Consider the following 46,426-nt stretch of genomic DNA (forward strand, 5'->3'; position numbering starts at 1 on the left):
TCAAGCCCGTCAGGGCTTGTCCATAAGGCGTGTCAACCTTCGGGAATACAGCTTCCCTGCGAATTGACGAAGGCGATATCAGGGGCAAATGATTCTCCCCTTTATTTCACAAATTTCCTTCCTTCTTTCCAGGCTTTTCCCACGGTTTTCCCTGTTTCCAGATAGGTGCCGTTCACTCCGTCGAAAATGAGGGGATGGAATTTAGCGGGATCCGGTCTGCCTCCGGTCAGGATGGATTCGTCTGCCAGGATGTGAACGATATCGCCCACCACGTGGAAGTCTTCGCCTTCGGGAATGAGTTTTTCCACTTTGCATTCAAAGGTGAGGGGATATTCTTCAATCACCGGCGCATTGACGTATTCGCTCTTTACGGTGTGGAAGCCGGCTTTTCCGATTTTGTCTTCCACGCGGGCTCCGGAGACGGTACCGAAGTAGTCGGACTGTGCCATGGTTTCCACGGTGGACATGCTGACGGTGAAGGCGCCGGTTTCTTTGATGTTTTCCATGGTTTTGTGGCGATGGTCCAGCATAATGCCGATTTTGTCGGTATCATAAATACCGGCCCAGGCTGCGGTCATGGCGTCGGCGTGTCCTTCTTTATCCCAGGTGGCAATCACAATGGCAGGCTGGGGATATATCCAGGATGCCGGTTTGAATCCTTTTTTCATAGGAATTCTCCTTTCTTATATAGAAATAAAATATGAAATCTCTTATCTTTATTGTATCATTTTCGTCTATGAAAGGAGGAACATGTAGAGAGGAATGAAGAAGATACCGAGGAGGAGGGACAGGCAGTTGATGGTGGTGGCGTAGCGGACATCGGCGCCTACCGAGGCGGCGAGGATGGTCATGTTTGTCATGGCCGGCATACCGGCCTGCAGAAGAAATACCCGACCCGACATGGGACTGACGGGGATGAAGGAAAGGAGCAGGAAAAGGCAGAGCGGTGAAAGGATGAACCGCCCGGCCATGGCGCCTGCCAGGTCCCGGTCCCAGTGGATGGAGGAGAAGGGTATCTGGCTCATCTGGATGCCTACCACCATGAGGGCCATGGGGGTAGCCATATTTCCCACATACCTGCAGGCCGTCAGCACAGATGCAGGCAGCGGAATGTCCAGCAGCACCAGCACCACGCCGGCCAGGAACCCCATAAGAGGCGGCGTGCGGAGTTTCTTCGCCATTTCCGCAATGGTGAATTTCCTGCCGCTTCCTGCATCTTTCACAATCAGGTAGGCTCCCAGTCCCCAGAACATGGCGGTATTGGCTATGTAGTAGAGCATGGCGGAGGGCACGCTCTTTTCGCCGAAGAGGGCCACGTTCACAGGAAGACCGATGAAAATGGCGTTGGCTATGCAGCAGGTGCAGGTGAAGATACCCCGGTGCTCGAAAGACACATGGAGGATGGCTGCCCACAGGCGGCCGGCTATATAGGCCACGAAGATGGAGGCAAAGGGAAGGAGCAGATCCGGCGCCGTTTCTATCAGCCCCTGCCGGGTGAAATTGGATTTCAGGGAATAAATCATGAATGGCGGCAGAGCCACGGTCATGGTGAGGCGGGTGAGATCCTTCCCCGCCGTCTCCCACAACCAGCCTGTACGGGACAGAAAAAATCCAAGCCCTGCAATGAGGACCACTTCAAATATACCTGATAATCCTTGCAGCACAGCGTCCATAGAAATTCCTTTCAGCAAAAGGGGTGTAAGTTTCCAGTTTCCAGTTTCCCGCTGGCTCCATGAGCCCATGCGAACCAGAAACCAGATCCCCCGTTTTCATTCCTTTACAGTATATCCCTTCCTATCCTATAATAATAATATAGTTTTATAATGAAACTTATTTAATTATTTTATAAATCCTATTCGTTCCTGATATAAGGTGATGGTCCATGAATACTGAATTTTATAGAAATTTCATTGCCATGGTGGAAGCCGGCGGTATGAACAGGGCCGCCCGGGAAATCCATGTGGCCCAGCCGGCCCTGACCCGGCAGCTCCAGGTGCTGGAGAAGGAATATGGCGCTGTGCTGGTGAAACCCCGGAAAGGACGCCACACCCTGGAACTCACGGAGGCAGGCTGGATTCTGTACCGCCAGGCCCGGCAGATATGCGAAGCAGACCGCACAGCCCATGCGGAAATCTCTGCCCTGGAAAAGGGGCTGACCGGCACCCTCCGTCTGTCCCTGACCCCTTCCCTCATGCCCATGGTCATTGAAAAGGGCATCCTCCCTTTTCATAAAAAGTACAGGGATGTAACTTTCCGTTTTCGGGAATCCTACCAGGTGCCGCTGGCGGAAGAAGTGCGCCGGGGCATTTCCGAAGCAGGCATTACCAATGCGCCCCTGCCGGACCCCTTCCTTTTCCAGGTGCTCCACGAAGAAACATCATCCCTAGCGGCAGCCGCTTTAAAGGACTCCCCCTTCTTCCCCCAAAAGGAAACCCTGTCGGCCCGGGACCTCTCCTCGGTACCACTGGCCGTGAGCCGGAGTACCGAGGATCAGGTGAGCCAGTTCTTCCGGAATGAAGGCCTCCGGCCTTCCATCCTCTTTTCCATAGACGCCCGCGCCTCGGCCCTCCACCTGGCAGAAGAAGGCCTGGCCGCCGCCATCGTCATGTGGGCTCCCTGGGATACGCTGCCGGATACCATGACCCTCCGACCCCTGGCCGGCCCGGCCTATAAACAGACCATCACCTTCTTCTGCCTGAAGGGCCACCGCCTGTCCCGGGGCATGGAACGGTTTCTGGACTGTCTGGAAAAGGAACTGAGGTGACACGCCCGTAAGGGCGTGAGGGTTAACGGGGCTTTGGCCCGAGGGTTCTTAAGGTTCTTAAGTTTGACGGCCTTTCAGGCCGAGGGTTGTGGTGGCGGCTTCGCCGCAAGTTTTATAAAAAAGGGGCGCGGCTGACGCCGCAGGTTGTGCAGAAGGGTTGTGAAGAGAAAGGTTGACGGCCCTCCGGGCCGAAGGTTGTGGCCGCCTGTCGGCGGCGAGTTATGTTCGCTTCGCTCAGGGGGCAGGGAGAAAGGTTCTTAGGATTGACCGGCCTGATGGCCGGAGGGGGCTTAAGTTTGACGGGGCCTTTGGCCCCGAGGGTTGCGGATTGCCCTGCGGGCAATGCTTATAAAGTCAGCGTTACGGGATTGGCTTTCTATGTCATATGGCATGAAAAGCATTCTGCGGATTGGCTCGCTACGCTCGCCACCCCCTTTCCGGCTGCGCCCGGACTTCCCCCTATTCAGGGGGCAGAATAGGTTTCTATGCTTTCCTGCAGAGACATGGCCACATGGCTAAGCATCCATAGTCCCACCACGAAGTGGGGGGAAGGTGGTGGCGCCAGCCACCAAAGGGGGAATGCATTTCCTCGAGCGAAGCGAGGTTGGCCTGTTTTCCCACGGGCGAAAGCCCGGTTGTAAAGGTTTTATTATAAGAGGGCGCCTTCTATAAATTTAGAGGCGCCACCACAACCCTCGCGCCGGAGGCGCGTCAAACCTAAGAACCCTCGGGGCGATAGCCCCGTCAAACTTTAGAACCCTCAAGCCCCATAGGGGCTTGTCCATAAGGCGTGTCAACTTTCAGGAATACAGTCCACCATCCATCGAGCCGCGGAGAGGCGCCATATACTTCTATCCCCATCGTGATACAATAGGAACCAGAGAGCAGGTATGAATTTCCAGCAAAGGAGTATGGATATGCGCATTATTGTGATTGGCGCCGGCCATTTGGGTTATATCATTGCAGAGCTTCTGTCCAATGAAGGCTACGACGTGGTGGTGGTGGATTCGGACGGCGATAAGCTGGAGGCCGTGCGGAATGATCTGGATGTACTCACCGTCCTGGCTGACGGCACCAGCCCTTCTTTTATGCGGAGCCAGGCACGGGGCAGCGATCTGCTGGTAGCAGTCACCGCCATAGATGAAGTGAATATCATTGCCTGCATTCTGGCGAAGAAGAACGGCATCCCCCATACCATTGCCCGCATCCGGGATCCCAAGTTCCTGGCAGAGCCGGTGGACTATATCAAGGAAAATTTCGACATTGACCTCGTATTAAGTCCCGAGCTCATTACGGCCCGTGAAATCAGCCGACTTGTCATGACGCCTTCCGCCATCAATGTGGAGGATTTTGCCGGCGGCCGGGTGCGGCTTCTGGAGTCGAAAATCAGTCCCCGGTCTCCCTATGCCCACCGGGAGCTGAAGGATATCAAACTGCCGCCTTCGGTGCTCATTGCCCTTATTCTCCGGGATCATCATATGATTATCCCCCACGGCAATGACCGTCTGCTGCCTTTGGACAACGTGTATTTCCTGGGAAATCCGGAATCTCTGGAGAAGTTATCTCTCCACAGCAGCGCCAAGTACCAGCGCCGGACGAAGAAGGCCTTAATCATTGGCGCCGGCCGCACAGGGCAGGCTCTGGCTCCCATGCTGGAGCGGCAGGGCATTTCCGTGAAGGTCATCGATAATGATGAAGACCACTGCCAGCAGATGGCGAGTAAGCTGAAAAAAGGCATGGTCCTCTGCGGCGACGGTACGGACATGGACCTTCTTACCCATGAAGGGGTGTCGGAGGCGGACACGGTAATCTGCACCACCAAGGATGAAAGGCTGAATCTGATGATGGCTCTGCTGGCCAAACATCTGGGCGCCGGGCAGACCATGGTGCGGGTGACCCGCACAGAATATATTTCCCTCATGCAGCAGGTAGGCATCGATATCGTCCTGTCCACCCGCCTTCTGGCCGCCGGTGAAGTGCTGGGCTTTGTGAGAAGCGGCAGTGTGGTTTCCGTATCCCTTCTGGAAGGAGCCCGGGTACAGGCCATAGAAATCGTTCTCACCGAAGGTTCCAAGGCAGTGGGCCTGCCTCTGATGAAGGCCGATATCCCTCGGTCCTGTCTGGTGGGCGCTTATGTGCGGAATGGCCATGTGTATATTCCTGATGGCCATTCCGTCCTTTCCGCCGGTGACAGCGTCATCCTTATCGTGGAAGCGGACCATGCCCAGAGCGTGATTTCCTATTTCAAAGGCAGGGATTAGTATGAACAGGCAAATCATCCAATCCATGCTGAGCCGCATCATTCTGGGCTCCGGTGCCGTGCTTCTTCTGCCCCTGCTGCTGTCCCTCTACTACGGCGGCCCGGTGCTGTCCTTCCTCATTCCCGCCCTGCTGGCCCTTGTGCTGTCCCTGATGCTGAGGAAGAAGAACATTTCCCCCAATGTGAGCCTCACGCCCCGGGAAGGCACGGCCATTACGGCCCTTTCCTGGCTGTCCGTCTCTCTGCTCTACGCCATTCCCTACATCCTTTCCGGCACCCTGCCCCTCCTTGACGGACTGGTGGAAAGCGTGTCCGGTCTCACCGGCACGGGAGCCACGGTGATTACTGATCTTTCGCCCCTGCCGCCGTCCATTCTGTTCTTCCGGGCCATGACCCACTGGCTGGGCGGACTGGGCATCATGGTCATCTTTGTGGCTCTCTTCCCCCAGGCCGGACGGGGCAGTGCCAAAATGGTGGATGCGGAAAGCACGGGCCCCACCTCCTCCAAAGCGCTCCCCCGCATCAAGGAAACGGCGCTGGCTCTCTTCTGCGTGTACTTCTGCTTCACCGCCGCCGCCACTGCCGCCTACATGCTCTGGGGCATGGGTTTTCTGGAGGCCCTGGACAACGCCTTTTCCACCATTGCCACCGGCGGTTTTTCCACCCGCAATGAAAGCGTGGCCTACTACGGGAGCCCTTCTCTGGAAATGATCATGGTGTTCTTCATGGTGATTTCCAGTGCCAACTTCGGCATCTATGTGAGCGCCTGGAAACGGGGCTTCCGCGTGATTTACGAGGATACGGAATTTCGGGTATACCTTTTCATCGTGGCTCTGGCCACTCTTCTGATGACTGCCTCCCTGGTGCTGCAGCAGTCCATGTCTTTCCCCGAGTCTCTGCGGGAAGCCCTGTTCCAGACTGCCTCCCTGTCCTCCACCACCGGTTTCGTGTCGGCGGACTTTGACCAGTGGCCTTCCTTTGCCAAATTCATCATTCTGCTGCTTATCATCGTAGGCGGCTGCGGCGGTTCCACTGCCGGCGGGCTGAAGGTAATCCGCCTCATTCTTCTCTTCAAATGCTTCTCCGGCATTCTGAAACTTCATATGCACCCCCGGGCCATTTTCCATATGACCGTAGGAAAGGAGCAGTTCTCCCGGAATACGGTGCTCCAGGTACTGGCGTTCTTCTTCATTTACATGTCCCTCTCCGCCCTCTGGGCCGGAGCCATGATGTTTGACGGCCTGGATTTCATGGATGCCCTTGGCGTTGCCTTCTCCACCATGAGCAACGCCGGTCCTGCCTTCGGAGAGTTCGGCGCCACCTGCACCTACGCAGCCCTTCCGGACTTTTCCAAAGTCATCGTGTGCCTGTCCATGCTCTTCGGCCGGCTGGAGTCCGTCACCCTTCTGGCCATCTTCATTCCCTCCTTCTGGAAACGGAGCGGATGGTAAAAAAAAGGAGCTGTGAAAAATGATTTACATTTTTCACAGCTCCTTTTGTATGTTCCTATTTCCTGTCGCCGAAAAGACGGAGGAGGTAAATGAAGATATTAATGAAATCCAGGTACAGGGTGAGGGCGCCCATGATGGCCACCTTCTGTCCCTCATCGGTGGCCCGGGAATGATAGGTCAGGGCCAGCCTCTTGATGGACTGGGTGTCGTAAATGGTGAGGCCTGTGAAAATCAGGATGCCTGCATAGGAAATCAGCATCTGCAGCAGGGTGCTGTCGAAGAAGAAACCCAGCACCGTGGCCAGGATGATGCCGAAAAGGCCCATAAGGCACATATTTCCCATTTTGGACAAATCCGCTTTGGTCACATAGCCGTACACCGACATAATGCCAAAAGTGCCGGCGGTCATGAAGAATACGCCGCCAATGGAGGACAGGGTGTAGGTGAGGAACACCGCCGACAGGGTAATGCCGTTCAGCACCGAATACACCAGGAACATGGCTGCCGCCGTTTTCAGGGACATTTTCCCCATGGCCGAGGACAGACGCCATACCAGGGCAAAGGTGGCCACAATCAGCACCAGGGTGCCTGTGCGGCTTCCCATAAAGAGCCCCCGGAGCAGGGCGTTATCTGCCACAAACCAGGCGCTGAATCCTGTCACCACCAGGGCGATGGCCATCCAGGCATATACATCCTTCATGAGACCGGTCATATTGATGGAAATACTTTTCTCCCGTTCTGCTGTTAATTCATCATACATGGAAAGACTCCCTTCTGAAAGAAATGATCTATCTGCTTAAGGAAGCGCTGATTAAATCATTGTTTGCTTTTATTCTTGAATTTTTATGCAATGCGAGGAATGGGCTGACGCGAATAGCGAGCTATTTAAGGAAGCCCATGACGAAACAGTGCATAAAAATTCTTATAAAAGAAAACTCTATGAAATTAATCGGTGCTTCCTTAAAGAAGCGGCTTTTTACAAAAATGCCGCCTCCCGGAAGAGCTGACTCTATGAACGAATCAGCATGTATCTGATCATATTGTAGCACAATCCGTACAGTATCACATCATCTGTAAATCCTTATAGGCAGGAGGTCTTACCCACTGCCCCTCTCTATCCATAAGCCCCCAGCGTCCCCGATGCTTCACCGGTGCCAGGCCGTGCCGGAAAGGACGCACCGTCTCTCCTTCCTGCAGGGTGAAAAGGGTCTGCCCCTTAAGGTCCACCGCCTGGATATCCTTTCCCTTTTCCAGCCAGGCCATACCCTCTTCCGAATAGGGCAGCATGACAGCACCGGAGGGAATTTCCCTCACAACTGTACCATCTGCCGCAGCCAGCACCGTTTTCCCCGCCTTTTCGTAAATCATGCGGTTTTCTCCAAGAAATGCGATCCGGTCATAGAGGAAATCCATGATCTGCCGGCCGTCTTCCAGACGAAAGGCACCCATCTTTCCACTCGCCCTGTCCTTCAGTGTCACAAGGCCTTCCTTCTCATAGAGCATGCCGCCGGACAGATCATAGCGCCCCGGCGGGATGATGTACTCGCCCTTCTGGTTCACAAAACCCAGAAGCCCCTTATTTTTTACGAAGGTCCCCCAGTCCGTCATGGGATACACCTCATCCGCCCGGCTGTCCACAATGATACGGCCACGGCTGTCCATGTATCCCCGTTTCACGCCGTCGTAGGAAAGGGGCAGCATGTCATCACTGCCGCCGCTGCCGCCAAGGCCCCCCAGCACGGCACCGGCCACTACGCCCCAGTTGAAACGGTTCACCTTCCGCCGGTATTCCGCAAGCCCCTTCCTATAGGGACCGGCGCTGTCAAAATCAGCAGTGAAGAGAACCTTCCCCGTCTCATCAATGCCGCCTTTCTGTCCATTGGAAAACTCCACCAGTGCTATGCCCTCGCTGAAAGGAGCCAGCACCTGCCGGTACAGGGGCGCAGTCACCCTTTTCCCGGCCCTGTCCGAAATGCCGTATTTCCCCTTTTCTCTATAAAAAGAAGGCCCCTCCTCTATGGGCGGCGGCGCCGGTTTGCCGTCAGCTGTGATATAGGAAAAGCCCTTCTTTCCCTTCACCAGGAAAAGGCCCTCTCCCTCATAGCGGATGGAACTGTACACCGGAGGCACCAGTTCCTCCCCCTGTCTGCCCAGGAGGCCCCAGCCCTTCTCTCCCTTGAAGGCTGCCGATACGCCGTAGTCCCAGGCATCACCGCCCTCCCTCTGGACAAAAGCCCCGGGGAGCTTATTCTTTGCCAGATAGGGATACACCATGCCGCCTGCCGACGGCGCAGAAGGCAGGTTCACTGACACCTCGGAATGGGTAGTGGTTTTGGAAGAAGTCTTTTCCTCCACCCGGCTTTCCTCCCTGGTCACCGATGACCCTTCCCGATGAATATGGGTATACAAAAAAGCCGGTTCCTCTCCCCATGCAGGGGACCACGCAGCCGGCAAAAGCAGGAGGGATGTGATAAGCAGAATCTTTCCGGTTCTGTAGTTCATAGAGCGTCCTTTCATTTAAACGAATAAATTCGATATTGTGATTTCATTATACTAAAATTCCCTTTTCCTGTAAATACCGACATCCTCTTCCTGTGATACAATAAAGAAAAAGAAACCATTTTCCAAAGGAGGCCGCCATGGACATTACAGAAGAAATAACCAAAATGAACCTGTACAAAACCTTTGAGCCCTACATTGACCCTTCCGTCTCCATGAAAGACAGAATGGCCGGCAATATCCGCCTTGCCGAAAAGGCTCCGGAAGACGCACGCCAGGCCCTTGCCAAATGGAAGGCCATGAAATTGAAACAGCGCCTTTTCTGACAGGAATCCCCTGCCTTTATAAAGGAGGAAACTATGGACGCCACCTTAGACAGCGAAGATATTGCCCTGCTGAACCAGCTCTCAGACAAGCAGAAAGACTATGCCCTCACCCTCTACACCGCCCGGGAAAAGAAAAAATCCACCGCCTACATTCTGTGGATCCTTTTCGGCGTGTACTACTTCTATCTGGGCCACCCCTTCAAAAACATCCTTCTCTGGCTCCTCTGCTTCTGTTTCATCGGAGAAATCTGGTGGATCGTGGACCTCTTCCGCATGTCCGGCATGGTGAAGCGGAAAAATAAGGAAATCTTGCTGGAGTGCATCAAAGAAGCGGTGCAGCTCTACCCGGCCCCACCTTCCCCCTCTGCCTATTAAATAAAAACCAATTAAATAAAAACCACGAAAAAAGCCGCCCGGAAAATGCTGACAAGCACTTCCCGGCGGCTTTTTCCGGTCAATCACGATGTCTATGGGTATTATAACATATGTAAGTGATCTAGTGAGCTAGGGATCTGGTGAGCTAGGGAGTGGGAAAAGGTAAAGCGCGTAACATCTTTGCCCCTTGAGGGGCCATAGGGTGTACGAGGCTTCAAGATGGAATGATACTCTACGCTGAACTGACTGCCAAACGGCAGCCTCCCCGCCGATTGGGATTTAACGACAAATGTCCCATATGCGCCGCATACCGAGATTCTTCGCTTCGCTCAGAATGACCATGCCGGTGGGAAGGAAACAGCGCCCAGCGCCCGACAGACAGCGGACAAGTGAACCGCCGTCAGCCGCCAGCCTACTAATCCACTAGCCCACTAGCTCACTAGTCCACTAGTCCACTAGCCTCACTCATCATTGGACATATGGGTCTTATCAAAAATCAAAAAGCAGATGGAAATTATCATAGCTACCACCGTAGCCAGACCCATGCCCTTCAGCTGTACCGGGCCCACCACGATGGTGGCGCCGGAGAGGCCGGAAATCATGGTCACTGCTGTTAAAATCAGATTTCTGGATTTCGTGTAATCCACTTTCTTTTCAATGAGCATGCGGATACCGGAAGCAGCAATGAAGCCGAAGAGAAGAATGCACACGCCCCCCATGACAGGAGTGGGGATGGCATGGATCAGAGCCGCAATCTTTCCGATAAAGGAGAAAATAATGGCAAACACCGCAGCCCCTGCAATGACCCAGGTGCTGTACACGCCGGTCATGGCCATGACGCCCATGTTTTCACCGTAAGTGGTATTCGGCGTAGAACCGACGAAGCCGGAAATAATATTGGACAGGCCGTCGGCAAAGAGAGACCGGTGAAGGCCGGGATCCTTGATCAGATTTCTTCCCACAATATCACTGGTCACAAAGAGATGGCCCAGATGCTCTGCGAAAACCACGAATACCGCCGGCAGAATCATCATAATGGCGGACAGATTGAAATGGGGAGCATAGAAAGTGGGGAATGCCACCCAGGGCATCTCCTCCACATGGTGGAAATCCACCACCCCCAGAATCACGGAGAGAATGTAACCGGCAATGACGCCTACCAGGATAGGGATAATGGAAATGAACCCCCGTCCCAGCACCGTAGCCAGAATGGTAACCACCAGAGTAAACATGGAAATCGTAATGGCCGTGGCAGAAGACATACCCTGAGGCTCACCGATAAAGCCGGACATGGTCATAGCCAGCGGCGCCAGCTCCAGCCCGATAATGGCCACAATGGCACCCATGGCCGCCGGCGGGAAGAGCACATCAATCCAGTGCACCCCCGCCTTCTTCACCAGGAACGAGAGGAAAATAAAGCAGAGACCGAAGGCAATGAACCCACCCTGGGCATCGGCATAAGACATGCCTGCCGTAGACGTCACCGCCAGCACCGGCGAAATAAAGGCAAACGAAGACCCCAGATACGCCGGAAGTTTCCATTTGCAGATCGCCAGGTACAAAAGAGTGCCTATGCCGTTCATAAAAAGGCAGGTGGCAGGATCCACATTCAGCAGAAAAGGCACCAGCACCGTAGAGCCAAACATGGCAAACAAATGCTGCAGGCTCAGGGGAATGGTGGGCAGAATCGGAAGCCGTTCCTCCACCTCAATAATGCGTTTACTCATGTTTACATTCCTCCCGGGAAAAAAGACTCAGAAAAAAGGAAGGCTTCCGAAACTTCCGAAGACCCTCCTTCCTGAATCACTGTAAAATTTTCATCCTTACCATTTTATTCTTTTTGAAATGGAAATGCAAGGGGCTATGGGGCCGCTTTGCGGGCCTTGGACACACCTTCGGTGTGAGGGTTGACGGGCCTTTGGCCCGAGGGTTCTTAAGGTTCTTAAGTTTGACGGCCTTTCAGGCCGAGGGTTGCGGATTGCCGCTCTGCGGCAATGCTTATAAAGTCAGCGTTATGAGGGAGGGTTCTTAAGATGGACCGGCCCTATGGGCCGGAGGGTTCGTAAGTTTGACGGCCCTTCGGGCCGAGGGTTGTGGTATCGCCCTTACGGGCGATAAGTATAAAGTCAGCGTTACGGGATTTACTTTCACTTGATTGGCATCCTGCGGCTCGCTGCGCTCGCCTCCCCCTATCCGGCTCCGCCGGACTTCTCCACGGGAAAGCGTGTCACACGATTCTCAGGTCGCTTCGCTTCCTTACGAATCGTGTTCCCTTGCCACCCCTATTCAGGGGGCAGAATAAAACACCTCGAGGCCTCCCTTCATAAGCAGCTCTGCACTTGTCAACAAAAATTGGACACGAAACTAAAAAAATTAGGCATAAAAATTGAATACTTGTACAAGGCGCAGTGAATCTTCCAACATTGCCTCGGGGACCGACAGACACTTCATGCCAACTATAACTTGAATAAGTTCAGCAGTTAGAAATATGGCGTTCTCGGTACTGCTTCGGTGTCAGGTAGCCCAATGTATAGGCCGGCCTATATTCGTTAAAGAAATGGATGTAATTATCCACCTCTTCCGCGACGGACTTCTCCCCGGTCACGTGTAAGTCCATGAACATCTCGGCCTTAATCCATCCATTGACAGATTCCATTGCAGCGTTATCTGTCGGCGTTCCGGCACGTGACATCGACCGGGTAATGCCGTACATGGGCAACAGGTCGTTGTAGGCCTTAGATGCGTAGACAGATCCCTGGTCCGTGTGCAGAATCATTTGGTGCTCCGGATGTTGCTCCTTCCATGCAATCAGATCTTTCAGCCCACTGATATAGGTCATGCGGTCGCCACGCTTTGCCGAAAGGGAATGGCTGACAATCTCATCGTTCCAGAGATCCATGTAAAGAGTCAGTTCGTAGTAGGTGCCCTTCACATAAAACGCTGTCATATCGCTCACGATGCACTGCATTGGCCCGTCAATCTGCATTTCTGACAGGAGCAGATTGGGGAATATTCGCGCCGGATCTCCAGCCTTCTTGTAGCGGTAATGCTTAGACTTGCTCTTGATTCCCGCAATCTTGCAACACTTATGAGCATAGGGGTCAGACAGGACAATATTTTTGTCCAGGCGTATCTTGGCATTCAGCCAGCGGTAACCATGCGATGGATACTTCAAGTGGTATTCTTGAAACAGCCTGACATTGCTTGCAAGGTTCTTCTCTCTTTCCGAAGGATGAGAAAGATGCTTCTTCCATGCGTAGAAACTGCTCCGCTGGATGCCCATTGCTTTACATAGAATCTTCACTGGGATTTCTCCTGACAGTTCCATAATCACTTGGTAGTCTTGCTGGCGTATAGAATGACCGTACCATCTCCCTTCACCTCGTATCCTTTTTTTAGCCTTGCTTCTGTGATCCTGGCTTTAATCAGCTCCTGGATCAATTCCTCCTTTGTCATAGATTTCAGTTCATCCAGCTCTGCCGGCTCTTTCTTGAAAGAAAGTGCGCTGATGGATCTCTGTCCGCGTTTGGGCGGCAGCCGATTGGCATCCCGATACATTCTCATGTAATTCCGTGAGGTCTGCTCACTGATGCCATATTCTTCTGCGGCTTCATACCGGCTTATTTCGCTGTAGTAAATTCGTCGACCGATGTCCAATCTTTGTTCTTTCGTGTACTTCATGGCAAACCTCCTGTCCAGTAAAGGGGATACTCTGTCCAGTGCTTATTTTGCACTGCCTATGCAGTGTACACTTGTATGTCTAAAGATTACCCCCTCTGTGTCCAATTTTAGTTTACCACTTCAGCTCACAGCATAACGGAGCTTTATAGTGCCCCCACGAAGTGGGGGTGGCAAAGGAACTGGATTCATAGGGGAGCCACGCGACCCGCGAATCCAGTGACATGCTTCCCACCGGGCAAGGTGGTGGCGCCAGCCACCAAAGGGGGAATGCATTTCCTCGAGCGGAGCGAGGCTGGCCTATTTTCCCACGGGCGAAAGCCCGGTTGTTAGGTTTTATCATAAAAGGGCGCCTTCTATAATTTAGAGGCGCCTACCACAACCCTCAGCGGCATAGCCGCTGTCAAACTTAAGAACCCTCGGGGCGATAGCCCCGTCAAACTTTAGAACCCTCAAGCCCCATAGGGGCTTGTCCAAATGGCGCCTGAACCCTCAAATTTCAAATCTCTTACCTCAGCACATCCTCCAGGTACCGCAGGCCGTTCCACCAGAAGATTTTATCGATTTCCCTTTCCCGAAATCCTCCCTTCTTCAGCGCCTCTGCCAAACGGCCCATATCAGAGGCATCCTTCAGCTCCAGCTTCGGTTCAATGCCGTCGAAGTCGCTGCCCAGGGCCAGCACGTCGATGCCTCCTATGTCCCGGATATGGCGGGCGTGTCGGACCAGATTTTCCAGGGTAGTCACCTCGCCGGTGCCGGTGAAGTGGTTGGCAAAGTTCAATCCTATAAGTCCCCCTTTATCACCGAAGAGACGGATCAGGTCGTCCGGCAGATTCCTCCTGTGGGCCGTCACCGCCCTGGCATCGGAATGGGACGCCACCGGCGGCACTTTGCAGGTCATCAGGATTTCCCTGGTCCCTTCATCATTGAGGTGGCTGGTGTCTACGATCATATGCATACTTTCCATGGCTTTGATGATTTCCCATCCCTTCTTCGTAATCCCCCGGTCTTTTCCTTCCATGCCATTGGGAAATCCGATTTCGTTGGGATAGTTCCAGGTGAGCGTCATGAGGCGGACGCCATCCTTATACAGCTGTTCCAGCTTCTCCACGCTGCCTGCCGCTACTTCGCCCCCTTCAACGGAAAGAAGGGCCCCTATTTTCCCCTCTTCCTCCGCTTCCCGTATATCCTCCCGGCACCGGATAGGGCAGAGGCAGGTATGATATGCTTCCAGCTCCCGCTGAAAAGTGCCCAGCAGGTCCTCATACCGCTTCCAGAGATCCGGCGTTTCCTTCCGGTCCACCCAGAGGGCGAAATCCTGGATGAAGCAGCCACCCTTTTTCAGCTTCTGCAGGTCTATATAGAGAGAATTTTCCATGAGAGTCCCCTTCTCCGGATGGTCATGGAGCTCGGTGATGGTGTCGCAGTGGAAATCAATATATTTCATGGTGCCCTCCCGCATAAAACAAAAAAGCGCCGGCCATGAGGACCCGCGCCATGCAGACAATATGAAACTTCTTCCTGTATCATACCATTGGCCAAAGAGAGGCACAAGGGGCCGCAGAGAGTTTCCTGCAGGACTTTGCTCCATAATGTTTCTTACTGTACAATAGAAACAGAGTTTCCATTGTTTATTTTAACAAGGAGGTTCATTATGCCCTATGTGAACATCAAGATTACCAGAGAAGGACAGGTGACGCCGGAACAGAAAGCCCGGCTCATCAAAGGTGTCACCGACCTGCTGGCCGACGTGCTCCACAAGAATCCTGCCACCACGGTGGTGGTCATTGACGAAGTGCCCCTGGAAAACTGGGGCCTCGGCGGCGACCCCATCCTGGTGGCCAGGGAAAAGAGGAAGAAATAAAAGGGGCCGCGGGTTCGACGCCCTTTGGGCGCCGAAGGTTCTTAAGATGGACCGGCCTGCGGCGTAAGGGTTGACGGGGCTGCGCCCCGAGGGTTGTGGCCGCCTGCCGGCGGCGGGTTGTGTAGAAGGGTTGTGGAAAAAGGTTCTTAGGATTGACCGGCCCTATGGGCCGGATGGTTCTTAGGTTTGACGGGGCCTTTGGCCCCGAGGGTTGTGGTATCGCCCTTACGGGCGATAAGTATAAAGTCAGCGTTACGGGATTTACTTTCAGTGTCATATGGCATGATAAGCATTCTAGTGATTAGCCACCTCCGGTGGCTTTCCCCCCTTTGGTGCCTTACGGCACCACCTTCCCCCCACTGTGTGGTGGGACAATAAAGATCCGCAAAGCAATTCCTTCATAAGCTCACAGCATAACGGAGCTTTATAGTGCCCCCACGAAGTGGGGGTGGCAAAGGAACTGGATTCATAGGGGAGCCCCGCGACCCGCGAATCCAGTGACATGCTTCCCACCGGGCAAGGTGGTGGCGCCAGCCACCAAAGGGGGAATGCATTTCCTCGAGCGGAGCGAGGCTGGCCTGTTTTCCCACGGGCGAAAGCCCGGTTGTTAGGTTTTATCATAAGAGGGCGCCTTCTATCAATTCATAGGCGCCCACCACAACCCTCAGCGGCAAAGCCGCTGTCAAACTTAAGAACCCTCGGGGCCACAGCCCCGTCAAACTTTAGAACCCTCACGGCCCCAGGCCGTGTCAGTCATCAGTCCCTCACTCTTTGACCATATCCAGCAGGCGGGCCAGCACTTCTTTCTCGCTGCCCCGATTTTCCAGTATCCGATCTGCCGCTGCCCGATAGAGGGCAATCCGCTCTTTATAAAGAGTGAATACCTTATCCGGTCCTTCCTTCAGGAGGGGCCTTTTTTCTACTTCCACGTCAGTGACGATATCCTCGGCCCGGCGGTCGATGAAGATGATAAGTCCCGATGCATGAAGTTTTACCACGTTGCTCTGCCTTTTCACCACGCCGCCGCCGGTGGCGATGATGAGGCCCTGCCGGGCGGAAAGGTCTTCCACCGTTCTTTCTTCCGCATCCCGGAAGGCCTTTTCGCTTTCTGCGAAAAAGCTCTGAATGGTCCTTCCTTCCTTTTCCTCCAGATAGGCGTCGGCGTCTATGAAGGGGCGGTGAAGTCTTTCCGCCAGCGCTCTGCCGAAGGTGGTTTTGCCGCATCCCGGCATGCCAATAAGGACGATATTTTTCATTGGGTCATTTCCTCCACAATGTCTGTGATGATTTCCCGGGGAATCTCTCTTTCCATCCATATTTCCTCTGCCGCCATGGCCTGCATCACCAGCATGTACATGCCATTGCTTGCGCTGCCTCTGGCGTCCTGAAGGAGCTTCGTTTCCGCAGGATTATAAATGATGTCCACCACCTTGGCAAAGGAGGCGGTGAGGTCTGATGAAACCGGGGATACCCCTGTTTTGGGATACATGCCCACGGGAGTGGCGTTCACCAGAAGATAATTGTCCTTTTCCACTTTCAGACTGTCATAGCCTTCGATGATGACCCCTCTTTGGCGGGCAAAGGAAAGGAAATCCCGGTCCACCTTCTCCGGATGGCGGCTGATGACATGGATTTCTCCGGCCTTCTCGTCGAAGAGGCACTGGATAATGGCCCGGGACGCGCCGCCGTGGCCCAGGACCACCGCCTTCTTTCCCTTCACGTCACAGTCAATACGGGAAAGGGTGCGGGCAAATCCGGTGTAGTCCGTATTAAAGCCCCAGAGCTTCCCCTCCTTCCGGCCAATGGTATTCACAGCGCCAATGGTCCTGGCTTCCTGGGACAATCCATCCAGGAAGGGGATCACGTCCACCTTGTAGGGAATGGTCACATTCAGCCCGTCATAGGAAGAAAGAAGGGCCGGCAGGTCTTTCTGAAATGTATCCTTTGGAATTTCGATGAGCTCATAGGTCGATGAAATTCCCAGTTTTTGAAATAATTTTTCATGAATCACAGGAGACAGGCTGTGTCCCAGCACTTCTCCCAAAAGGCCAAGTTTCATGATTGGCTCCTTTCTGCTATGGACTTTGGACACACCTTCGGTGTGGGGGGGACGGGCCTTTGGCCCGAGGGTTCAAAGCCCTATGGTAAGACTGCAAGTTAAGCTTTAATTAAAATCATCGCATTTGCGTTGGGATTTAATTAAATTACTTGAAAATGGCGCACTCTAACCACGCCCTTCGAAAATCGATTTTTTCGAAGGCGTCCTCAGCTTATTCCAACATCGGGTTTGTACAGTTTATTTTCTTTCAGCAGGTAGAAAATAACTCGTACTAACTTCCGGGCTGTTAAAATGAGGGCTCGTTTATGTGCGTGTGTTTTGCTTTCTGCATATTTCTTCCGGTAATAAGCTTCAAAAACCGGATCGTGTATTCTAACCCGATTTGCGGCTTCGACTAGATAATATCTCAGCTTCTTATTTCCAGAAAGTACTGCAGCTTTATCCTCAGACTCTTTCTTTCCAGACTGGTTCCGCTTCCATTTGAAACCAGCCATCTTACCCAGGCTTTCCTGTTTCTGAAATCTGCTTATATCGCCTATTTCTGACATGATTCCAGCTGCAAGGACTGGGCCGATTCCTGGTATTGAGACTAAGATTGCGGGAACACTTTTCATCAGTTTCTCAATGTTTTTGTCGCAATTATGAATTTCGTTTTCCAGTATCCTCATGATTTCCATATCACTGGCCATCGTTCTGTTCAGTGATTCTCTTACCATGGCGGGCACTCTGTACGAGCTGCTGGCTGCCTTTTTAAGCACTTTGGCTATCTCTTCCGGATTCTGGAATTTTCCTCCTCCCTTCTCTTGGAGAAATTCCACCAGTTCCGGAATCGGCTTTTCCGCCAGCTCATCCAGCGTAAACTCTTCTTCTAAGAGCGACAGGGATGTTTTACTAAAAATGCTGTAGAACGGTTTCCCCGCTTCCATTTCTGAAAAGCTTAGGAACAGTCGGGTTAAAAACTGGCTCTTCATCCGACTCAATGCCTGCACGTAGTTATATCTGCTTCGGGTCATAATCTTAAGTGCTTCCTGTCTGTCATCCAACTTGAATGGCAGAAGACCTGGGCGGATCCTTATAAAGTCGGCTATGGCGAAAGAATCGGTGATATCGTCTTTGTCCATATCCAAAAATGATTTCTTGTAATTCGCCACCATTATGGCATTCAGCGGAATAATTGAAAGCTTATGCTCATTCAATGCTTCGTGCTCGTACAAAAACCATACCAGGTTCTTGCTATAAACGGAGGTGTTTTCCATGCCAATCCTAATTGCTTCAAAATCTTCCTTCTCATAGTATGAAAGGATTTTCGCCACCAGCCGATCTGCACCTGATCCATTGTTGGAAAAGGTCAGCCTTCCAACAACTTTTCCCTCGCAATTCATGAAAGTAGCCACATTGGAACGTTTACTGATGTCAATGCCAACGAACAGTGTGTTATTCATAAATCTCACCTCCCCTTCCACACAGAGTAAGGAGCCAACAGAGCAGATGCCTTTGGGACTGGCGCAATACAGCCTCATTATTAGAATAGTCCGCGTACCGGGAATACACTCTTCCTTCCTGCTATAAGGAACCGGATGACGCAGCAAACAGCCTATGTGTTAGTAGTTTACCACCAGCCAAAGGAGACAAGCTTTGAAAGAATAGACGCACGCATCGTCAAACAGGGTTCAGCGGAATATCCTCTATGGCTCCTATAACCATTATTCCAAAGGCATGCTCATGTTGTAAAGGGGAAAGATCCAGCAGGGATAAATCCTCTAATCTTCCCCTTCCAAACATATTATATGAGGGTTCAGAAGGTTCAGAAGGTTCAAAGGGAAGGTTCTTAGGATTGACCGGCCCTATGGGCCGGAGGGTTCTTAAGTTTGACGGCCTTTCAGGCCGAGGGTTGTGGTATCGTCCTTACGGGCGATGAGTATTATAATGCCGCCTTTCGGCGGTCACGTCCACATCGAGTATCATAATCATTCTTACCCTCGTACATCCCTTCGCCACTTCGTGGCCCTCTTCCCCTAAAGGGGACGCAAGAACGTTACGGGATTTACTTTCAGTATCATATGGCATGATAGGCATTCTGCTGATTGGCTCGCTGCGCTCGCCTCCCCTTATCCGGCTTCGCCGGACTTCCACCTAAAGGTGAAACGACTCACTATGATTTGTGCGTCGCTGGCGCTCCTTCAAATCATGTTCGCTGTGCATCCACGGGAAAGCGTGTCACACGATTCGCAGGGAGCCGTAGGCGACTGAGAATCCAGTGACACGCTTCCCAGCGGGGCGGAAAGGTGGTGGCGCCAGCCACCAAAGGGGGAATGCATTTCCTCGAGCGGAGCGAGGTCGGCCTGTTTTCCTCGCCCGCCAGGGCGGTTGTAAAGGTTTTTTCATAAGAGGGCGCCTTCTATCAATTCATAGGCGCCCACCACAACCCTCAGCGGCAAAGCCGCTGTCAAACTTAAGAACCCTCGGGGCGATAGCCCCGTCAAACTTTAGAACCCTCAAGCCCCATAGGGGCTTGTCCCTTACGCCTTACAGGACGGGTAATTCCCCAGAATTTTGAAATAGGTGCACATGGACTTCAAGCCCCGAAGGGTCTGGGCATTGGAGGGGTCCTCCAGTTTGCCCATGACGTCGATGTGGAAGAAGTATTCGAAGGGCCTTCCTTCCATGGGGCGGGATTCCAGATGGGTCATGTTCATGCCGCCATAGAAGAAGTAGCCCAGCACATGGTAGAGGGCCCCCGGTTCGTGGCGCACGGAAATGACCAGGGTGATTTTATCAGCGTTCGGCTTGATTTCCATTTTCGGCCCGATGATGAAGAAGCGGGTGTAGTTGCTGGAGTTGAAGAAAATGTTTTCCGCCAGCACCGACAGACCGTAGAGCCGGGCAGCGGTGCGGCTGGCCACGGCGGCCTGGTTTTTCTTTCCGTCCTGGGCCACCTTTTCAGCGCTTCGGGAAGTGGAGAAATAGGGTTTCAATGTCCAGTCCCTGTGTTTATTGAAGAAGGGACGGCACTGGGCAAAGCCCTGAGGATGGGAGAAGACGGTGTCGATGTCTTCCAGCTTCGCCCCCGGCAGGCCCAGCAGGTTGTGCTCGATTTTCACGATCTGCTCTCCCACCACGGCACAGCCGTAGCGCTGAATCAGGTCGTACACCTCGGTAATCCCGCCGGTGGAGGAGTTTTCGATGGGCACCACGCCGTAGTCGATATCCCCTTCCTGCACCGCCTTCACCACATCTTCAAAGAGAGGGAAATAGGATTCCTCTCTTTTTCTATTTTCAAACTGCTGCTCCATGGCTTCATAGGTATAGGAACCCTTGGCGCCGTAGCAGCCTACACGAAGTACTTTATCCGACATGGGAATTCCTCCTGTCCGTCAAAAGAAGATCCAGAATCACCAGGGCCGCCGCATTTTCAATCACCGGAATGGCCCGGGGGATGATGCAGGGGTCATGGCGCCCGCCGATGGAAAGGTCTGTATCTTCCTTTTTTGAAATATCGATGGTGCGCTGCCTCTTCCCGATGGAAGCGGTGGGCTTCACTGCCAGCGTAAAGAGAAGGGGACTGCCGCTGGAAATACCGCCCAGCACGCCGCCATTATGATTGGTCAGGGCTTTCGGTGTTCCCCCTTCATAATGAAGGCTGTCATTGGCCTCGGATCCATAGCGGGACGCAAAGCCGAAACCTTCACCGAAGGAAATGGCCTTCACTGCCGGCACGGAAAACATCATGTGAGCCATTTCACTTTCCAGGGAATCAAAGAAGGGATCCCCCAGTCCCATCGGAAGACCCAGGGCCATGCATTCCACCACGCCGCCTACGGAATCCCCCTCCTTCTGCGCCGCAAGAATGGCCTCTTCCATGGCCTTCCCTGCCTTTTCATCCATCACCGGCAGTTTCATGGCATCCAGCCTTTCGAAAAGGGCCTTTTCCTCCCCCAGAGGATGGAAGGGCCGGTCTTGGATGCCGTGAATCGCAAGGGCATGGGCACCGATGAAAATGCCCTCCTTCTCCAGCACCTGCCGGGCCAGGGCACCGGCAAAGGTGAGAGGCGCCGTAATGCGGCCAGAAAAATGGCCGCCGCCGCGGTAGTCATTGAAGCCGCCGTATTTGACGTATCCCGTATAGTCCGCGTGTCCCGGACGCATGTGGTCCTTTAAAATATCATAATCTTTGGAATGCTGATTGCCATTCCTGATTTCCATGGCCAGCGGCGTGCCGGTGGTGTGGTCGTTGAAATAACCCGAAAGGATTTCAAAGCTGTCCTTCTCCTTCCGCGGCGTGGCCAGATTCGAACTCCCCGGCGCCCGGCGGGCCATTTCCCGGCGGACCTTATCCCAGTCAATGGAAATCCCCGGCGGAAGCCCGTCGATGACAGCGCCGATGGCGGTGCCATGGGATTCGCCAAAAATGGTGACTTTCAATGTTTCTCCAAATGTATTGCTCATGGTTGTCTCCTGTATCTGTGAATGGGATGCGGCTTCGCCTTTAGACACACCTTCGATGTGAGGGTTCACTGGACACACCTGCGGTGTGAAGGTTCAGAGGGTTCAAAGGGGAAAGGTTCTTAGGATTGACCGGCCCTATGGGCCGGAGGGTTCGTAAGTTTGACGGCCTTTCAGGCCGAGGGTTGTGGTATCGCCCTTACGGGCGATGAACATAAAGTCAGCGTTACGGGATTGGCTTTCTATATCATATGGCATGAAAAGCATTCTGGTGATCAGCCACCAAAGGGGGAAAACGCCGAAATGGTACCTGAAGTATATGACTCGCTGTTTTTTCCCTCATATCTCTCGTTTCCCCTTGAGGGGAAGTCCCGCGAAGCGGGAAAGGGTGTACGGGGCAGAGCACCGATAGGATGCTCCATCGCGGTCCTGACCGCCAATCGGCGGCCCCCTGAGCGAAGCGATGCACAAAATGTAGTGAGTCGTTTTCCCTTTAGGGCGATAAGACATGGAATAAGAATATCATAATCATTCTTACCACCGTCCACCCCTTCGCCACTTCGTGGCCCTCTTCCCCTAAAGGGGACGCAAGAGGCGTTACGGGATTTGCTTTTCTGTGTCATAGAGCGAAATAAGCATTCTGCTGACTGGCTCGCTGCGCTCGCCTCCCCTATCCGGGCTTCGCGGGACTTCCCCCTATGCAGGGGGAAGTCCCGCGAAGCGGGCAAGGAGGAAGCCGTTAGACGAGCGGAGCGAGGCTGGCCTGTTTTCCGACGCCCGCAGGGCGGTTGTCAAGGTTTTATTATAAGAGGGCGCCTTCTATAAATTAGAGGCGCCCACCGCAACCCTCACAGCCGCAGGCTGTGTCACCCCTAAGAACCTTCGGGGCGAAAGCCCCGTCAATCTTAAGAACCTTTCCCCTTGCGTCTGGGAATACCAGCAAGCGCCGCTATGCCTCTACTACCTTCCCTCCCACTTTCCGGAAGTCTTCCCAGAAACGGGGGTAGGATTTCTTTACGCTTTCTGCGCCTTCTATGGTGAGGGGGCCCGTCAGTTTCGGGGTAATGGATGCCAGGGCCATGGCTATGCGGTGATCGTTCCAGGAGGATACGGTGCCGCCGGAAAGGACGGGTTTCCCCCGGATGACCAGGCCTTCGGGCTTTTCTTCCACCTCTGCCCCCAGCTTGGTGAGTTCCACTGCCATGGCATGGAGGCGGTCGCATTCTTTGAGCCTCACCCTGCCGGCGTGGATGATTTCTGTCACTCCTTCGCTCACAGCGGCCAGGGCGGCGAAGGCGGGGACCAGGTCGGGCACGTTTTCCGCGTCCATGGTGATGCCGTGGAGGCTGCTTTTTTCTGCCAGAAGGCGGCCTTCTTTCTTTTCTATATGGCCGCCCATGTCTTTCAGAAGGGTGACAATGGCCCGGTCTCCCTGAAGGGAGGTGTCCGACAGGCCGGTAAGGGCTATGGTGCCGCCGGAAAGGGCGGCGGTGAGCCAGAAGGCAGCCTGGGAGTAGTCACCTTCTACGGCGAAGGTGCCGGTTTTGTAGTGCTGCCGTCCCGGGATTTCATACAGTCCCTCTTCTTTTTCATGGATGGTGATGCCGTGGCGGGCAAGGGTATCCAGGGTCATGTCCACATAGCTTTTGGACTCCAGAGGCGTGGTGCTTCGAAGGGTGGAGTCTTCATCTGCCAGAGGCAGGGCGAAGAGAAGGCCCGTGAAGAACTGGGAGCTCACGTCACCGGGGAGCTCATAGGCGCCGCCCGGAAGGGTGCCCTGTACTTCCAGGGGCAAGCCGCCTTCGGTATGGTAGGAAATCTGTTTCCTGTCAAACATATCATAGTAGGGCGTCAGGGGCCGCTCCGACAGCCGTCCGCGGCCGGTGTAGACCACATGGTTTCCCGAGGAAAGACCCAGGGGAATTAGGAAGCGGAGGGTGGAGCCCGATTCGCCGGCATCGGCATGAAGTAGGCCTTCCTGCTTCGCAAGCCCTCCCCGAATGGAAAGGGTAATGCCTTCCTTTCCCTCTTTTTTCTCAATGGCTGCGCCAAAGAGGGACAGGATACGCACCGTGGCTTCGATATCTTCGGACCAGGTCACGCCGGTAACCTCCGTCTCCCCCTTAGCCAGGGCAGCGGCAATGATTTCCCGATGGGTCATGCTTTTGGAGGAAGGCACCCGTAAGGTGCCGGAAAGGGGGGCGGGGCGGATGGTGATGTTCATGGAAACCTCCTTACTCTGTCACTATATACCGGGACAGTTCATCGGTGGAAATGGTGAGAAGCTCGGCTTCCCCGATTTTCTTCAGCACCACCAGGGTGATTTTCTTTCCCCTTCTCTTCTTGTCATGCATAATCTGGGGAATGAGATCCTCTGCCGGCACGCCGATGGATGTGGGCAGGGACAGTTTATGAAGCACCCGGATGAGACGGCTGGCGGTGCCTTTTTCCGTAAGGCCCATCTTTTCCGTCTGTTCCGTCAAAAGGCTCATGCCAATGGCCACCCCTTCGCCGTGGGTGAAGGTGGAATAGTGGAAATACCGTTCCACGGCGTGGCCGATGGTATGGCCGAAATTGAGGACCTGCCTTTTGCCGGTGTCAAATTCATCTTCTTCCACCACCCTCGTTTTCTGCAGCACGCTGTGGAGAATGATTTCCTCTATATGCTTTTCCAGATCCTCTTCCGTTTCCAGGGCTTCAAAGATTTCAAAAAGTTCCCGGTCCCCGATGCATCCGTACTTCACCGCTTCCGCCAGACCGTCGTGCACGTAGCGGGTAGGCAGGGTCTTCAGAAGGTCCGGATCAATGAAAACGCCCTTCGGCTGGTAGAAAGCGCCGGCCAGGTTCTTCCCGCTGGGCAGGTCCACGGCCACCTTGCCACCTACGGAGCTGTCAATCTGGGCCAAAATGGTGGTAGGGATCTGGAAGAACGGAATGCCCCGCATGTAGGTGGCTGCCGCAAAGCCGCCCAGGTCCCCCGGCACGCCGCCGGACAGGGTGACCAGCGCATCACTGCGGGACATATTGAACTCCGACAGCGCGTCATACACATCAGAAAGGACCTTCATGTTCTTGCTGGCCTCGCCGGCAGGAATGGCGATGACCCGCACATCGAAGCCCGCCTCGGTCAGCACCTTCCGGATCCGTTCCCCATAGAGAGGCTCCACATGGTCATCAGTAATGACGGCGATTTTCTCCGCTTTCGTGAGAGCCCGGATTTTTTCGCCCACCCTGTCCAGAAGGCCGCGCTCGATTTCAATTTCATAGGAATCTTTTCCCAAATTCACTTTAACTGTTGCCACGATGCATCATTTCCCTTCTTCTTCTGCCCGCCTCTTCCAGAAAGGCGATAATTTCCTCTTCATCTCCTGCTGCAATGGCCTCCCTCAGGGTAGAGAGGGAAGCGCTGAACCGGTCGATTTCCTCCAGCAGCTTATCTTTGTTGGAAAGGAAAAGGGAAGTCCACAGCTTTCCATTAATATCGGCCACCCTGGTCTCATCCCGAAAAGAGCCGCCGATGAAATACTTCGTTTTCTCCGAATAGGAGCTGCTGTTCATGAGCGCCGTGGCCACCACGTGGGTAAGATCGCTGGTGTAAGCAATGGCCCGGTCATGGTCCTCTGCCGTCACCACCGGCACATGGGCGCAGCCCAGCTCCCTGGCCATGTCCTTCACCAGTTCCAGATGCTCCTTCCTGTTCCAGGGCTCCGGAATGAGCACATAATTGGCACCGTCGAAAATGGCGCCGTCCGACTGGGCCAGCCCGGCCCCTTCCTTCCCGCACATGGGATGGCCGGAAACGAAATCCATGCCTTCCGGCAGAAGGGCGGCCACCTCTTTGGCAAAGCCATTCTTCACGCCCGCAATATCCGTGAGCACCGCCTTTTCATGAAGAAGGGACAAATGCTCTTTGATAAAAGAAAGAGTCCCCCTCTCCGGCGTACAGAAAATGACGATTTCCGCCTTCTTCAAATCCTTCGGATCAATGGAATCAACGATTCCCATGGCCAGCGCCTCTTCCGCCACCTTTTTCGTGCGGTTCAGGCCAATCACCGGATGGCCCAGCTCTTTCAGCCTTCTGGCAAAGGAGCCTCCCATGAGGCCCAGGCCGATGACGGCAATGGGAATCTTTCTAAAGTCACTGTTCATAATGGTTTCCTTTATTTATGTATATAGCAGGGCCTCACGGCCCGGGTTTCTGAGAGTTCAGTGGGAAAGGTTCTTAGGATTGACCGGCCCTTGGCCGGAGGGTTCGTAAGTTTGACGGGGCCTTTGGCCCCGAGGGTTGTGGATTGCCCTTGGCAATGCTTATAAAGTCAGCGTTACGGGATTTACTTTTCTGTGTCATAGGGCTTGAAAAGCATTACGTCGATCAGCCACCTCCGGTGGCTTTCCCCCCTTTGGTACCTCACGGCACCAAAGGGGGAATCTCCTTCGCCCGCCAGGGCGGTTGGCCTGTTTTCCCTCGCCCGCAGGGCGGTTGTAAAGGTTTTATACAAACTGGCGCCTTCTATAATTTAAAGGCGCCGTACCTCGCCAGCGCAGCGATACTATATAACTCCCGAGGGCGAGAGCCCTCAACCCGCCTGTAAGGCGAAGCCGATCACAGGCAGAACCCTTGGCGCCCAGGGCCAAAGGCCCGGCGGCGCCATCAACCCTCACGCCCGTAAGGGCGTGTCAACCTTCGGGAATACCGGAAAGCACCGCCCAGGTCCCGATCCCGACCGCACTGCCACCGCCCCCAAACGCCGCAAAAGGCAGAGCTCCCATGAACCCTGCCTTTTTCTCCACTCCGAAAGAACATGCAGGGCTTCTGATTACAATTCCCTTCCCACAATAGGAGCCAGCTGTTTCAGCCGTCCCATGAGGTCATCAAAAGTCTCTGGCGTAATGGACTCCGCTCCATCACACCATGCATGTTCCGGATCATTATGAACTTCACACATAATCCCATCAGCCCCGGCAGCAATGGCCGCCATGGCCATGGCCGGTACCATCTCCCGATGGCCCGTAGCATGGCTGGGGTCTACGATAATGGGCAGGTGGCTTCTTTCCTTCACCACTTCCACTGCCGACAGATCCAGCGTATTTCTGGTAGCCTTCTCAAAGGTGCGGATGCCCCGTTCGCAGAGAATCACATTGTGATTTCCTTCGGACATAATGTACTCCGCGCTCATGAGCCATTCCTCAATGGTGGCGGACATGCCCCGCTTCAGAAGCACCGGCACATTCAGACGGCCCACCGCCTTCAAAAGGTCAAAATTCTGCATATTTCTGGCGCCGATCTGGATGATATCCACGCCCTTTTCCAGGAACATACCGATTTTATCAGCGCTCATCAGCTCCGTCACCACCGGCATATTTTCCTTATGGGCAGCGGAAATGAGAAGATCCAGGCCCTTCTCCCCCAATCCCTGGAAAGAGTAAGGCGAAGTCCTTGGCTTGAAAGCGCCGCCGCGAAGGATAGCTGCCCCCGACGCCTTCACCGCTTTCGCAATGCCGCCGATCTGCTCAGGCGTTTCAATAGAACAGGGACCGGCCATGACCACCAGCTTCTTCCCGCCGATTTTGATGCCCTTCACATCCACCACCGTATCGGCCGGATGGAAAGCCCGGCTGGCCCGTTTGTAAGGCTCCTGCACCCGCATCACCTTATCCACCCAGGGATTGCTGAGGAAATCCCTTTCATCCAGGGCAGACGTATCCCCCACCAGACCCAGCACCACCTTGCTGGAACCCTTACTGCGGTCCACCTGGAAACCCCGGTCCCTCATTTCCTGTTCCAGCTGCTCAATCACTGTAAGCGGTGCGTTCTGTTTCATTACAATAATCATGATATTCCTCCTCTGCCTTCTCCAAGGCACCTTCAATTCTCCGGGACCCATGTCCCCTCTCTTCTAACTCCTATCCTTCCATCCTCCATAAAAGAAAAGGACAGGCTCTGATGAGTCTGTCCTTTCATTCTGGAAATATCTTATCTGGAAAGGGAACGGGACTCATCACGGGCGCAGCAAAAGTAACCGAAGCCATAATAATAGCTCCAGCCAAAGACATCATATGCCATTCCTGCGTTCACGGAAGCCAGTCTCATCATTCCCTCTCCTTTCGTTAGAAGTTAGCTTAGTATAGGCTCACAGAGCCCCTTTTGTCAAGAGGCAATGGGGCCGGAGAGGCAGAAGAAAAGCCCGGAAACTGCCAAAGGTTCTGTCCCTCGCTTCCCGCGAGAGAAGCGACTCATGTAATCAAAAAAGAAGCGGTGACCCCAACCACCGACAAGCCAGTGGAGGATTTACAGGGGCCAAACGCTTCTTATACAGTCAGTGCAGCAGACGCGCTTATCCGGAGTCAAGGACAGAAAAGGGCCCCGGGAGGCAGAAGAAAAGCCCGGGAGCCTCCAAAGGTTCTGCCTCCTTTTTGAAAACCTATCAAGAATCGCAGCGCTCTCAAACATATCCTGCTTACTTAGCAAGCTCCGGAAACAGTTCTTCCAGTTTCATAGCAAGGGTCCCTTTCTCTGCATAAGCCAGAGAGTCGCAGAGGCGGATATGGTCTTCCTTGATAGAAATCTTGTCGCTGAATCCCAGGATATAGGCGCAGCAGATGCGGTAAATGATTTTCGTAGGCGCCAGGCCGTAGACCTGCTTGGCAAAAATATGGTTCAGCCGCTTTTCCTTATCCGGATAGAGAGTCTTCATCCTTGGGCTGTTGTAGAGACGCTTCACGATTTCCGTGATGTACATGCCAGACTTCATGTAAAGGTCGGCAAAAGTTTTGGTATCATCGTCAAAACAGCCGGGATTCTCTTTCTCTAAAAGGTCCACCATCTTTTTTACGACCCAGCGGGGTGTAAAAATCTGGTTCGTCTTCTGGGGCGGAATATAGTTGAAAATATCTTCGCTCTGATTTTCCTCGAAATAATTGGCCAATTCCTTCTTTTTAGCCATAAACTGCCTGATGGAATCATCAAATACCACTTCATCAAAGAGGTGTCCGTCGAAGTGTTTCATTTCATGGGTCTCATGATCTTCGCAATCGCCGCCGTCCCGAAGAAAACGGAATTCATCTTCCGTAATGCCGGTTACTTCTTTAAACACATCATCTTCGGTGTAATCGTCCAGATTGGCCAGGGTAAGCTGATCATCGCCATAAGCCATGAGGAAACTGGGGATGGTGCGGGAGAAACCGCGGAGACGGTCACGGACCGTGTCTTCGATAGAATCTTTCGCTTCCTCCGCCTTGGTTTCCTCTATTCTGCGCACCAGTTCAACGGGCTGGCTTTGCACGATATTCTGGATATCCTGGTGGATGCCCTGGTTGAAACTTTCTTCATTCTCCTTCATCCGGGCTTCAAAGTCCTTCAGCACCTTTTCCTGATTTTCAGAAGTTTCCGCTTCCCGGATTTTTTGATCCCTTTCCGCTTCCGCTATCCGTTTATTCTGCAGGAAATCGTCCTTCCGCTTCTGCAGGGTGATTTCAATCTGATTTGTAACATCCCTGGTGATTTGTTTCGTCTTGGACTTGGGGATATGGTACTGTCCGGCCAGCGGAGTGATAAGGGAAGTAGTGACGGTCTCCACAGTGGTATGAACCAGATGGTCCACCTTATCCGCCACCGCAGCTTCATCTTTCGGCATTTCATGGAAACTGTCCACCACATCCTGGATGCCTTCATTCATGGTGTCATAAATCTTCGGCCCGAAAATGTCATGGGCCGTGCCGATGATTTTTTCATCGGGGATATCTACCTGTCCATTCTCATCTACCGGGACCGAGCCGTCAGTGAGTTCGTCCAAGTGGTCTTCCTTATGAATTTCCTCCTTGGCAGGAGTGAGCTTATCCAATATATCCTTGACTTCCTGGGGCGCTGCAAAAATACGGCCTATATTGGCAAAGAGGAAATTGGACATAAAGCCCCGGCGCACCACTTCTTCCGACTTCAGTTTCCTGGGGATAGAGAGCACCTGGGCCGCATTGAGTTCCACCATGGAGCCCTGACTGTCCTCGCCGATAACAGGGAAGAAATTCAGAAGGCGGCGGATATTCTTTGCCCTGTCATCCTTTGTTCCATGACCATCCACCGTATCCTTGGAAAGATCATTGGCAAATTCATCATAAATGGTGAGGGTCCTGGCCGGGTCGAAATCAAATACATAGGCCGTCTCCTTGCGGAACCGCTCCCCCCTTTCTCCGATAAATTCGTAGGGATTCTGGGCACGGAAGGCGGCCTGCATATAGGAGGAGGGGCTCTTCATATTGCAGAGCATCAGCACGCCGCACCACTGGGGAATGGTAACACCTACCGTGAGCTGTCCCACAGAAAGGGTGATGGTCTTCGGGTAGTCATGAATGGCCTTCTTCACCTTATCATAGGCCTTCACTGTTTCTTCCTCTGCTGAAAGCTTCCCGTCTCCTGCCGCCAGCACCACATGGTAATCCTTAAACACCGGATCCTCCTGAAGAAGCTTAGCCAGTGCTTTGGCCGAACTTACATAATTCAGGAGCCACAGGGTGTGAGGCAGCTTCTTACGCAGCTCCTCCGTAGAAAAGGGATACTTGTCATTGGTAGAAAGGGCATGAAGGAATTTCTTCACTTCCTCTTCATGAATGAATTTCCCACTGCTGTTAGTCAGGAAAAATTCATTCAGATCAAAGGCATAATCAGTGAAATCTTCCCCCTCCGCCCGAATCGATGCGCCCTGTTTGATTTCACCTGTAATCATGGGAGACATCTGGTAAGTAAACATGGCAAGCTGCGGCAGCCTTTCATAGGGATTGAAATCATCGCCCTTCCAGTTTTCCTTGGCTTCCTGCTCATCAGCATAGGACCAGTTATAAATCTGGCTGTCAGAGAACTGCCCTTTAGCCAGCTGCTTGAAGGGTGTGCCGGACAGATAGAGAATGTGGTCGCAGTGGACCTTGTCAAAAGCCCGCTCTGTCTTGTAGGTCTCCACCCCTTCCTGGGACTCGTCCACAATAAGAAGGTCGAAATGAAGATCTGAAATCCACTTCAGCTTATCGATGCCACCGCCAAAATAGACAGAGCCCTTCAGCCCCTGCAGGGACTCAAAAGCCACCATCCCCTGATGGTGCTCTTCATCATGCCCCATGGCATCCAGAAATTCATCCCTTGTCATGACCCCTTTCTTTCCCTTCAGCGCATCCGTATCGGACACGAAATCAAGAGGCGTCTGCCAGGCGATGAACTTCTGGAAATCCTCAGCCCAGGAATTGGCAATGCTGGGCCTGTTCGTCACCACCAGTGTATTTCTAAATCCCATGGTGCGGATAAGATCATAGGATGTAAGAGTCTTGCCGAAGCGGGGCTTCGCATTCCAGAGAAACTCCCGGCCGCCCTTTTCGAAATAGGCCTTCGTCTTTTCCACCGCTTCCCGCTGTTCCCGGCGAAGCACATAGGACAAGCCCTTTTCTACATCTACCTTAAAGTTTCTTTGGGCAAATTCATCGAAATAATCTTTGGATTTCTTGCCGTCGATGTGGAACCATTCCGTTTTCGGCTGACGATCTACACCCTTATACCGTTCCAGATACTCATGGAAATCATGGTCCGTGAAACTTTCTCCGCTGCCATCCTTGAAAATGGCATTGTCCTTCCAAAGGAGCTCCACCTGAATATCTGCCGTGTGGGTCTGCTGGCGGATGCGGTCCTCCACCTTCTGCTTCTCTGTATACCCGATTTTCGTCCAGCCCTCGTGATAAGAAACCCCTGGCGTGGTATAGGCGTAAATCATGGGAATAATGCGGCCATAGGGCTGAATCATATCCACCGTCTTCATTTATTTCATCTCCTTTACATGGGATTCAATAAAGGAGATTTCCTTCTCATCCAGCCCATATTTCCTGTAAAGCTGCTGGTCAATCTCTGGAATGGACTTTGACCAGTCGATATCGGAATGGGATGTGAAATCTTGAAGAGGAATATATCTAAAAGATTTGGGCGTAATGTGTTGTGTCGCTTTCATAACGCCCAGTAAAGCTCTTGCAAATTTCCCAATGATATAATTTAGTGCATTCTGTGCTTCCTCATTTGTATCAAATCCACCTATGTCCATAAAAGTTTCTGTCGATACTTCATAAGGTTCTGCCAACACGGGTTTTGTAATAGTTTCACCGAATTTACCCGTACCTGATGCCTCGGGGATAAACAGCTTAAATTTGTCCATATCGGAAACGTCATCAACGTAATCCTTACGGATATATTTATTTACTCGTGCATTATTTAATCTTCCCAGAATCTTTAAATACTCATGCCCATCATCAGGAGCTCTATCAAAGAAAATCTGCGGAAGCAGCTCAAGAATATTGGTAGACATATCATATCGATGCCCTTTACTTAGTTGAGAAATTGCCTCCGGATGGTCTTCATGCATTTTCTCCGTTAAGCGGTATGCAGTACGTGATATAGCAATGGTTTCCATACTCTTAAAATCAGCGCTGCTTCTTACTTTTTTCAAAATGGAATTCAGCTCGGCATAGGGAGTAAATATGCCTATGGCTCCGAAATCCTTCTTATTATCATGGTATGAAACAACGATACCGCCTTTAATATCCTTATTGGGAAAGATTTTATTACTAATGCCTTCATAATAGAGAATTTTAAAGTGCGGGTCTTCCAACATCTTCTTATTCCAGTCCTTCGGCGTGCTTCCGGCCTTGAATAAAAAACGAGCTGGATGAATTAATTCTACCTTATTTGCAATTTTATAGGCTTCATCCATAAAAAGATGGTAAACAGGAGGCGCATATGTTTCGTTTTCCCCTTTTGTTTCATCCTGATAGGGCGGATTGAATTTTATCTGGAGTCTCGCTTATAGGACATTCGATGCATTGGGAGGATTGACGGCACTGACCGGTACAGAAGGTCTTTTAAGGCCTGATTTAGGGTACAAAAATAGCCTGATGATGTAAACGGGTCCCTAAAGACCGGCATTGACATCATCAGGCTATTTTTGTGTGGGCCATCCAGGCCTCAAAAGGACTACCTGACTGACGCTGCGTCAGCTGACTCCAAATAATTCCGATGATGTAATCAAATTTCATACCCTTTTTCCTCTTTCCTATTTCATTAAACGCAACGCTTTTTTTCTCATTTCTCCAGTCATAGATCCGGCAGGCCGGATGTATATCCTCTTCCTTAAAAGCAGGATCCGCCAGCTGAAAGAGGTCGGGTCCCAGCGGGTCCATTCTTGCATAGGGGATTTCGCCGGTAAGACCATCCATCTGCCACAGATTCCAGGTAATGATATTCTCGATTTTCTCCCATTCTGAAAGCTCCGGTTCCTTCTGCCAGCGTTTTTGGTAAAATTCCCGGTAAGTCATCATGAAATTTACCCGGGAGATGAGAAGATTGTCGCCCTGAAATTCATAGCCATAGGTGGCTTCATAGGCCCGTTTAGCCCAGATTTTCCATTCTTCTTCTGTTTCCGCATATCGGGAAACTACCTGCAGCTTCCTGTCCAGTATGCCCTTCCGCTCCGGCACAGGAATTATATTCCCTGTGGACACGTCATACCGCTGCACCAGAAAAGGCCCTTCGCCACAGGTGATTTCCAGCCGTTTTGAGTCCACGTATTTTTTCCATTTCTTCTTCACGAAAAGAACATCCATGGAGGAAAGAAAATCGATTTCTTTTACGCCAAACCATTCCTTATCCAGATGATCAATCATAACATCGCAGATCCACCGGGGCGTGAACACTTCCCCATGCTGCCTTGTGCGTTCTGACTGCTGCTCAAAGGCCTTCCGTGCCCGGGTCTTCAAAAGCCCTGCATTTTCATAAAGAAGGAGAGACGTATCCATTTCCCTCTCCCTCTCAAAAGCAGGCCCCCGCTCTCTATATGCATCCGTTCCCCAGAGGATCTGCCCTTTCGTGGTTTTATCTTCCAGAAGCTTTTTCAAAAGCCCTGCCCGGTTCAATTCGATCATGTCGTCCGATATATTGATTATCAATGGCGTCACCTGTCAAAAATTAAAGATAATTTGTCCGAACCTTTTCCTGTATCAGCATAATGTAATAACTATAGCTGCTGTTAAAACACTTCATCTATATTTTACTAATGTGGCAATTTATAGTCAAAATAATGAAAGTATCCATGTAAAAATGGGAAAAATAAAAGAGCATCCTGTTTCCAAAGAATGCTCATCTCTTGAACGCGCAAAAACTTCCTGAAATCTCCGGATGTCCCAGGCAGGCCCCTAAGGGCCCCTGGTTTTCCGAAATTTCAGGAAGTTTTTCGATTGATTTCTTATATTTTTCAGCCGGCTGAGTAGAGAAGCGGACATTCCGATGCCCGGTCATCCCGCTTTCCATGGTTGCGCGCTGGCGGGATCTGGCGGCCGGGGATGGGCTCCCCTCGCCTCTCTGTCCATATAGTCCAAAGGGATGCGGTTTCCTCTCATGACCTGTTCCACAGGCCGGCCGCTTTCATCTGGAGGCGCACTTTGTCTTCGGGTATGGAGAAATCGCTGCCGAAGAGTTCGTGGGTCACGTATCGGGGTTCTACGCAGTCCACGATGTCCCTGGCGGCGCTGGTGGTGAAGGGGCGGTGCTGGTCTATGGAGATAATGTGGCGGCTGATGATATCCGGTGTCACCGAGGCCGGGATGGTGCCGGGGAGGCTTCTCTGATAGGCGCCGGAGAGGGAACAGCTGAGGTGGATGCCCAGGATGAGGGATTTCATGGAGCCCAGGCGGTTCACCACGCCTTTCACATAGCGGGCTCCGTCTTCTTCTGTGGCAAGACGGGGGTTCGTATTCATCAGGTGTCCCGTATCCAGCATGATGCCGGTGTTCTTTCCGGGAAGAAGGGAGAAGAAATAGTCCACTTCCTCCGGCTCCAGGGTGTAAAGGCCGGGCCAGAAGATGTTTTCAAAAAGTACTGTCACCGACGGCGGCACTTCTTCCGCCACGGCGCCATACACTTCGGCTGCCGCTTTCAGCACGTCATGGCTGCTGTAGCGGAAGCGGCGGGTCCAGATTTCGTCCAGGGAGCAGTGGGCCACGTGCCATACCAGGTATTCCGGTTTTTCCGCCAGGGCGGCGCGGATATTCCTGCGGATTTTATCTATCCAGTCTTCCACCGTGGTGCCGCCGAAGGTGTCTATCAGGGACTGCTTCGTGGGGAAATCTTTTTCGTAGAAATCCTTTTTCCCCAGGTAGAAATCCATCCAGTCCGGCCAATAGGCCAGATGGCAGCCCAGGGTGATTCTGTCCGCCGGATGGAGTGCGGGCTCCGTGCCGTATATGAGGTTTTCTATGCCATCCAGATGGAGTTTCCTCAGGGTCTTTTCTATGTCTTCTTCCCTGTCATGGGGCATCATGTAATGGCTCACTGACTGTTTCATGCTCTGCCTCCTGATGATCCGATTTCTTTTATTACTATAACACTTAGGATTTATGGGATGTAAGAGGTGACCAGAACAAAAGCATCGGCGAAGCTGCCCGTTCCGACGGGAAAACGGGGAACTTTCGCCCCCTATCGTCTCCTCTCTCCCATGATGTATAATATAGGTAAGTTAAGAGTATTTGAAAGAGGTGCTTCGGATATGGATAAAATTCATATTAACCTTGGTAAGGATTCTTACGACATCCTCATTGATACAGGGCTGGTGCGCAAGGCGGGGCCTGCTATCCGGGATCTGACGGGCGCGGAGAAGGCGGCCATTATTACGGAGGACGGCATTGATAAGCTTTACGGCATGAGTCTGGTGAAGTCTCTGGAGGAGGCGGGGGTCCGCACCCAGATGATCGTAGTGCCTTCCAGTGAAAAATCCCGGACCCTGCAGGTGGTGCGCCGGGTGTACGGGGCTCTGGTGGATTTCGGCCTGGGCTCCAGCGATACATTAATCGCCCTGGGCGGGCGAGTGGTGGGCGATATCACCGGCTTTACGGCAGCCACTTACCACCGGGGGATTTCCTATGTCCAGTTCCCCACGTCCGTGCTGTCCCAGATCGGCAGTTCCATCGGCGGCAAGGTGACCCTGGATCTAGATATCCCGGCAGGGAAGAATGTGGTGGGCACTTTCTACCAGCCCAAGGCGGTATTCGTTGACCCGGGCATGGCGAAAACCCTGCCCCGCCGTTATTTCCACAACGGTCTGGGAGAAGCGGTGAAGCTGGGCTGCGTGGCAGACAAGGCGCTGTTCGAGCTCTTTGAACAGGTGTCGTCGGACATGGATATTTACCGGGTGCTTCCGGAAATCATCCGCCGCTGCTGCGCCATCAAGGCTCATTATGTGGAAATCGATCCTTTCTCCAAAGGAGAGCGGCGCATCCTCGATTTCGGCCACACCATCGGCGGTGCCATCGAACGGTGCCTTCGGTATAATGATGCGGAAATCACCCACGGCGAGGCTACAGCCATCGGTATGTACCTCATTACCCGCCGTTCGGAGCTGGAGGGCCTCACCAAACGGGGCACCACATCCCGGCTGGAGTATGTGCTGAAGTCCCTGTCCCTGCCTGTCAGCACCACGGTGCCCTATGATATCCTCTATGAGGCTGTGAAGCATGACAAGAAAATCAAGGGCGATGTGATCCAGATCACCCTGATTAAGGAAATCGGAAAAGGGTTCCTCTATACCCTTCCGGTAAAGGAAATCGGACAGTTCCTGAAGAGCTGACGGGCGCGAGGGTTCATTGGACACACCTGCGGTGTGAGGATTCTTAAGATGGATGGGCCTTCGGCCCAAGGGTTCTTAAGTTTGACGGGCCGTTGGCCCGAGGGTTGTGGATTGCCGCTCTGCGGCAATGCTTATAAAGTCAGCGTTACGGGATTTACTTTCAGTGCCATATGGCATGATAAGCATTCTGGTGATTGGCTCGCTGCGCTCGCCTCCCCCTATCCGGCTGCGCCGGACTTCCCCCTATGCAGGGGGCAGAATAAATCGCTCTATGCTTTCCTGTAGAGACATGGCCCCATGGTGAAGCATCCATAGTCCCACCACGAAGTGGGGGGGAAGGTGGTGGCGCCAGCCACCAAAGGGGGATTGCCGGAGTGGTACATGAAGTATATGACTCTCTGTTTTTCTCCTCAAATTCCTTGTTTCCCCTTGAGGGGAAATGCCACGTAGTGGCAAAAGGGTATACGGGGCAGAGCAACGATGTGATACTCTATCGCTATCCTGACCGCCAATCGGCGGCCTCCCTTGCCACTTCATGGTCCTCCCCCCCTGCAAGCAGGTGGCACTCGTTTTAATAAGTGCAGTTGTAAAGGTTTTTGCATAAGAGGGCGCCTTCTATAATTTAGAGGCGCCCTACAACAACCCTCGCGCCAAAGGCGCGTCAAACTTAAGCCCCTTAAGAACCTTCGGCCCAGCGGGCCGTCACCCCTCAAGCCCCAAAGGGGCTTGTCCATCATATCAAAAAACCGGCACATTATGTGTCGGTTTTTTGATTGCCTCTTTGATTGTCCTTATTTCAGAACGGAGGGCAGCCAGGTGGCAATGCCTGGGACGAAGCAGAGGAGGGCGATTTCCAGGACCATAATCACTGCAAATGGCGCGGCCCCTACGATGATGTCCTGAATGGAGCTGTCTTCGCTGATGCCTTTGATGACGAAGAGGTTCATGCCTACCGGCGGTGTGATGAGGGCCAGTTCCATGTTGATCAGGAGCACTACGTTGAACCAGATGGGGTCAAAGCCCAGGGCTTTGATAATCGGGTAAAGCATAGGCAGGGTGATGAGGATGATGGAAACGGTTTCCAGCACGCAGCCCAGGATCAGGAGGACAATGTTGATGCCGATGAGGACGATCCATTTGTTTAAGTGTCCTTCGGTAACCAGGGACATCAGGGCCTGTGGTACCTGGAGCACGGTTAAGATGTAGCCGAAGAGCATGGCGCCTACCATGATGGCAAAAATCATGCAGGATGTTTTGATGGTAGCGCGGAGGATGGCCGGCATGTCTTCGATGGTTATGCTGTGGTAAATGAAAAAGGTAATAATAAGGGCGTACACTGTACCTACGGCAGCGGCTTCGGTGGGGGTGAAGATACCGGTGTAGATGCCGCCGATAATGATGACCGGCAGGAGGAGGCCCCAGATGTTTTCCCGAAGGGATTTCATCTTGGCTTCATGGGAAGCCCTTTCTTCCCGGGGTTTGTTCCAGGAAGCAAAGACGATGTAGGCCACGAAGGCCAGGGTGAGAAGGGCGCCGGGCACCACGCCGGACATGAAGAGTTTGCCCACCGATTCATCGGTGATGGTGCCATAGAGAATCATGGGGATGGACGGCGGAATGAGGATGCCCAGGGTGCCGCCGGCGGCCACGGAGCCTACCACCAGTCTGCGGTCATAGCCCCGTTTGAGCATTTCCGGAATGGCCATGGCGCCGATGGTGACGGCGGTAGCCACAGAGGAGCCGGAAATGGCGGCGAAAATGGCGCAGGCAAAGATGGTGGCAATGCCCAGGCCGCCGGGAAGGTGGCCCATCCATTTGCTGCCCAGGTCGAAGAGCCCGCTGCCCACCCGGCCGGTGAGCATGATCTGGCTCATGAGGATGTAAAGGGGCACTGACGTCAGTACGTAGGAGTTCAGTGTCTTAAAGGCAATCACCGGTACCTGGGAAAGGGTGGACATATCCACGAACTGGATGATACCCAGAATGCCTGCCAGGGACAGGGTGAAGGCCACAGGCATGCCTATAATGAGGAGGGCAATGATAAACAGTGCGAAACCTGCCAGAACCATTTATTTCCCCTCCTTTTCTTCTTTAAAGAAATCACCCAGAAGATGGTTGATGATTTCCAGAAACAGCAGTACGAAGCCTATGACCATAAAGGTCTGGGGAATCCACATGGGTACCCGGAGCAGGGAGGGAGAAACCACTCCCATGGCCTGGCTCATGAGCATGTAATTGGTGGATTCCGTCATGCATACGTACACAGCGAAAAGGGAAAGAATGGATGTGACAATGTCCAGTCCCCGCTGCAGGGGTCTGGGGAAACGACTGTAGAGAAAATCAACGGTAATATGCCCGTTCTTCCTCATGGTATAGGCCATGCCGAAGAAGCCGGCCAGCACCAGAAGGTAGGTGGAAATTTCCATGACCCACACCGTGGGACTGTGGAAAATACTGCGGGCAATGATTTCATAGCAGATCATGAAGGCTGTCAATAAAATGGCAAGCCCTGCAATGGCTGCGGCAAAATTGGTGATATAACCGAGAATGCGGTCATATATATGGTAAATAGAACGCACAGGACAGCCCTCCTTTGTGAAATAATTTATTAGTGAGCTAGTGGGCTAGTGGGCTAGTGAAATAGTGAAATAGTGGGACATAAAAGGTTCTTAAGATGGATGGGCCCAGGGGGCCGCTCCGCGGCCCGGGTTCAGAGGGTTCAGAGGGTTCGGCCTGCCTTTGGCAGGCTGGTTCAAAGGGTGGTGGTATCGCCCTTACGGGCGATGAGTATAAAGTCAGCGTTATGAGGGAGGGTTCTTAAGATGGACCGGCCCTATGGGCCGGAGGGTTCGTAAGTTTGACGGGGCCTTTGGCCCCGAGGGTTGCGGATTGCCCTGCGGGCAATGCTTATAAAGTCAGCGTTACGGGATTGGCTTTCTATGTCATATGGCATGATAAGCATCACGTCGATCAGCCACCTCCGGTGGCTTTCCCCCCTTTGGTGCCTTACGGCACCACCTTCCCGCCCCGCTGGGAAGCGTGTCACTTGATTCTCAGTCGTCTACGACTCCCTGCGAATCAAGTTCCCTTGCCACCGCTGAGCGGTGGGACAATAAAGATCCGCAAAGCAATCCCTTCATAAGCAGCTCACAGCATAACGGAGCTTTATAGTGCCCCCTCATAGAGGGGGGAAAGGTGGTGGCGCCAGCCACCAAAGGGGGGAATTGCATTTCCTCGCCCGTCAGGGCGGTTGTAAAGGTTTTTTTATAAGAGGGCGCCATCTATAAATTAGAGGCGCCACCACAACCCTCAGCGGCAAAGCCGCTGTCAAACTTAAGAACCTTCGGGGCGATAGCCCCGTCAAACTTTAGAACCTTCACGCCCTTACGGGCGTGTCCCTCAGTCCTTCGCAGCAGCGCTGGCTTTCAGGCAGTCATCTACCAGTTTCTTACCGAAGTCGCCCTGTTCCTGTTCGAACTTGGCCACTACCGGAGCGGTAGCTTCCTGCCAGAGGTGGATTTCATCCTTCGGAATTACATAGACATCCATGCCCTTGTCAGAGAGTTCTTTCAGGCAGCGTTCGTCTTCTGCCTTGGTTTCCTTGCGGATTTCATCCTGGATTTCTTTGGCGGTGTCGGTGATGATCTTCTGCTGTTCCGGTGTCAGTTTCTTCCAGGAGTTGTCGTTCATGGATACCAGGAATTCTACGTAGGAGTTGTTGGTCACAGTGAGGTACTTGGCCACTTCGTAGATCTTACGGGACAGGATAGCGGTCTGGCCGGAGGACTGGCCGTCGATGGTGCCGTTCTTGATGGCCATGTATACTTCAGAGGAGCTCATGGTCGTGGGGGATGCGCCGAGAGCCTGGATGATGTCGGCAGAGGTTTCAGAGTAGGAGCGGATCTTCATGCCCTGGAAATCTTCCGGTTTTTCGATTTTCTTCACGTTGTTGCAGAACTGTACGTAGCCGTAGTCTGCCCAGATCAGCGGATGAACGCCTTTCTTTTCCATTTCCTGGTTCAGTGCCTTGCCCAGGTCTCCGTCCAGTGCATTATCTACAGCGGAATAGGAGGTGAGGACGAAAGGCATATCCAGTACTTTCAGTGCCGGCACTACCATGGACCAGCGGGCGGTGGAGTTCATGCCGATATCCAGGCCGCCGCTCATGAGGGCGTCGTTCATGTTCTGGTCGTTATACAGCTGGCCTGCCGGATAGACTTTGATGTCGATCTGGCCCTTGGATCTTTCGTTTACTTCTTTGGCAAATTTTTCAACGCTCTTGGACAAATGATGTTCTGCAGGAAGCTGGTAAGCCAGCTTCAATTCCACTTTCTGTCCATTGCCGGATGCAGCGGCCTGTTTCTGATCGCCGCCGGACATACCGCAGCCTGTCATCACGCCTGCAATGGCAAGGGCTGCTAAACCTGCTAAAACTACCTTATGACTTCTCTTAAACATACCCATAGTGAAATCCTCCTTTAATAAAAATCATTTGTGTTCCCCATTTCAAATCAAGCTGTACCAGCCTGCCAAACTACAAAAAACGCCCTGATTGATTAAAATCAACCAGGGCGTCACATCTACGCGGTACCACCTCGCACTATACTCATGCGGCTTTGTAACGGTGCCAAACGCCATATCTTACTCTGTTCAGATACAGGACTTGCGGACGACTCTGTGAGGACCTCCTGCTGCCTTCCACCCTGCGGCAGCTCTCTGTAAGAAAGCCGGTTCACTCGCTTCCGTTCCTTGTCTTTCATGCACAAGTGTGCTGTGAAGCTTTATTCAAAATTGAAGTTGGAAATAGTATACATGGACTCTACCGGTTTGTAAAGGGGAAATTGAAGAAATTTCGCCCCTTTTTTTGCTATCTGAAACCACCTGCTAATCAGTGATTTAATTTCTCCAGATCCATCATGGCCTTGTACACCATATCAAAAGTAATGTCATAGGGCTTCACCCGCATATCCTTGGTGTGAAGGCAGTTCTGCACCAGTTCGTCCGGATGGGCCGGGTCGATGCCGATATCTGCCAGGCAGTGGGGCAAGTCGATGGACTTTGCGAAATTGTAAATCTTATCCCTTTCCTCCAGCTGTCCGTCCATGGTGAGCATCACCTGAAGGCCGTAATTCACCACGGCGCCATGGAGGTGATTTCCCTTATGGGGCGTCCTTGTATGGCTGTTGTAAATGGCATGGGCCAGGGAGGAATCCAGGTCATCCTCAATGCACACAGAGGCCATGCCCGGTGCCACAATGATGGAAAGAATGGCCGGTTCCAGGGCGTCATTCACTTCCTGCCGGTCCACTGCCGCCAGCGCTTCCTTGCCGTATTTCAAAATCCCCGGTGCCACATTCTGGGCATTCCGCACCCCTGTCTGCTGCACCCAGGTCAGATCCATGCCCCGGGCAGAGAAGGGAACTTCATACTGCTTGGCCAGGGCATCGCCCAGTCCGGCCCAGAAATATTCCCGGGGCGAGTGGGCAATAATTTCTGTATTGATAAACGTATGGTAGGCATTGCGGTCCCGGTAAATGGAACCCCGGAAGCTGTGATCCGGATTGTACATAATGCACACCGCCGTCACGGAAGCGCAGTTCGATGCCAGCGTGGGGAACGTGAAGAGAGGCTTCTTCAAAAGATGGGAGGCCCACTTGGACGTATCCACTGCCCGTCCGCCGCCTACCGCAAAAATCATATCGGCCTTCTGGATTTCCGGAATCTTCGTCAGGGCCTCGGCATTTTCAAAGGTGGCATCATCGCCGTAAAGAAAAGACCCCGTGATTTCGATGGTCCCCTCGCAGGCCTTCCGGATCAGCGGTTCCGCTGCAGCCCTGGACTTATTGCCTCCTACAATCACCGCCGTCTTCCCGTACTCACGGCAGATACCGGGAATGGCATCATAGGCATCGGTGCCGATAGTGAAATGGGGGAAAAATGTACTTTTCATAAGAAACTCCTTTTGACCATAACCATATCTCTTGACCATAGCAGGTAACAGAACATCAGTCTATTATTGCTTCATTATACTCCCCTTTCTGTGAAATGTCAGTGATGAGAGGGACACACCTGCGGTGTGAGGGTTGACGGGGCTTTGGCCCGAGGGTTCTTAAGGTTCTTAGGATTGACGGCCCTTTGGGCCGAGGGTTGTGGTGGCGGCTTCGCCGCAGAATTTTAAAAAAGGGGCACGGCTTCGCCGCGGGTTGTGTAAAAGGGTTGTGGAAAAAGGTTATTAAGATGGATGGGCCTTCGGCCCAAGGGTTCGTAAGATACTTAAGGGGAAGGTTCTTAGGATTGACCGGCCCTATGGGCCGGAGGGTTCGTAAGTTTGACGGCCCTGCGGGCCGAGGGTTGTGGTATCGCCCTTACGGTGCACAGCGAACACATTTTGCACTATGCGAACTGGATTTGTAAGGGAGCATCAGCGACCCGAAAATCCAGTGAGTCAGTGACAGCAGTGGATGAAGGAGCGCTAGCGACGCGCAAAATGTAGTGAGTCGTTTCCCCTTTAGGGGGCGATGAGTATAAAGTCAGCGTTACGGGATTGGCTCTTTGTGTCATATGGCATGAAAAACAATTCTGCTGATTGGCTCGCTACGCTCGCCTCCCCCTATCCGGCTTCGCCGGACTTCCCCCGCAAGCGGGGGGAAGAATAAAACACCTCGAAACATTCTCTTCATAAATGGCTCTACAGTAAGCACGGGTTATAGTGCCCCTGTGGAGGTCCTGCATGGGACCTCCAAGTGGGGCGAAGTAAGGCGCCTAGCCTGCCCATTAAGGCGCTTTCCTTTTGCCGCCCCACCGAACTGCGGGGGTGGCAAAGGAACTGGATTCATAGGGGAGCCCCGCGACCCGCGAATCCAGTGACATGCTTCCCACCGGGTGGCAAGGGAACTTGATTCGCAAGGAGCCGTAGGCGACTGAGAATCAAGTGACACGCTTTCCAACGGGCAAGGTGGTGGCGCCAGCCACCAAAGGGGGAAAACACCGGAATGGTACGCGAAGTATATGACTCGCTGTTTTTTCCCTCATATCTCTCGTTTCCCCTTGAGGGGAATTCCCGCGCAGCGGGAAAGGGTGTACGAGGTAAAGCACCGATTTGATACTCTATCGTTTTCCTGACCGCCAATCGGCAGCCTCCCTCGCCACCTCATTGTCCTCTCCCCCCCTGCAAGCAGGTGGCACTCGTTTTAATAAGTGCAGTTGTAAAGGTTTTATCATAAGAGGGCGCCTTCTATAAATTAGAGGCGCCCACCACAACCCTCGCCCCTAAAGGGGAAACGACTCACTATGATTTGTGCGTCGCTTTGCTCCTTCAAATCATGTTCGCTGTGCACGCCGGAGGCGCGTCAAACCTAAGAACCTTCGGGGCGATAGCCCCGTCAAACTTTAGAACCTTCACGCCCCATAGGGGCGTGTCCCCGAGAGGCGCCCGAACCCTCAAGCCCAGGCAGTCAGCCGTCTCGCCGATCTTACATTAACATATTTAAATTTTTAGTTGTATTTTTCTTTCCCATACTGTATAATGACATTCGTAACGTTTCTTACTCTGGGAAGCAGAACTTCCCGTTTGATAGGAAAAGGATTTTTCTTTTCCGCGAAAGGATATGAGCACATGGCAGGTTTATTTTTTGACGATTATGATACCCCCGTTTTCCGTCCGCCCAGTGAAGCGGACAGCTTCATTCTCCGGGTTACCAGAGGCTGCGCCCACAACAGCTGCACTTACTGCAATATGTACCGGGGCGTGAAATTTGAAAAGCTCTCCGACGAGCAGATCATGCGGCAGATTGCCATCGCCTACTCTGTGGACCGGGACGGCGTACGCCGGGTGTTCCTGGCTGACGGCGACGCCCTGGTGCTTCCTACGGAAAGACTTCTCAAGATTCTGAACACCCTGAAGAAATATTTCCCCAACCTAGAGCGCGTTTCCTCCTATGCAGCACCGGGAGACATTCTCAGAAAGTCCCTGGACGAACTGAAACAGCTTCGGGAAGCGGGCCTCCAGCTTCTGTACTACGGTATGGAAAGCGGTGACTCCCAGACCCTGAAGGACATTCGCAAAGGGGTGAACGGTGAGCAGTCCATCGAAGTGGGCAAACGGGTCCGCGCAGCAGGCATGGATCTGTCCATTATGATCATCCTCGGCATTGCCGGCGTACCGGGCAGTGAAAGACACGCCCTGGCCACCGCCCATGCCATCAACGAAATCAAACCGACCCACCTTTCCGCCCTCTCCCTCATGCTCTATCGGGGCAGCGAGCTGAAGGACCAGTTCGAGCGGGGCGAATTCACTCCCCTTCCCCCCTATGGCCTCATGGAAGAACTGAAGGTCATTGTGGAACACTTGGACCTGCCGGAAACGGAACACATGATTTTCAGAAGCAACCATGTATCCAACTATATCCGCCTGGCAGCCACCCTCCCCAGAGATAAGGAAAAGCTCCTCGCCGACATCGACGAAAGCATCCGCTATCTGAAATCCAAGAAAAACTACGACGTCTACAACCACGACTGGACAAAATAAAGAAATACCACCATTCCCGGAGCCAACAGGTTCCGGGATTTTTTTGCTGCAGAGCCGCTGTGCCTCCCATTTCCCTCTTCTCTATAATGGAGTATCATAGAAAGAGACAAAGAAAGCACCGATTCATCGCCGCCTCTCCCGTGATCGGCCATGCCCCGTCACGGAATGGCACGAAAAGAGGAGATCCCGTCACCATGATGAAATCGTCTTTCCCGGACATGACAGAAAGGAGACAGTTTTATGAAAAAGAAAATCCTCTGCCTGGCGGCAGCCGCCGCCCTGCTCTGCGGCTCCCTGGCCCCCGCCCCGGCAGCAGAAGCCTTCAGCCTCGGAGACATTATCGGCATTGCCCAGGGCGCTGCCCAGTACGCCATGCTGGACAAACAATTCAAGTATTACAACGATACCGAAGAAGGCCGGCAGAAACTCTTCCAATCCTATCAGCAGGAACTGGGTGTCCTTCACGATGAAGAAAAGGAAGACGAACTGGCAGGCATTATGAACCGCCTCACAGAAAGCATCGGCGCCGAAGACCCGGACATTTACAAAAAGCCTTACCTCTATTTCATCTGCCCCGACGAATCCTTCAACGCCGCCTGCTCCATGGGCCATGTGATGATAGTGAATGACGGCATTTTCAAGTACCTCACCAACACCGATGAAATAGCCGTGGTGCTGGGCCATGAAATGGGACACGGCCAGAAAAACCATGTAGGAAACGCCATGTACAAGAAAGCCAAAACCAATCTGGGCGCCGCCGTCATTTCCGGTGCCCTGGGAGACAACGCCCTGAGCCAGGAAGTGCTGAGCCTTGCAGTCAACCAGATAGAAACGGTACAGATCAGCAGAAATGATGAAAAAGAAGCAGATAAACTGTCCTTCGACTACATCTACCGTGCCGGCTACAACCCCGGCGCCACCGCCGCCGTGTGGCAGCGGGTCATAGAAAAAAACGGTGACAACGACCCCACCTTCGCCCAGGAAGTCTTCTCCCCCTCCGACCACCCCTCCAACAGCGAGCGGAGAGACACCTATGAAAAGCGGCTCACCGCACTTTCCAAAAAACATGTCACCCTGAAAGAAAATACCAATACCCTGGAAGTCAACGGCAAAGAATTCGTCACTCCCGCTCCGGCATGAGACATGAGCAGCGCCGAAAGGAAATACTTCGTCATGGGCAACCTGGCCGCCGCCTATGACCATGGAGAAAATAAAAAGCCTGCAGAAGACAGAAACGGCACCGTCTACCTGGGCAGCCAGGCCATCATGACCCCCGTAAACGGCGATCCCTCCGCCCAGACCCTGGCAGAGCGGCTGAATCAGATTAAGTAAGGACACGCCTGCGGTGTGAAGGTTCTTAAGATTGACCGGCCGTTGGCCGAAGGGTTCGTAAGTTTGACGGGGCCTTTGGCCCCGAGGGTTATGGATTGCCCGTAGGGCAATGCTTATGAAGTCAGCGTTACGGGATTGGCTTTTTGTATCATATGGTATGATAAGCACTACGGTAATCAGCCACCTCCGGTGGCTTTTCCCCCCTTTGG

At 53.0% G+C, this 46,426-nt stretch carries 35 protein-coding genes; 10 read left to right on the forward strand and 25 right to left on the reverse strand.

The genetic code is table 11. From position 1 onward, the window contains the following. Positions 1–101: 101 nt before the first annotated feature. Together HMPREF9453_RS04820 and HMPREF9453_RS04825 are read right to left on the reverse strand one after the other, a co-directional pair. Positions 102–668, reverse strand: coding sequence for a flavin reductase family protein (locus HMPREF9453_RS04820; protein WP_008859437.1), 567 nt, complete (start codon positions 666–668; stop codon positions 102–104). Positions 669–734: 66 nt separating this feature from the next. Then, positions 735–1,691, reverse strand: coding sequence for an AEC family transporter (locus HMPREF9453_RS04825; protein ID WP_232217318.1), 957 nt, complete (start codon positions 1,689–1,691; stop codon positions 735–737). Positions 1,692–1,882: 191 nt separating this feature from the next. On the opposite strand from HMPREF9453_RS04825, the gene HMPREF9453_RS04830 reads away from it, so the two are divergent. The 3 genes from HMPREF9453_RS04830 (at position 1,883) to HMPREF9453_RS04845 (ending at position 6,475) form a co-directional block, all read left to right on the forward strand. Further along, positions 1,883–2,764 (forward strand): LysR family transcriptional regulator, encoded by an 882-nt coding sequence (locus tag HMPREF9453_RS04830; RefSeq protein ID WP_008859439.1) that lies wholly within the window; start codon positions 1,883–1,885, stop codon positions 2,762–2,764. A 917-nt stretch (positions 2,765–3,681) separates the two neighbouring features. Further along, the gene (gene trkA, locus HMPREF9453_RS04840; RefSeq protein WP_008859440.1) at positions 3,682–5,025 is read left to right on the forward strand and encodes a Trk system potassium transporter TrkA; all 1,344 of its coding nucleotides are present in this window, start codon (positions 3,682–3,684) and stop codon (positions 5,023–5,025) included. 1 nt (position 5,026) lies between these two features. Next, a complete protein-coding gene (locus HMPREF9453_RS04845; protein ID WP_008859441.1) occupies positions 5,027–6,475 on the forward strand; it encodes a TrkH family potassium uptake protein in 1,449 nt (482 codons plus the stop codon). Positions 6,476–6,530: 55 nt separating this feature from the next. Here the strand turns inward: HMPREF9453_RS04845 and HMPREF9453_RS04850 are convergent, their stop codons facing one another. Continuing rightward, the gene (locus tag HMPREF9453_RS04850; protein WP_008859442.1) at positions 6,531–7,235 is read right to left on the reverse strand and encodes a Bax inhibitor-1/YccA family protein; all 705 of its coding nucleotides are present in this window, start codon (positions 7,233–7,235) and stop codon (positions 6,531–6,533) included. Between the two features lie 302 nt (positions 7,236–7,537). Continuing rightward, on the reverse strand, positions 7,538–8,884 hold the full coding sequence (locus tag HMPREF9453_RS04855; protein WP_187368042.1) for a WG repeat-containing protein: 1,347 nt from the start codon (positions 8,882–8,884) through the stop codon (positions 7,538–7,540). A gap of 230 nt (positions 8,885–9,114) precedes the next feature. Here HMPREF9453_RS04855 and HMPREF9453_RS04860 point away from each other — a divergent pair, with 230 nt between their 5' ends. Beyond that, positions 9,115–9,300 carry a hypothetical protein gene (locus HMPREF9453_RS04860; protein ID WP_008859444.1) on the forward strand — a complete coding sequence of 62 codons (186 nt, stop codon included), beginning with the start codon at positions 9,115–9,117 and terminating at the stop codon, positions 9,298–9,300. Positions 9,301–9,333: 33 nt separating this feature from the next. After that, positions 9,334–9,675 carry a TM2 domain-containing protein gene (locus tag HMPREF9453_RS04865; protein WP_008859445.1) on the forward strand — a complete coding sequence of 114 codons (342 nt, stop codon included), beginning with the start codon at positions 9,334–9,336 and terminating at the stop codon, positions 9,673–9,675. A gap of 461 nt (positions 9,676–10,136) precedes the next feature. On the opposite strand, the gene uraA is transcribed toward HMPREF9453_RS04865, so the two are convergent. From uraA to HMPREF9453_RS04885, 4 genes are all read right to left on the reverse strand, one after another. Further along, a complete protein-coding gene (gene uraA / locus HMPREF9453_RS04870) occupies positions 10,137–11,402 on the reverse strand; it encodes a uracil permease (protein ID WP_008859446.1) in 1,266 nt (421 codons plus the stop codon). 746 nt (positions 11,403–12,148) lie between these two features. Next, complete coding sequence (locus HMPREF9453_RS04875; RefSeq protein ID WP_232217319.1) at positions 12,149–13,009, reverse strand: IS3 family transposase; 861 nt, start codon at positions 13,007–13,009, stop codon at positions 12,149–12,151. Next, a complete protein-coding gene (locus HMPREF9453_RS04880; protein WP_008859448.1) occupies positions 13,006–13,356 on the reverse strand; it encodes a hypothetical protein in 351 nt (116 codons plus the stop codon). Before HMPREF9453_RS04880 ends, HMPREF9453_RS04875 begins: the two co-directional genes overlap by 4 nt. Positions 13,357–13,861: 505 nt before the next feature. Next, the gene (locus HMPREF9453_RS04885) at positions 13,862–14,800 is read right to left on the reverse strand and encodes a dipeptidase (RefSeq protein WP_008859449.1); all 939 of its coding nucleotides are present in this window, start codon (positions 14,798–14,800) and stop codon (positions 13,862–13,864) included. Between the two features lie 207 nt (positions 14,801–15,007). Here HMPREF9453_RS04885 and HMPREF9453_RS04890 point away from each other — a divergent pair, with 207 nt between their 5' ends. Then, the gene (locus HMPREF9453_RS04890) at positions 15,008–15,217 is read left to right on the forward strand and encodes a tautomerase family protein (protein WP_008859450.1); all 210 of its coding nucleotides are present in this window, start codon (positions 15,008–15,010) and stop codon (positions 15,215–15,217) included. 764 nt (positions 15,218–15,981) lie between these two features. Here HMPREF9453_RS04890 and HMPREF9453_RS04895 read toward each other — a convergent pair. The 13 genes from HMPREF9453_RS04895 to HMPREF9453_RS04955 form a co-directional block, all read right to left on the reverse strand. Further along, positions 15,982–16,473, reverse strand: a complete 492-nt coding sequence (locus tag HMPREF9453_RS04895; RefSeq protein ID WP_008859452.1) for a shikimate kinase — start codon at positions 16,471–16,473, stop codon at positions 15,982–15,984. After that, entirely contained in the window at positions 16,470–17,276 is an 807-nt protein-coding gene (locus HMPREF9453_RS04900) for a shikimate dehydrogenase family protein (RefSeq protein ID WP_008859453.1), read from the reverse strand. Before HMPREF9453_RS04900 ends, HMPREF9453_RS04895 begins: the two co-directional genes overlap by 4 nt. Before the next feature lie 206 nt (positions 17,277–17,482). Further along, the gene (locus tag HMPREF9453_RS04905) at positions 17,483–18,718 is read right to left on the reverse strand and encodes an IS110 family RNA-guided transposase (protein ID WP_008859454.1); all 1,236 of its coding nucleotides are present in this window, start codon (positions 18,716–18,718) and stop codon (positions 17,483–17,485) included. A gap of 1,077 nt (positions 18,719–19,795) precedes the next feature. Further along, positions 19,796–20,632: a prephenate dehydratase gene (gene pheA / locus HMPREF9453_RS04910; RefSeq protein WP_008859455.1), complete on the reverse strand. Its 837-nt coding sequence runs from the start codon at positions 20,630–20,632 to the stop codon at positions 19,796–19,798. After that, positions 20,622–21,722, reverse strand: coding sequence for a chorismate synthase (gene aroC, locus HMPREF9453_RS04915; protein WP_008859456.1), 1,101 nt, complete (start codon positions 21,720–21,722; stop codon positions 20,622–20,624). The genes pheA and aroC overlap by 11 nt, the downstream gene beginning before the upstream one ends. A gap of 946 nt (positions 21,723–22,668) precedes the next feature. Next, a complete protein-coding gene (gene aroA / locus HMPREF9453_RS04920; protein ID WP_008859458.1) occupies positions 22,669–23,943 on the reverse strand; it encodes a 3-phosphoshikimate 1-carboxyvinyltransferase in 1,275 nt (424 codons plus the stop codon). A gap of 10 nt (positions 23,944–23,953) precedes the next feature. Continuing rightward, entirely contained in the window at positions 23,954–25,021 is a 1,068-nt protein-coding gene (aroB, locus tag HMPREF9453_RS04925) for a 3-dehydroquinate synthase (RefSeq protein WP_008859459.1), read from the reverse strand. Continuing rightward, positions 25,008–25,868, reverse strand: a complete 861-nt coding sequence (locus tag HMPREF9453_RS04930) for a prephenate dehydrogenase (RefSeq protein ID WP_008859460.1) — start codon at positions 25,866–25,868, stop codon at positions 25,008–25,010. Before HMPREF9453_RS04930 ends, aroB begins: the two co-directional genes overlap by 14 nt. 668 nt (positions 25,869–26,536) lie before the next feature. After that, positions 26,537–27,553, reverse strand: a complete 1,017-nt coding sequence (gene aroF / locus HMPREF9453_RS04935) for a 3-deoxy-7-phosphoheptulonate synthase (protein WP_008859461.1) — start codon at positions 27,551–27,553, stop codon at positions 26,537–26,539. Between the two features lie 624 nt (positions 27,554–28,177). Continuing rightward, positions 28,178–31,513 (reverse strand): DEAD/DEAH box helicase, encoded by a 3,336-nt coding sequence (locus HMPREF9453_RS04940; protein WP_008859463.1) that lies wholly within the window; start codon positions 31,511–31,513, stop codon positions 28,178–28,180. Beyond that, the gene (locus HMPREF9453_RS04945; protein WP_040379648.1) at positions 31,514–32,533 is read right to left on the reverse strand and encodes an Eco57I restriction-modification methylase domain-containing protein; all 1,020 of its coding nucleotides are present in this window, start codon (positions 32,531–32,533) and stop codon (positions 31,514–31,516) included. Positions 32,534–32,675: 142 nt separating this feature from the next. After that, the gene (locus HMPREF9453_RS04950; RefSeq protein ID WP_008859465.1) at positions 32,676–33,686 is read right to left on the reverse strand and encodes a hypothetical protein; all 1,011 of its coding nucleotides are present in this window, start codon (positions 33,684–33,686) and stop codon (positions 32,676–32,678) included. Positions 33,687–34,132: 446 nt separating this feature from the next. Continuing rightward, positions 34,133–35,080: a TIM barrel protein gene (locus tag HMPREF9453_RS04955; RefSeq protein WP_008859466.1), complete on the reverse strand. Its 948-nt coding sequence runs from the start codon at positions 35,078–35,080 to the stop codon at positions 34,133–34,135. Positions 35,081–35,281: 201 nt separating this feature from the next. On the opposite strand from HMPREF9453_RS04955, the gene HMPREF9453_RS04960 reads away from it, so the two are divergent. Then, positions 35,282–36,358: a 3-dehydroquinate synthase gene (locus HMPREF9453_RS04960; RefSeq protein ID WP_008859467.1), complete on the forward strand. Its 1,077-nt coding sequence runs from the start codon at positions 35,282–35,284 to the stop codon at positions 36,356–36,358. 791 nt (positions 36,359–37,149) lie between these two features. Here HMPREF9453_RS04960 and HMPREF9453_RS04965 read toward each other — a convergent pair. From HMPREF9453_RS04965 to HMPREF9453_RS04980, 4 genes are all read right to left on the reverse strand, one after another. Further along, positions 37,150–38,427, reverse strand: a complete 1,278-nt coding sequence (locus HMPREF9453_RS04965) for a TRAP transporter large permease (RefSeq protein WP_008859468.1) — start codon at positions 38,425–38,427, stop codon at positions 37,150–37,152. Then, complete coding sequence (locus HMPREF9453_RS04970; RefSeq protein ID WP_008859469.1) at positions 38,428–38,937, reverse strand: TRAP transporter small permease subunit; 510 nt, start codon at positions 38,935–38,937, stop codon at positions 38,428–38,430. 820 nt (positions 38,938–39,757) lie between these two features. Next, a complete protein-coding gene (locus tag HMPREF9453_RS04975; protein WP_148363694.1) occupies positions 39,758–40,816 on the reverse strand; it encodes a TRAP transporter substrate-binding protein in 1,059 nt (352 codons plus the stop codon). A 430-nt stretch (positions 40,817–41,246) separates the two neighbouring features. Beyond that, entirely contained in the window at positions 41,247–42,308 is a 1,062-nt protein-coding gene (locus tag HMPREF9453_RS04980; protein ID WP_008859471.1) for an iron-containing alcohol dehydrogenase family protein, read from the reverse strand. A 1,665-nt stretch (positions 42,309–43,973) separates the two neighbouring features. Here HMPREF9453_RS04980 and HMPREF9453_RS04985 point away from each other — a divergent pair. The 3 genes from HMPREF9453_RS04985 (at position 43,974) to HMPREF9453_RS12265 (ending at position 46,217) form a co-directional block, all read left to right on the forward strand. Next, positions 43,974–44,885: a radical SAM protein gene (locus HMPREF9453_RS04985; RefSeq protein WP_008859472.1), complete on the forward strand. Its 912-nt coding sequence runs from the start codon at positions 43,974–43,976 to the stop codon at positions 44,883–44,885. A 240-nt stretch (positions 44,886–45,125) separates the two neighbouring features. Continuing rightward, complete coding sequence (locus HMPREF9453_RS04990; protein WP_008859473.1) at positions 45,126–46,025, forward strand: M48 family metallopeptidase; 900 nt, start codon at positions 45,126–45,128, stop codon at positions 46,023–46,025. A gap of 3 nt (positions 46,026–46,028) precedes the next feature. Further along, positions 46,029–46,217: a hypothetical protein gene (locus HMPREF9453_RS12265; protein ID WP_008859474.1), complete on the forward strand. Its 189-nt coding sequence runs from the start codon at positions 46,029–46,031 to the stop codon at positions 46,215–46,217. The last annotated feature ends 209 nt before the right edge of the window (positions 46,218–46,426 follow it).

It is taken from the genome of Dialister succinatiphilus YIT 11850 (assembly GCF_000242435.1).
GTDB classification, from domain to species: domain Bacteria; phylum Bacillota; class Negativicutes; order Veillonellales; family Dialisteraceae; genus Dialister; species Dialister succinatiphilus.

Excerpts from the sequence above, each read along its gene's own strand:
- HMPREF9453_RS04820 (WP_008859437.1), bottom strand. The coding sequence starts at position 668 with ATGAAAAAAGGATTCAAACCGGCATCCTGGATATATCCCCAGCCTGCC.
- HMPREF9453_RS04830 (WP_008859439.1), top strand. The coding sequence starts at position 1,883 with ATGAATACTGAATTTTATAGAAATTTCATTGCCATGGTGGAAGCCGGC.
- trkA (WP_008859440.1), top strand. The coding sequence starts at position 3,682 with ATGCGCATTATTGTGATTGGCGCCGGCCATTTGGGTTATATCATTGCA.
- HMPREF9453_RS04845 (WP_008859441.1), top strand. The coding sequence starts at position 5,027 with ATGAACAGGCAAATCATCCAATCCATGCTGAGCCGCATCATTCTGGGC.
- HMPREF9453_RS04850 (WP_008859442.1), bottom strand. The coding sequence starts at position 7,235 with ATGTATGATGAATTAACAGCAGAACGGGAGAAAAGTATTTCCATCAAT.
- HMPREF9453_RS04860 (WP_008859444.1), top strand. The coding sequence starts at position 9,115 with ATGGACATTACAGAAGAAATAACCAAAATGAACCTGTACAAAACCTTT.
- HMPREF9453_RS04865 (WP_008859445.1), top strand. The coding sequence starts at position 9,334 with ATGGACGCCACCTTAGACAGCGAAGATATTGCCCTGCTGAACCAGCTC.
- uraA (WP_008859446.1), bottom strand. The coding sequence starts at position 11,402 with ATGAGTAAACGCATTATTGAGGTGGAGGAACGGCTTCCGATTCTGCCC.
- HMPREF9453_RS04880 (WP_008859448.1), bottom strand. The coding sequence starts at position 13,356 with ATGAAGTACACGAAAGAACAAAGATTGGACATCGGTCGACGAATTTAC.
- HMPREF9453_RS04885 (WP_008859449.1), bottom strand. The coding sequence starts at position 14,800 with ATGAAATATATTGATTTCCACTGCGACACCATCACCGAGCTCCATGAC.
- HMPREF9453_RS04890 (WP_008859450.1), top strand. The coding sequence starts at position 15,008 with ATGCCCTATGTGAACATCAAGATTACCAGAGAAGGACAGGTGACGCCG.
- HMPREF9453_RS04895 (WP_008859452.1), bottom strand. The coding sequence starts at position 16,473 with ATGAAAAATATCGTCCTTATTGGCATGCCGGGATGCGGCAAAACCACC.
- HMPREF9453_RS04900 (WP_008859453.1), bottom strand. The coding sequence starts at position 17,276 with ATGAAACTTGGCCTTTTGGGAGAAGTGCTGGGACACAGCCTGTCTCCT.
- HMPREF9453_RS04905 (WP_008859454.1), bottom strand. The coding sequence starts at position 18,718 with ATGAATAACACACTGTTCGTTGGCATTGACATCAGTAAACGTTCCAAT.
- pheA (WP_008859455.1), bottom strand. The coding sequence starts at position 20,632 with ATGTCGGATAAAGTACTTCGTGTAGGCTGCTACGGCGCCAAGGGTTCC.
- aroC (WP_008859456.1), bottom strand. The coding sequence starts at position 21,722 with ATGAGCAATACATTTGGAGAAACATTGAAAGTCACCATTTTTGGCGAA.
- aroA (WP_008859458.1), bottom strand. The coding sequence starts at position 23,943 with ATGAACATCACCATCCGCCCCGCCCCCCTTTCCGGCACCTTACGGGTG.
- HMPREF9453_RS04930 (WP_008859460.1), bottom strand. The coding sequence starts at position 25,868 with ATGAACAGTGACTTTAGAAAGATTCCCATTGCCGTCATCGGCCTGGGC.
- aroF (WP_008859461.1), bottom strand. The coding sequence starts at position 27,553 with ATGATTATTGTAATGAAACAGAACGCACCGCTTACAGTGATTGAGCAG.
- HMPREF9453_RS04940 (WP_008859463.1), bottom strand. The coding sequence starts at position 31,513 with ATGAAGACGGTGGATATGATTCAGCCCTATGGCCGCATTATTCCCATG.
- HMPREF9453_RS04955 (WP_008859466.1), bottom strand. The coding sequence starts at position 35,080 with ATGAAACAGTCAGTGAGCCATTACATGATGCCCCATGACAGGGAAGAA.
- HMPREF9453_RS04960 (WP_008859467.1), top strand. The coding sequence starts at position 35,282 with ATGGATAAAATTCATATTAACCTTGGTAAGGATTCTTACGACATCCTC.
- HMPREF9453_RS04965 (WP_008859468.1), bottom strand. The coding sequence starts at position 38,427 with ATGGTTCTGGCAGGTTTCGCACTGTTTATCATTGCCCTCCTCATTATA.
- HMPREF9453_RS04975 (WP_148363694.1), bottom strand. The coding sequence starts at position 40,816 with ATGTTTAAGAGAAGTCATAAGGTAGTTTTAGCAGGTTTAGCAGCCCTT.
- HMPREF9453_RS04980 (WP_008859471.1), bottom strand. The coding sequence starts at position 42,308 with ATGAAAAGTACATTTTTCCCCCATTTCACTATCGGCACCGATGCCTAT.
- HMPREF9453_RS04985 (WP_008859472.1), top strand. The coding sequence starts at position 43,974 with ATGGCAGGTTTATTTTTTGACGATTATGATACCCCCGTTTTCCGTCCG.
- HMPREF9453_RS04990 (WP_008859473.1), top strand. The coding sequence starts at position 45,126 with ATGAAAAAGAAAATCCTCTGCCTGGCGGCAGCCGCCGCCCTGCTCTGC.
- HMPREF9453_RS12265 (WP_008859474.1), top strand. The coding sequence starts at position 46,029 with ATGAGCAGCGCCGAAAGGAAATACTTCGTCATGGGCAACCTGGCCGCC.